This window comes from Paenibacillus pini JCM 16418 (assembly GCF_000576305.1).
Taxonomy (GTDB): domain Bacteria; phylum Bacillota; class Bacilli; order Paenibacillales; family Paenibacillaceae; genus Paenibacillus_AQ; species Paenibacillus_AQ pini.
Genome location: NZ_BAVZ01000008.1, coordinates 115,343 through 173,013, shown reverse-complemented (window position 1 = coordinate 173,013; position 57,671 = coordinate 115,343). Strand labels below are relative to the sequence as shown.

Genomic DNA, 57,671 nt, shown 5'->3' with positions numbered 1-57,671 from the left:
CTAAATCCCCCGTAGAGGAGGATACGATATCCGTACCATAAGAAACAGGATAGTCAGATGATGCTTGGTGGAGCGACATTTGGGTCAATGCCTTTTGATCGTATTCCCCCGAGGCAATAACCTGACCCCGAGACTGTACACTTTCGTTGGTTCGGATCACTTGAACTGGACTTTCATTTTTCATCTTCCGCTCAAATTCACTCTTATTATTTCCAGTCTCTTTAAGTGCCTGTTCTATCTCAAATAACGAATATCCCTTAGCAATTTGTTCATCCAGCCAAGGTTCTTCAAGTTTATATGTTTTGAGAAGACTAGCAAATGTAATAACCCCTTGTTCTTCTGTAACTTGTTTTGTGACCTGTGGTGCGGTCTCTGCACTGTAAGCAATTGACTCAACCCCACCAAATAGTAAGGTTAAGCAGAGCAGTATACTTAATAGTTTCTTATTCATAGTTTCACCTTCTGTCTATTGAAATGGATAGACTCTCTTCTTCTTAGATTTTAAATTACCATTTAAATCATAGGTATATATCAGCATATCTCCGGTAGGTAAATGATTTTATTTAATTCTCCCGTCGAGCTATATTCAAAATCTGTATTCGGTTTCATCTTCATTGCAGCAGCAGCTAAGTATAATTCTAGTGAAACACCCGAATTATCATTTAGCTTAATATAATAGGATTGTCCTGCTATAAGCTCAACTTCAACAACAACGTAATCTGCCCCATAAATTTGCTCACTATCCTTACTAGTGACTATTAGATTTTGAAGTTTAGGGTCTTTATAAACTGAAATAACGGTCGAACCAGACATATCATCTTTTTTCGTAGCTATACGATATGCTCCTGTTTGAGTGGCCTTAAGCAGATAATAACCATTCTTACCTACTTCTTTAGAAACTTTAATAGGATCATTTTCTGTTAATTTTTCAAATGTAATATTGACAGGATCACTCTCAATGAAATGTCTAAACGGTGCCCCAACAATGACTGGATCGGAAGACGTCACTTTCACAGTAATTTCAGCACCTGCTGGGATAGGATATTCAAAGTCTGTTTTGCTTCCCTCCTTGTAAAGTGTACCGTCGGCATTGACGATTTTATAATCGTAATAGCGATTTGCTCCAATTATTGCATTTGTAACCAGTTGATCCTTATCGAGACTAGTATTTTTAAATGCCGCCGATTGTTGGCTTACTAATGTTTTTTTAATAAATGCAGGATCATCTTGTGGCTCACCTATCAATTGTTTAGCATATCGGAATGTTACAGGCTGAACAGAAGTAACCGTAACGATGATTGTGTCACCTGATGAAATCGATAAGTTCCCGTCATGATTTATTTCGCCCTTCGATGTAGTCCCGTTCGCAGCATACTCTACATAATCATACTCAGTATAATTACTACTTTTAGCATCACTCACAATGGAGATAGCTTTGGATGTTTCGTTCCTGAACATATAAGAATTGTTTTGATTTAAAGTTACGCGTAACATACTAGGATCATCATCTGGCGACGATACGAATGAACTATATACAACAATGAATGTAATGGGATTAACATCATCGTTGGTAATATGGGCCGAGTATCTACCCATAATAATTGTATACGTATGTTTATTTACACCTTGGCGTGAGATACTTCCATCCGGTTTAGTTAAAACAAAAGAATAACCATTACCTCCAGAGACACTTTCTACAACATTCAAATTACTCTGATAATCAGTAATATTATTAAAATTATAAGATTCACCTTGTTTCAGAGTTACGCGTAGCATTGCTGGATGAGTGAATGGTTCTGCAGTAACCGGATCAGTGTATCGAAAGATGATCTCCCCTACAGATTGACCTGTGATAATCAGATATCCATTAGCTGGAATGGACAACATATTACTCTTATAGTTGTAACCACTTCCTGTAACAATACCTTTTGAATCATATTTAGCATAATCCACTATTCCATTTACTGACAAAGCATCTTTCTGTATAGTGATGCTTTTGGGACCACTATTACGAAATACATAGGATTCTCCTATCTGAATTTGTTGCTTTGTGAAGGCCTCTTCATTTTTTCCCTTCCATGAAAAAAGACGATAAGCTACACCAAAAGTTACTGGGAGGTCTGATACTGCTGTAACAACAATTCGTCTTCCAGGAAAAATACTTGTTGCTGTAAAAGTATTAGAATATTTACTAAACTCCGTTCCATCAGCATTATATTGTACTGAATCAAATCTATTATTTGTTGACGCATCGGTATTAAAGTATCTCTGCCCCTCACTTATATTCGTAAATTCGTAGCTTTCACCTTTACGAAGTGTAACCCTAAAGTAGGCGGGTTCATCCGTTACTTCTGCACTAAAATCATCTGTATAGTCAAAAGTTATCGACGAAGCTGATGCTACAGTAACAAAGGCATACCCACCTGTAGGAATGCTTATTGAGTTCGTACTATTGAATCCTCTTGAATAATAAGTACCGTCTGATTTATACACCATATAATCAAACTCACCTTTTACTAGTTTCGCGTTTTGATACACTTGATTTGTCTTCGAACCATTATTTGTGAATATATATGATTCTCCTTGCGATAGTGTTACTCTGCTAAATGCCTGATCTTCCACAACCTTTCCGATAAATCTACGATATGGTGCCCCCACTCTGACCGGAGTTTCTGTAAGTAATGTCATGACAACTCGTTTTCCCGGCCCTACGGTTGGTTTATTACTCGTGTTCTTCCCGTTTGTTGACTCTGTTCCGTCAGGAAGATATACAACGTAATCAAATTTATCTTTCGTTGTGCCATCAGTTTCAATTACATCTGAAACAGTACTTATATTAGTTAATTCATAACTCTGTCCTTGTTGTAAAGTTGCAGATTCATATGCCGGTTCGTCAAAATCATCTCCGATAAAAGCATCAAATGGAACACCGATCGTTACCGGTACGTAAGATGCTCCGATAAGAATTATTTCCTCATTTGGTGTAAGCGAAGGATGATTTTTAGTATTCATTATTGAACTGTCCTGTTTACCATCACTCTTAAATATAGCGTAGTCATATCTTCCATCAGGATTAGAAATCGAATCACTCAAGATACTAATCGCATAATTAAATGAATATATACTAATAAATCGAAATGATTCTTCCCTCATTAATGTCTTTTTTAAAAGAGCTGGTACTGGAGAGTAAGAATACGTTATATATGCAGGATTAAAACTTGCTGTTAACGGTTCTCTATAGTCATTTGTAATAATGCTATATCCTCCTTTACCAGGTACTTGAATACTATTGTACGTTTCCATTTCATCGCTTGATTTTTTTCCGTCTGCGCCATAGCTAACAAAGTCATATCTCTTATTGTTCTTAATTCCAGCATCCGTAAGAATACTAATTGTAGATGAGTAAGAATTAGTCACTTTTATACTATCGCCTGGTGAAATAATAAGTTCAGTCTTGCTAGCTAACATCATTATAGAATCACTTTGATCTATATCTATATCATCCTCTTTATTCTCACGATCTGGATCTACCCCCGGTAACTCTTCCGAAGGAAATTCTGAATTATCTCCGTCCAAGTTAGGTGGTACAGAAGAATCGTCTTTCTTTGGTGGAATAGTTCCTTCTTCTGGTAGTGTCGGAGCATTCACCTCTAATACCTGTGGCTGCTGCCTAACTGATTCGGTTTCTTGAAAATTAAACAAATTTTGTGATTGATACCCTCTGGCTTCACTTACTTCTCCTGGAATTAAAGAACCTGTGATTAAAAACATCACTAAGAACAGGATTGTTAGTCTTTTGTATCTCATCCTTTTTCCTCCTTCTACAATTTTTGTTAATAACCCCCTAGGTTAATATCGACTTATTAATCATGGAATATATAGAATGTTTATCCTAATTTTTTACTAGAAGTAAAAACTACCCATAATCAATAGTTCAGAATACTTAAATTCATATGAATAATGCATTCTCATAGCAAATCAATTATTTATTTTGTCGTTTTAACTCGAAAAAAAGTAATGGATTTAAATAAAAAAACGAGACAAATCACTCTCACTATCGTTTATAACGCAAAAACACCTTCCCAAGCGGATCTCCTATCTTATCGACGGAGTTCCACTCTTGAAGGTGTTTTGGTATGTCTCAACGTTATAGGGTCAATCCGAGTTGCCTACCACAATACATGGGCCGTTTACTTGAGTTATAAAGTGGAATGCTCTGTTTAAGATCAATGCGATAAGAGGGACTGAGCTTCCTCTAGATTTAGACTAATCTTATGCAAGCTTTTATAATCGATTTTCTCATGATACGCAGCTGGGAACTGTAGTTGCTTCTCTATTTCCTTGGCTTCAAATTGTTCCGTCGCATTCCCCGTCGCTTCACTATACTTTTGTTCTGTTTCTTGTTGCAGTTGGTTAACCACTCGAAGCACCTGCGCGAGGGACGGATTCAAACTTTCCAATGACTGTATACTTCCATTGGTTAACTGTGCCGTTTGTTGCTGGAGCATTTGCTTGATTTGCTTCACCTGCGATGCAGTTTCGCCACTTTCCTCCATGTGATCAATAATTTGAATGGACGCATTCAATAAGTCTTGTATACGCTCCGTTGCCTGATTCATATGATCCCAACCTCTCTGTTAGCTAATTACCAATTATTATGGTCCTGTTGATGTTCGAATATGTGAGCATGAGGAATTTAACACGGGGCATATTTACCAAAGATATTAAGCAGGAGTAGACGTTCTGTTTTTAGTAAAATATAAAATATATTGTCATCTTTAACCATGTCGTTTATAATTCTTATGTAAACGTTTGCACAAACTCGGATATATGTCCACATTTCCTGAGTTTTGCGAAGGGCCCTTCACTGTGCTTAGGAAGCTATTTTCACAAAAGAGGAGGATGACCATTTTGAAATCAAGTCAAATGGGTTGGAGAAAAGCTCGTATACTTGCATTAGGTTTTTTCTTACTTTTCTCTACGGTTGTAGGTGTATTTTCTAGCTCAGGTACAGCAAATGCTGATGTGGCCACAGATTTTAAAGCTTCTGTCATGGCACCCTTAGTAAAAATTACGGATTGGACTGCATTTAAAAAGCAACTCAAGACATTGAAGGATAATGGTGTTTATGCTCTAACTACCGATGTGTGGTGGGGAGATGTAGAAGCGGCTGGAGATAACCAATTTGATTGGAGCTACTACAAAACTTATGCAAACGCTGTCAGCGAATCTGGACTCAAATGGGTACCCATTCTATCCACACATACTTGTGGTGGGAATCCCGGAGATGATTGTAATATCCCGCTTCCAGCTTGGCTCTGGAGCAAAGGCTCTGCGGATGAAATGAAATACAAGAGTGAAACGGGTTATGTGAATAATGAAGCCATTTCACCATTCTGGAGTGGGATAAACCAGCAATATAGTGACCTCTACGGCTCTTTTGCAACAAACTTTGCTAGCTATAAATCCATCATTCCTAAAATCTATTTAAGTGCCGGTCCTTCCGGAGAATTACGATACCCTTCTTATTACAGCGCTGCTGGCTGGAGTTATCCTAGTCGTGGCAAGTTCCAAGTATATACGGATACAGCGAAGAATGCGTTTAGAAACGCTATGATTAGTAAATATGGCTCTCTCAGTGGTGTAAACCAAGCCTGGGGCTTATCTCTGACCAATGTAAGCCAAATCAATCCTCCCGATGATGGGGATTCCTTCTTCTCCACAGGCGGTTACAATATTACCTACGGTAAAGACTTCCTGAGATGGTACCAAAGCGTGCTTGAGAATCATCTTGGCGTGATCGCTGCCGCAGCTCATAGCAAATTCGACTCTGTATTCGGCGTTCCGATCGGTGCGAAGGTATCCGGTCTTCACTGGCAATACAATAACCCCACCTCCCCACATAGTGCAGAATATACAGCGGGCTATTACGATTACAACTCACTCATTCAAAAATTTAAGGACAGCAATTTAGACTTAACTTTTACCTGTTTAGAAATGAATGATGACGGTAGCGCACCTGCCTACTCCAAGCCTTCTACATTGGTAGATACCGTATCTGCCATAGCAAATAGCAAAGGTGTTCGCTTGAATGGTGAGAATGCACTGGCAACGGGTAACTTCCAAAAGATCGAAGAGAAAATGATGAAGTGGAACTACAATGGATTTACATTGCTACGCCTTGCAAATTTAGTGAATAGTGATGGCACGGCAAGCAGCAATATGGCTGGATTCAAGCAATACGTTATCAGTCATACCAAGCCAAGCGTAAGCAACAGCGTTACGATTTATTACAAGAGAGGCTATGCCTCCCCCTATATTCACTATCGCCCAGCCGGAGGCACATGGACGACTGCACCTGGCGTTGCTATGACAGATGCAGGAACCGCTTATCCTGGGTATAGCAAAATTACAATTGATATTGGATCAGCAACTCAGTTGGAGGCCGATTTCAATAATGGAAGCGGCACGTGGGATAATAACAATTCCGCAAACTACTTCTTTAATAGCGGTACATCTACCTTTACACCGGGAGCTAATGGAGCCGCAGGTACAATTAAATCAGGTACGCCAACGGTAAGTGCAATGGATACAACGATTAAGCTACCTTTTTCAGCATAATTCATTTCAAGAAGAGAAGGAACTCATCTTCCTTCTCTTCTTTGCGTTCCATTATTCGAATGACAATTTATTAGGCAGAAAATACTTACACGACAAGGATTTTACATAAATATTTGTATTGTCAGCTTCATCTCTAAAACATTTATAATTCGTTGTGTAAACGTTTGCACAATGTCTATGTACATCGATCCATTTTCTACGAATTATGCCTGTAATCCAAAACGTTCCATCGTTAGATCCGTATTTACAGAAACCGCAGCTCTATTACCATCGGCAGCAGAAATAATTAATGAGGAGGGTCCGGATGTTTCAGTTTCTCCCGCAATATATATATTCTTTTGTGTTGTTCTACCAACACCATCTGTTACAACTGCTCCATTATCTTGAATTTCACATCCAAGAATCTCAGCAAATTGGTTAGGACGATAAAAGGATGGAATAACAAATCCACCTGATCTTGTGATCGTTTCTCCAGTGACAAATTCAATTTTTTGAAGATAGCCGTCCTCACCTATTAGATTTTTTATTGGCTCTGATTTTATTTTAATATTACATTTTTGCAACTCCTGAACGCCTTCGTTCGATAATTCTAATCCATTGGTTACGACAACTAAATCCTTAGACCAGTTATAAATTAATTTAGCCATATGCAGTGCACGCTCTTCTTTGTCTGCCATTACAACTAATGGTTTATCCCTTAGCTCCCAGCCATCACAATACGGGCAACTAAACAGACTTTTCCCATAATAATTTCTTACATTTTGAATCGAAAACATTTCTTGAATTCCTGTAGCTAATATAATCTTCTCTGTACTAAATTGCTGACCATCCTTCGTTGTGACAATATAACTTTCATTACTAGTATCTTTAATTATTTCAGTAATTGTTGTATTAAAATAAGATATGGATGGATAATTCTCCAACTCTTTCAACCCAATTTCTTTAAACGCTTGAGGTTTTATCCCATCTCGAGTGATGAACCCGTGTGACTCATGTGTAACTTTATTCCGATTCGTTCCATCGTCAAATAGTGCAATGTTTCTTCTCGCCCTCCCTAAAGTTAAGCTTGCACTTAATCCAGATGGACCTCCACCTATAACGATACAATCTAACATATTCATTGATCTTCCATCTCCTTATTTCATTATGATATGATAACCATCAAAGACCTTTTATATCTTTAATTAAGCTAAAAAATAAAAAAGATATAAACGATACACTATGTCCTTAATTATAGTAACAGAAGACAACGTTAATTATGTCGTTGTCATTTCAGCTATTAAACCTGCAATGGTTTGTTGTCTTAATTCTTCTTCCATTTTTTCTTCTGAGGTTAACATGACTTTTTGAATCAAACATTCAGGCCCATGATTTAAATCACAATCAAACAATGAAGACTTTCCTTCAATAGCATAGATAATATCGAGAAACGAAATGGATTCCCACCCTTTTGTTAATGAGTATCCACCATTAGCTCCTGAAGCAGATGCAACCATACCTTCTTTGACAAGCTTCGTAAGTATCTTAGACAAATACGTTGGGGATACTTTTTGCTGTTCTGCTAAAATTTGTACACCTACAGGTTTCGTCGAATTTGACAATGCTAAATGCAACATTGTGTGAAGAGCGTAATTCGTAGCTTTTGAATACTTCAATGTCTTCATCCCTTCTCCATAATAAAAGACTTTACGAGTCTGTAATATCTATTATAGTTCAGCTTTGTAAATTGTCAATGCCGTTCATTCTCCGTTCATATTTCTAGTGTATGCTTAGCCATTCAATTAAAACTTGAAGGAGAGTATAAACACATGATTAATTATAGTAAATGGTTCATCCGTATTGCAGCACTTTATTCATTGCTTGGCGCACTCATTGGCTCGGATATGGCAGGCAAAAAAGATTATTCACTAACGCCAGCCCATGCACATATCCTTGTTGTCGGATGGCTTACCCTTTTTGCCTATGGTATTTTCTATAAAGTATTCAAAGACATAAGTATGAAAAAGACGGCTCGAATCCATTTCTGGACCAGCCTGATCGGTGGCGGACTTATGCCACTTGGCATGTTGTTCTATTATAAAATGCCAAACACAGCATCGCTTCTCTCATTCATTATTCCTGCCTGCATCCTGCTTGTAGCCATTGTTTTATTTATCTCTATTGTATTCTTTGATAAAAAGATATTTGCCAGTGATTCAAGCAAATAAACGTACTGGTAAACGTACTGGATAACAACAGAAGGCCCTAGCATCATACATGCTAGGGCCTTCTTTTATCAATTTTTATCGGCTTTTCGTAGACTCCCTCACAATGAGTTCCGCAGGAAAAATCCGATGTGCGTGTGTAATCTTCTTGTTGATCAAATCGAACAGAACTCGAATCGTTTCTTCTGCGATTTCATCCACAGGCTGTCTAATGGTCGTAATGGAAGGGTTATAATAGAATGTGATATCCAGTCCATCAAAGCCTGCAACGGAGTAATCCTCTGGCACGCTCTTCCCAGCTTCAATAATCGCCTTGCATGCACCAATGGCTAGATTATCCGAGAGGGCATAAATAGCCGTAAATTCCTCTGAAGATTCTAGCAATTCTTTCGTAACCATATATCCATTTTCCATGGAATAGCTTTCAATATCTTCCTTCATACAACGGACTAATTGGTTATTAAAAGGAATGCCATTATCCTCTAAAGCTTTCTTGTATCCATCATATCTCAGTTTCCCGATACTCACATCATCCATGGAAGCCGTAATGATTGCGATCTTATCATGTCCTTGATTACATAAATAATCTACCATTTTATAACTCTCTTTAAAGTCATCAACCGATACTGAAGAATAATCGTTAGCGTCAAATTCATCAGTCATTCCGATTGTACTCAAAACGAAAGGAACGGTTAATTGATCAAGCTTTTCTTTAGAGTGAGAGAAATATCCTCCGAGAAAAACAATCCCTTTGAGACGTTTTTCCTTCTCCAGTTCAATAGCAACGTCAATTTCATCTTGTTTATCATCTACACGTTGAAGAATAAATGAGTACTTTTTCCGCTTAATTTCCTTTTCAAAAACCTGAATCATTTGGTTGAAAAAGGGGTTCGTTATACCTTTAATTAAGACTGCGATTGTCTTAGAAGCAGAACGCTTCAAATTTCTAGCACTGTTGTTTGGAACATAATGATTTTCTTTGATAACCTTCATAACCATCGCTTTGGTTTCGTCATTAATATCTGGATGATTATTTATCGCTCTTGATACGGTGGTTACACCCACCCCGCACATTCTTGCAATATCTATAATTGTAATAGAAGCCCCCATATCCATCTTCCCTTACATCGTAGTTTAATCCATTTCCCTAGGAAAACAGGAAATATATCTCTGTAAATTACATTCTCATAGAGAATAGCAGTTCAGTCCATAGAAGACAAGCAAGATGTAAAAAAAGTAGGGTTCTTCTCGGTGAGTCATAGTCAACCGAAAAGCAACCCTACTATCCGTTTCCTATTTACAGCTTAACCCTTAACAGCGCCTGCAACTACGCCTTCAATAATATACTTTTGGCAGAATAAGTAGAATATGACGATTGGGATAATAGCTAAGACTAGCATCGCCATCATCGCTCCCATATCAACAGATCCATATCCACCTTTAAGATATTGGATAGCTACCGGAATTGTCTTCCATTCATTACCAATGGTTAGATAAGGTAACAGGTAGTCATTCCATACCCACATGACATTCAGAATCGCAACCGTGATCGCAATCGGCTTCAGAATCGGTAATACGACTTTAAAGAACGATTGAGCTGGGTTACACCCATCAATCATAACGGCTTCTTCAATTTCAAGCGGTATGGACTTAACAAATCCACTAAATAAGAACACCGATAATCCTGAACCAAATCCCAAGTAGATGAGTATAATTCCGATTGGGTTATCTAGGTGCAGAACATTAGCTGTCTTTGTCATCGTAAACATAACCATTTGGAATGGAACGATCATGGAGAAAACAAAGATGTAGTATAGAAACGAATTAAACTTCGACTTAACCCGGGAAATATACCATGCTGTCATGGAAGTCAGTAAGACGATAACAGCTACAGAACATACCGTTATAAAGAGTGACATACCGAAGGCACTAAAGAAGTTGATTTTTTCAATACCACTGGTATAGTTGCTAAGCCCTGAGAATGTATCTCCATTCGGGAATTGGAAGGGCGTATCACTAATGAAAAACTTACCTTTGAAGGAGTTCATCAGGACGATCAGGATCGGAGCTAAGAACAGTATCGCTAAGACCAATAGAATCGTGAAGATTGTAATGTCTTTTCCGCGTGATTGTGTCTGTTCCATTAGTTCTCAACCTCCTTTCTTCTCGTCAAGACAAGTTGTATTAAAGCAATGGCTGCAACCAATACAAAGAATATAACCGCCTTCGCTTGGCCAACACCCTCCATGCCTGTTTTACCATAGAATGTATTGAAAATATCTAGAGCTAACATGGATGTTTGTTTAGACGGCGCACCTGCTGTAAGAGCCAAGTTCTGATCAAACAATTTAAATGAATTCGATAACGTTAAAAATAAACAAATCGTTATGGAAGGCATAATTAGAGGAATCGTGATATTGCGCAAAATAACAAATCGGGATGCTCCATCTATTTTTGCTGCTTCGTTAAGGTCCTTAGGAATATTTTGAATACCAGCAATATAAATGATCATCATGTAACCAATCATTTGCCAAGTCATCAAAACGACGAGTCCCCAGAAACCATATTTTGCACTGGAAGTTAAAGTCACATCAAATTTGAATAGAATACCGTTGAGAATCAATTGCCAAATGTAACCGAGTACGATACCACCTATTAAGTTAGGCATAAAGAAGATCGTTCTAAACACATTAGTACCTTTTTTACCTCTTGTTAACAACATCGCAAAAATGAATGCAAATACGTTTACTGAAATGACAGATACGACGGTGTATTTAACCGTAAACCAAAGTGCTCTAAGAAATTCCTGGTTAGAGAAAGCCTTAACATAGTTACTGAAGCCAACCCATTTAGCATCGTTTACCGTCGTGAATTCTGTAAATGACAAATATACGCCTAAGAGAAATGGAATTATAAATATGACCGTAAAGGCCAATATCGTTGGCAATGCAAAAAGAGCAAAGTATTTTTTTATCGATTTTTGCATGTACTCTTCTCCTATCTGGTTAAAAAAATGGGGAGTAAGAAACCTCACTCACCCATTTATTTTTTAACTTTTATTTAGCTTTTTCTGATTTCCAAGAATCTTTAACAACCGTTACAACTTCATCCCAAGATTTATTACCTTGAGCGTATTCAAGAAGCGCGTCACCGAATTGGTTCTTGAACTCTTCACTTGGGAATGCTGCGAATGTCCAAGGTACGGAAGTAACGTCTTTTTCCATCCATGCCATTACTTCTTTAGCCAATGGATCAGCTGGTTTTTCATCATCTTTAAATGTATTAAATGGTGCGATAAATCCTAGATCTTTAGATACATAGCTCTTACCTTTGTCACTTGTGAACAACCACTCTAAGAAAGCGATCGAAGCTTGTTGCTTCTCAGCAGAGACCTTGCTGTTAATAGCCAAGTAATTTTCAGTACCTACTGCAAGACCTTGCTTCTCTTCACCAGCTACGCCAGTGTAGATTGGCATGAATTTAATATCTTCAGCTTTTACTTTGTTTCCGCCAACTTCACTGATTTGTGACCAAGCCCAGTTACCATTTTGAACCATTGCTGATTGACCTAGTGCAAATTCAGCCATTGAATCGGCAACAGATTTGCTTCCTAGAAGAGCAGGTTTAGAAACCGAGTTGTTGATGTATAGATCAAAGATGTTCTTATAGTTATTAGCATACTTAAACGAAATTTCTTTTGTATCTAGCCCAGCAAGTACAGTGTTCTCATTTAATTTGCTGTCTTTGAATTCATAGTACAATGGAAGGTTAGCTAAGTGAGTCTGCCATCTCCATTGCTCTCCAGCACCCAAGGAAGTAGAAGAGAATACGCCTTTAATTCCAAGCTGATCTTTCTTAGCAGTCATATCTTCTACTACAGATTTCAATGTAGCGAAGTTGTTGATTTCAGCTGTTGAAGAAATAGATACTTTCTTATCCGCTAGTGCAAAGTATTTCTTCATGATTTCTTCGTTGTAAATGATACCGTATCCTTCAACTACATAAGGAATACCATAAATGCCTTCGCCGCTCTTCACAGCCAAAGTCTTGTCAGACAATGCATTGTAAAGTTTCGTATCTTTCAAGTCAGCAGCATAGTTCTTCCACGCTTCATAACCTACAGGTCCATTGATTTGAAAAATCGTAGGAGCGTCAGATTTAGCAATTTCAGACTTCAATGTTGTTTCATATGTTCCACTTGCAGCGGTAACCACTTTAACCTTAACGCCTGTTTCTGCTTCATAATCCTTAGCAATCTTCTCATACGTTGCAGCAATTTCAGGTTTGAAATTCAAGAAGTAAATTTCTTTAGCACCAGTCGCTGGTTCCTTCTTGTTATCATCCCCAGCTGTGGACGAATTATCTGTCTTGCTGCCACATGCAGCCAACACGGAAATCAAAGATATTACAAGCATGATCCCTAACATTTTTTTCATCTTACTCATTCTCTTTGCCCCTCTTTCATCTCTCAATGATTTTCGTATATTATGAATGCGTTTCCGAAACCTTTGCCCCACAAAATGGTAGCGCTTACTTCATCATCGGCATCGTTTTCGGTAACGTTTCCAATTACGAGATAATAGTAGCATATTGCACCCACGCTTCGCAATCTTTTTTAATCATTTCTCACAATTATTTTTGTGAGATCACTTCTGTACATTCATTAAACGGAAATGATTGACAACTCTTAAGCGATGTTGTTATTATTACCGCATACGATAATTTCATACGATGAATCGACCAGACAACTGGAGATCTAAATGTATTCTGAAGACATATCTATGAGTGCGTGCGGGTTCTCTATTTTTTTTATCTATATTTCCTAGTAAACTTATGTGAATAATTAAAGGGGGAACAATCAAATGACATCAGAAGTGCTCGTTATTGATGACTTGAATAAAGTTTTCTCCGCCCCTACGGGTAATGTAGTCGCTTTAGAACATATTCAACTGAAGGTACAACAGGGTGAATTTATAACCATTATTGGTCCCAGTGGCTGTGGGAAAAGCACTTTATTAAAAATCGTAGCTGGAATTGATACCGAATATGAAGGCTCTGTCACCTTGCATGGTAAGCCTATTGAGGGACCAAGTATCGAAAAGGGATTTATTTTTCAAGAGCCTCGGTTATTCCCTTGGTTGACCGTAGAAAAGAATATCGCAGCGAACCTATCACTCAAGAACCCGGAAGTTCGGAAGAAAGTAGATGAGTTAATTGAATTAGTTCGTCTACAAGGTTTTGAACAATCATATCCTCGGGAGTTGTCCGGCGGGATGGCTCAGCGGGTCGCGATTGCTAGAGCACTACTTCGAAATCCGGATGTACTTTTACTGGATGAACCCTTTGGGGCGCTAGATGCTTTTACAAGATCACACCTTCAAGAGGTACTCCTCGATATTTGGCAAAAGAACCGCACCACCATGTTATTTGTAACCCATGATTTGGATGAGGCCGTTTTCTTAGGTCAACGCGTGATCATCATGAACCCACGTCCAGGTCATATTCGAAATATTCTACCGATTGGCCTCCCCTTTCCTAGAAAGCGGGCCAGCCATTCATTCCAAGAATTACGACATATCGTGCTGAAAGAATTTGAGAAGGTTGAAGAGCCTCTACTCGATCAGGGCGCAGGGATATAACAGTTATCAACAAATAGATAGAAATAGATGTTCGAGGGGGAGAGATTGTAATGAATAAATTTCGTTTTGTATTCGCCGCCATACTTACCTTATCCATCGTGATCACTGGATGCGCTAGCAAAGAAGCTGATAAATCAACAAGTGCAGCTGCAACACCATCATCTAAGAAAGAGACCTCGTACGAAGGACTTACAGTGAACATTGGAGTGCAAGGCAGCGGAGGCTTATTCGGAAAGGCACGCGAGGAAAAATGGTTCGAGCAAGAATTCGAAAAATTAGGGGTAAAGGTTGCTTGGGCTGAGTTCCAGAGCGGACCTCCTATGACAGAAGCTATGGCTTCGAATCGTCTTGATTTTGCGGGTCTTGGGAATATGCCCGTTGTAGCTGCTCAAGCTGCTGGTATTCCTTTTAAAATTATCTCTGAAGCTCTCGATGGAAAGAACAATGTCGCCATTATTGTGAAGAAGAATAGTTCAATAAAGTCGATTACCGATTTAAAAGGTAAAAAAGTGGCTGTCGCTAAAGGCAGTAACGCTTTTAATTTCCTGTACCGTGGACTCGAAACTGGGGGTTTAAAGGGGACGGATATTGAGGCAATCCAGCTTCAGCCAGATGAAGCTCAAGCTGCATTTGAAACAGGCGGTGTAGACGCGTGGGCCACTTGGGACCCATACATTACACTTAATACGTTAACGGATAAAGGAACCGTGCTCGCTGATGGAGGACAACTCGGCGTGCTCTCACCTTCCTTCTATATTGTTCGTCAAGAATTTGCGGATAAATACCCTGATCTTGTAACGCTCTACTTAAAGGTACTAGAGAAATCAAGATTATGGGAAGATAGCCATCTTGAAGAAGCACAAAAACGATATGCCGCGGAATATAAAGTTCCTCTACCTGTTATTCAGGGGATGAGAACTCGTTCCACAGGAATTAATATCCCCGTAGCGGATGATGTCGTAGCTGAGCTCCAAAAGACAGCTGACTTCCAATTTGAAGTGAAGAATATTCGCAAGAAAATTGACGTCTCCAAAGTGGTGGATAACCAATTTATTACAGAGGCTTTGAAGAATAAACTACCTTAATGTGAGAAATGAGGGCTACTATGCTGGAAGCAAGAATAGAAAACACAGCGACAAGTCCATCGATTAAGCGAAAGAAACAGCGGCAACGCCGTGGTCTTTCCATACAAATAACAAATGCAATGTTAGGTGTACTTCTTCCTGTTGTACTGATTACGATCTGGGAGATTGCAGGTGTGATGGGAGCCTTGAACCCAATCTTGCTTCCCGCACCAAGCATGATTTTGCAGGAGTTTATTAATTTATCCGCATCTGGTGAGCTTGCTAGCCATTTAGGTATTTCCGCTTGGCGCGCTTTGCTAGGATTTCTATTAGGCGGAGGTCTTGGCCTTGCGGCAGGCATATGGGTTGGGTTCTCCATCAAGACAGAGCGGCTACTTGATCCATCTTTACAAATGCTGCGGACGCTCCCCCATCTTGCACTCGCTCCACTGTTCATTCTGTGGTTCGGGTTTGGAGAGACATCCAAAATATTGCTTATCGCCAAAGGTTCTTTTTTCCCAATGTACGTAAACACATTTCTTGGTATTCGTAGTGTTGATGGTAAGTTATTCGATGTTGCACGGGTACTGCATTTTACCAAATGGCAATTAATCTCGAAATTAATCGTACCTGCTTCACTTCCTAATATATTTCTAGGTGTACGTCTATCCATTGGGGTAGCTTGGCTCGGTCTCGTTGTCGCTGAAATGATGGGCTCTACTTCAGGTGTTGGATTTATGATTAATGATGCTCGTTCATTCTCCTTAACAACAGTCGTATTTGTAGGCATTATTGTATTCGCTGTGGTGGGTAAGCTAACCGATTCTCTAGTGAAATTGCTTGAGAAACGCCTCCTACGATGGCAGGACAGCTTCAAAGGAGGCGGATTCTAATGCTTCTTCGTTTACCGAGACCCTTACATGGTTTGATCGTTCCTCTAATTATTATCGTAATCTGGCAAGTGATTGGTTCGCTTCACGTCCTATCTCCAACCGTATTACCCAGTCCATGGGATATCGGGCGTCAGTTTGTAAACTTGGGACTTAGTGGTGAGCTTTTCGAACATTTAGGCATCAGCATGTATAGAGCTGCCCTAGGATTCTTACTTGGGGGAACAACTGGACTACTGATCGGGTTATCTACTGGGCTTGCTAAAATGGTTGAACGCACATTAGATCCTTCCTTGCAAATGTTACGAACCATTCCTCTTCTAGCGCTTATACCACTATTTATTCTGTGGTTTGGGGTAGGTGAGTTTTCAAAAGTTCTAATGATCGCTTTAGGCGCATTCTTCCCAGTTTTTGTGAATACATTCCTTGGTATTCGCAATGTAGATCAGAAATTATATGAAGTATCAAGCATTCTTCAATACTCTAAATGGCAGCAGCTAACACGCCTCATTATCCCAGCAGCCTTACCTAATATTTTACTAGGCATCCGCTTATCCATAGGAGCATCTTGGCTTGTCCTTGTCGTTGCGGAAATGATGGCCACAAGCTCAGGCATTGGCTATATGATTCAGGATGCAAGAGCGTATTCAAACACCGATATCGTGTTTGTTGGCATTATTATTTTTGCAATTGTGGGGAAATGCTCCGATACCATCGTCCGTATCCTTGAGGGCAAATGGCTTCGGTGGCGCGACACCTACAAAGGTTGATATACAGAACTTATACTTGAGAGGTAGGTACATTCATATGGCAACTAGAAAAGAACAACTTCATTTAGGGGCATTTATTTATTTTACAGGTCATCATCATGCAGGTTGGCTACACCCCGAATCCGGTGCCGAGGATATGTTTAGTTTCGATATGTACCGTCAGCTTGCCCAAACGGCGGAGCGTGGCAAATTTGACATGATGTTCTTAGCCGACCTATTATATGCTACACCTTATGACCAGGCGACTACCGGCATGTTAGACCCACTAACCCTATTATCTGCTTTGTCCGCGGTTACGAGCAAGTTAGGTCTGACGGCAACGGTATCTACGACTTATAATGAACCTTATAATGTAGCACGTAAAATATCTTCACTGGATCATATTAGTGAGGGAAGAGCTGGCTGGAACATTGTCACCTCGCAGCTCGACATTGAAGCTCATAATTACGGTAAAGAGAAGCATCCTGAGCATGGTCTTCGTTATGAAATGGCCCGTGAATTCGTTGAAGTTGTGACCCGTTTATGGGATAGCTGGCCAGAAGATGCATTGGTGCGTAACCGTGAGACCGGACAATTCATCGATGCATCTAAGCTTCAAACGGTGGATTATAAAGGACAATGGTTCTCTTCCAAAGGTCCGTTGAATGTTCCTAGATCTCCGCAAGGTTACCCTGTGCTAATCCAAGCGGGTTCCTCGGGTCCTGGACAGGATTTCGCAGCAAGCTTTGGCGAAGTGATCTTTACCGCCCAGCAGTCGCTTAGCGCTGCGAAGGCATTCTACGAAAGCGTGAAATCTAAATTAAGCAACTATGGTCGTTCACAGGACTCACAAAAAATTATGCCTGGACTATCACCGATTATTGCGGCAACCGAAGAAGAAGCTCAGCGTAAATATAAACAGTTGCAAGAGCTGATTTCTCCTGAGGCTGCGGTGGCCACCCTTTCGGGTATGTTACAATTTGATCTTTCAAGTTATCCTGTCGATCAACCACTACCTGACATTCCAGATCCGGTAGCAGCATCCAATGGAATGAAGAGCCGCGTACAATTAATTATGGATATAGCACGTCAAGAGCAATTATCGATTCTGCAATTAGGCCGCCGTATGCTTGAATCCCGTGGACATTTACAGTTTGTTGGAACATATGAACAATTAGCTGATCTCATTCAATTGTGGTTCGAGGAATATGCCTGCGATGGGTTCAATATCATGCCTCCTGTCCTTCCAGGAAACTTGAATGAGTTTGTAGATCATGTCATTCCGATCTTACAAGCCCGCGGATTGTTCCGCACCGAATATACAGGAAATACACTGCGAGAACATTTAGGTCTGGTAAGACCCGAACCGGGGCATTTTCAGACTGAGGGTAAGACAGAGCAAGTTGGATCAGGGATATAAAAAAAACGGCAAGTCTCTCATTTATTCGGAGACTTGCCGTTTTTATCATTTCAGAACTATATAACAAAGGTAAATAAATAAATTACTTACTTGCTTTGCTACCTTTTTTAAACCATTCGGACTTTGGCTTGCGTGCTGGGTTAGCCTTCGCATTCGCATTTGTCTTCGGTTTGCCTGGTTTGTAAGAAGGTTTATATGAAGACTTCGCTTTAGCTGACTTATCTGCCTTTTGCGGCTGAGCTCTGTTCAGCATTGGATATTCATGATCCTTCACTTCAGGAATCGACTTTCCAATCAATTTTTCAATATCCTTAAGGTACGGAAGCTCTTCTACTTCACAGAAGGATATCGCAATTCCACTAAGTCCCGCTCTACCTGTACGACCGATACGGTGAACATACGTTTCTGGAATATTGGGAAGGTTAAAGTTAATGACATGCGATAACTCATCGATATCAATACCACGTGCTGCGATATCCGTCGCTACCAATACTCTTGTTACCCCATTCTTGAAGTTATTAAGTGCCTTCTGGCGGTCATTCTGCGATTTGTTGCCATGAATGGCCTGAGCAGAAATATTCGCATGGGTTAAATCTTTCACTACGCGGTCAGCCCCACGTTTGGTACGTGTAAATACGAGTGCTGTCACAATGGATTTATCTTGTAACAGGAGATTCAATTGCTTCTGCTTGTTCCCTTTATCGATCAAATACACCGATTGTTGGATACGCTCTGTTGTTGAAGATACAGGTGTGATTTCTACCTTCACTGGATTTACCAGAATGGACTTAACCATCTTAGAAATTTCAGGAGGCATCGTTGCGGAGAAGAATAACGTCTGTTTCTTCGCTGGCATCTTCGTAATAATCCGCTTCACATCATGGATAAAGCCCATATCGAGCATTCGATCTGCCTCATCAAGAACTAATATTTGAACGTATTGCAGATCAATACGCTTCTGATTAATAAGATCGATCAATCGGCCTGGGGTCGCAATAATAATATCAGCACCGTGATTTAATGCACGTTCCTGCACTTTTTGAGATACGCCGCCCACGATCGCCGTGCAACGTAAATCTGTGAATTGGCTGTATGCTTTAATGTTGTCCGAAATTTGGATTGCAAGCTCTCTGGTTGGTGTTAGAATTAACGAGCGAATTCTGCGTACCGCAGTAGGCTTACTTTGCTGCTTACTTAACAGTTGAAGTATTGGAATCGCAAATGCGGCCGTCTTTCCTGTTCCGGTTTGAGCGCAGCCAAGCAAATCTCTTCCTTCTAATACAGCGGGAATGGATTGTTCCTGGATAGGGGTTGGTGAAGTGTATTTTTCTTTTTCTAAAGCTTTTAAAATTGCGGGTATAAGATTGAGGTCATTAAATGTCATTGGGTCTCCTTAGTTTAAAATACATGTATTCTTAAGCGTACGTAAATTCACATCATACATATAGTGTTTCCACATTCCGTTCATATACGTCATAACAAATAAGGATACCACAACTAAGGATAAAAAAAGAAGCGGAATTTTTGTCCACTTCTTAAAAGGAGTTCCTATTATGGAGTATGTACAGGCTGTTCGTGAATGACTGTACCATTACTCAGATGTAGCCAAGTATCGAAAGCTCTCGATCCCTCATGTAACTGAATGACTCTGGCTCCAATTGGAATGTCCTTATCCCAGAGAACATAACTTGATGATCGTCCGTAGCATAGACGAATACCCTTAAGTTCGCCCCAGTAATCATTCCCATGATCATGTCCGACGAAGGTTCCCATCACATCACCCATCTCTAACATGGCCGTAAATAGTCCACTATTCACCTTAGGAGAGCTAACCTCGTCCCATTTCTCCCCGTAACAGATGCCTGTATCCCATACTTCTTGATACTCAGGCAATGGGATATGGAAGAAAGCTAAGGAAGGTATAGGACTCCCGCCATTGCTCGCCTTGAAGGCCGACGATTGTGCCATATACCATGCGATTTGATCGCTGTGAATCCAGTCGTACCCTCCAACTTGAGAAAGCGGTGAATAACTACCACTATCCATAAAATAAAGGATTGCTGCTGTATTCTGATCATGACCAGACAAACGCAGTACGAAGTTACCTACTCCGCTGACATGGTCTGCCGACTCTTCCGCGACACAATAGGGATGACTTAACTGTATTTCCATGAGTCGTTCTCTGCTGATTCCCTCTTCCGATTCCGAGTCATGGTTACCGAAAATAGCTACCCAAGGAATTTGAAGTTCCTCCGCAACTGATACAGCATCTCGGAATGACCTTTCTGGATCTTTGCATCTCAAACTGCCAATCACATCTCCTGCAAACACAACCAGATCAGGCTGCTCAGCACAGATCACTTGGCGCATCATCTTTGCGGTTTGTTCATTTAATGAGGCTACATCATCCATAAACTCGGTATCCGAAAACTGAACAATTTTATAGTTGCCATTCTTATTAAACTTTAGTGTGCTATCCATTCTTTTACCCCCCTACATAATAAAATGAAATGTGATGAATGGCAGGAATACCTACTGTGTTGGTAACCGTAATCGTTATCCCTTGGACTTTAATCGAAGGAATTCGGATAATTGCCTTATGACCTATATTTTGGCCCTCATATACGATGATTGGACGCTTCGTTTTTTCGGTAATCACACTAATTTGAAAGCTTCGCACATGTTCTCCAAGCGATAAATCCTCTTGAATTACAATATGATCAAGCAGATGTGGCTGAGCAGGCTCATACACCCACTCCAACTGGTTATGCTTACATTGTTCCAACGTGGCAATCGGGTTCTCAAATCTTCTGCGGATTTCAGCTCCCATCGCTTGTAATTGACTTGTATCTTTAGCAGGTAGCAATCCTTGTCGATCTGGACCAATATTCAGTAGTAGGTTAGCACCTCGTCCTACGGAATAATAGTATATGCCCATGAGTTGATCTAACGTTTTGACGGTGTGCTCATCCTGATCGCTATAGAACCAATTTGCACGCATTTGTACATCACATTCAGCCGGTAACCATAACTGTTCACCTAATGCTTCCTTCTGTTCGGTTAGTATCGAGAATTCCGTCGAATCTACCACATTCCAACACGGAATAGGCGCAATTCCATCCTCATTACCTACCCACCTGAAATCAGGATCTCCCATATTAAAAATAGAGATGTTTGGCTGAAGGCGGCGAATCTCTCGAATAATTCGTACCCAGTCGTATTCATGATCCTCTGATCCGCAGCCATCGAACCACAGGATATCAATATCTCCGTAGTTGCCTAGCAATTCTGTAATTTGATTCACAAAATAGTCATCATAAGCCTTTGCATTCTGGTACACACCCGCAGAGCCGTCAAATGGAGAATAGTATAAGCCTGTTTTCATATCATATTTACGACAAGCATCTATGAACTCCTTAACGACATCCCCCTTCCCTTCTTTCCAAGAGGATTGTGCGACAGAGAAGCTCGTATATTGTGAAGGCCAGTTAGAGAATCCATCATGATGCTTAGCCGTTAATACGGCATACTTCATTCCCGCTTCTTTCGCAGTACGTATCCATTGTTCACAATCTAAATCGACGGGATTAAATACGGAAGGAGAAGACATTTCTCTTGTATCGAAATCAACGTAACCCTCATAAAAGGTTCGCAGACCAAAATGCACAAACAAGCCAAACTCCCATGATTGATATGCAAGTTGTTTCGGGGTCGGTTTGATCATCGACTGACTTAACATTAGAGCACCTCATTCTCATTCAATTTATGTTTGCATTTGTACGATACTCGCTGGTGCTTACACCGGTATATTCTTTGAATTTCTTATAAAACCAATCTAATTCCTGATAGCCGACTTCTTGCGCAATTTCATACACCTTTTTGTCGGTATATAATAGAAGCTCTTTCGCTTTCTCCATACGAATCTTCAATAAATAATCATTGAAAGATATACCTTCCTCCGCTTTAAACAGCTTACCTAGATATACAGGATGGAGATGAACTTGTTCAGCAATTTGCTTCAAGCTTAAGTTAGAACCAAATTGCTTCTCTACGATTTGTTTAACGGTAAGCACCATTTTCACGGGCTGAGAAGGTTTTTGTTGCGATAGAAACTGAATAACCACCAAGCATTTGTCTTCTACATGCTTAAATAATAAATCGAGTTCTTTATATTGGAGGAAGTTCTTATAATTACCTAGATCTAATTCAAAAATTTGATCATCATCTCCCCCGCGCTCTTGAACCACTCTTAGCAACTGCACCAATATTTCCACAACGGTAGATTGTACAAGTGATTTGGGTGTCTCGGCATTCAAGAACTGTTCCTTTTGCTTCTTGATGTTAAAAGAAAGGGCATCTTTATTCTGCTCTTTAACCGAATCGATGATCGATAAGACGCCTTGGGTCTCCAAAGGCTTCAGTTTCTCAGGATCATCTGGGAACTGCGTAGCGGAGAGAATGGTTTTGCTTCCTAAGAAAAATCTTCTTTCCAAAATCTTCTCAGCTACAGCATAGGATTTAGGGGCATCATGCAGTGAATTCACAATGGAGCCGATCCCAATCGTGATCGGGACCTTAACGCATTTTTCAATAAACATCATAATTTCTTCGGCTTTTCCAAAAATGTCTGTGTCGTGCCAGACCTCACTCGTATGAAAGAGAACGACACCAAATCGTTCATCCGAGATCTCAAACAAATGGCCATGTCCATCCATTAGTTCTTCAATTACATTTCGTGCAGCAAATCGCTTCGTTTGAATTTCAAAATTCGTCTGGTCGAATTTTGTATCCTCCATGAAGTCAAACTCAATAATAAGACAGCAAATTTGAGCACAATCTTGAATGTCTATGCCAAATAGACTAAATCGATCATTTACTTCTTCCTCACGTAACAATCCCTGTGTCCACTTCTTCATCAATTGATCGGTTATCGCAGGAATGCCATAATGTAATTGTCTATTGAGCATGTTCTCATGCGTAATTTCATTCCTTATATTCACTAATAATTTAGACAAATCTTCTTCTTCAACAGGCTTCAATAAATAATCTTTCACTCCGTACTTCAAACATGTTTTTAAATAATCTATTTCTTGATACCCACTCATAATAATGACGGGAATATTAGTGAACTTTCTGATCTCTACCAAAAGTTCAAGCCCATTAATCCCCGGCATACGGATGTCGGTAATCATCAGTGAAAACCGATGTTCCCTCAGGAGCTCGAGTGCCTGTCTTCCATTAGAGCTTCTCCAGTAATAGCAAATCCATATTGTTCCCAATCTAAAGCGTACTTGATAGCATCTATAGCACCTGATTCATCATCGACTAACAGCACGGCATCCATCGTAATCCCTCCCCGGCCATCCCTACATCCATAATGGAATAATAATGGTTACACTCGTCCCTTTGCCCTCTTCACTATACATAGATAATCCATACTCGTGTCCATACTTACAGGTTAATCTTTGATGAATATTCCGCAGTCCAATATTCTGTTCGTGCTCCATGCTAGAATCATTTAAATGTTGCCTGATTTGGTTCAAAGCTGCGAGTGGAATCCCAGGGCCGTTATCCCTCACTGTAATATGATATCGATCATGATCCATCACCTGCGATTCGATATAGATATGGGTTTCATTCTCATTCTTCTCCAGTGCATGAATGATCGCATTCTCCACCAACGTTTGAAGTGCCAGACGCGGGAGTTGATACGTACTATGCTCCTTCGGAATGTTGATATGATAGTGTAATCTGTCACCAAATCGGTAGGATTGAATACGTAAGTAGGTATCTACAATCCCCATTTCTTCATCCAACCTTACAACAGAGCCGCTTTTACCTAACACATTACGAAAAGATCTAGCAAGTAGTTTAATAATTTCCGCGTTATCTTTATCGCCTTTCTTAAGCAGACTTCCCCGGATGGCATTCAGCGTATTGAATAGGTAATGGGGATTGATTTGCGTCTGAAGTGCATACAGTTCAGATTCCTTCGCCTTCAATTCTAGCTCCTTACCATTCATTCCGATGTCATATACCTCTTTAATTAATAGACTATTTCGTAGCATCATTTGATTATAGATTCTACCTAATTGGGTAATCTCATCATTCCCCTGTAAAGCGATATGAGAATAGGTTTCACTTACATTATCCTTTCTCATCTTTGACGCCAAGATCATGAGTCTCTTCGTGAGTTTTCTCGAAATCATATACATCGTAATCACTGAAATGAATATAGAAGAGATGAACAAAATAATCGCTATTCTTCTCATCTCCGTTACCTTGGTTGTTAGCTCCCCAGTCGGAGTTAACACAATCGTCTTCAAGCCGCGAACACTAGTGCGAGAATTCAAGCTTTTGACCGTCAATAAATATCGCTCGTTCTTCTCTTCAATGTATACCGCCTTATTCGCTTTCGCTTGCTCAACTTGATGATAGAAATCGTATTCGCGAATATCGCCAGGTGCTTTAGTATCTAGGAAGCTATCTAAGATGACCTGGCCGTTTGGCAAACAAACGATAAAACGCTGATTTTTATTTTCCTTCGAAATAAGACTCTCCAGCAGTTGTTCCTGTAGATCGAGCGTGACGTAAACCGGAGAGTTAATAACCGGATTGTTCATTCTCTGTGTCAGACGAAACACGCGAAAGCGGTAGTACGGGTCAATTCCTAAACTGCTCCACGACTTGGCTAGTCTTTGGCTCGAGTGTTCCGCTGCCTTATACCAATCAGACTGACTAATCTCATCATTTATCCATTTCACATCTGCAAACTGAAAGGTTGGATTATGGGTATACAATGTTAATTTGAATATATTTTTGGACATACGAACCATGTCTGCATAAGGCAAAAAATAGTCAAAATAAACTTCTTGAGCATCCGTAATCTTGTCATATTTCTTCAATAATTTATGCTGTAAATCCGAATTCGTATATAGTGAATCAATCATTTGCTCATATGACTGTAATAGTGAATCAATGTTTTGCGCTAGCTGCGATGTAGAGAACTCAACATCCTGCTCCATTTTTTCCATTAAAATATCACTCGTGTATGTAGTCATGGAATACGTTAGGGTACCTAATAGAAGAATCATTACGATGGCTGTGTTAAAAAACATTTTTGTCCTGATTTTCATAGGCCCTTATCCTCCACGAAAACTTGATTAATCCGTTCATTACCATATTTTCAGAATGATTAGGGCAGAACATCACCTCTGCCCTAAATCCTTCCGTAGCCATAAGCCAATCTTGTAGGGTCATCGTAGATTTCTTCATCTTGTATAGAATACTATTTTTGTGTCGCCTTATTGTAAACTTCAATGTACTGCTTCCATTTCTCTGTCCACATCTGTTCAAGATTCTTCAGTCCTGCTTGATCTAACTGCCCAACATAGCTATTCCAAGCGGCATCGAACTCACCTTGTGTTTTGGCCAAAATCATTTTCGGTGTTTCCTTCTGCCATGCTTGCTCCATTTTTTTCATGATCGCTGTAGATTTCTCCGGAGCATTTAACTGCCACAGATAAGCAGGGATATATTCTGGCTTCGCTAAGAAATCCGCCCAAATCTTCTTATTATATTTCTTCAAGATGTCCTTCGTCGCATCATCATAATTTCCAGCAATAGCATCCGCTGTCAAAGGAGTGGCATAATCACCATCGTCTAGTTTCGCCCCGTCTCCAAAGCTGAACATACTATTCGAGCTAGCTAAACCTTCATTAATTAAGTAATCCGGATCTCCCTTAATTTGATTATTCACTTCTTCTTTACGAACGCGTTTGCCTTCTACTACATCGTAATGCTGTCCTTCGATTCCCCAACTGATTAATTTCTGTCCTTCATCCGTAAATAAATAGTCAAGATATTGAATGATTCGCTCTGGATGTTTGGCATTCTTTGTAATGGCCCAGTTATTTCCTGAGCTGGACGGGGTCACCGTATTCGAATGATCTTGAACATTCTCATCAAAGTAAAGAGGGAACTTCGCAAATTCACGATCCGTCTTACCCGCAGCAATTAAAGAACTTTCGGGTCCACCCAGTACCCATTGTGGAAAGAATCCAGCCAGAATACGACCCTGAGCAAGCTTCGTACTCGCTGTCTCATAATTCAAACTAAAGATTTCTTTATCCAGCATTCCGGCATTTTGCAGCTTATTCAAAAATCCATAATATTTCTTCGTATAATCTGATGTAAGAGCAACATGAACATTATTATCACTGTCGATTGAGAAGCGTCCATGGTCCGGTAATCCAGCTGCATTGACAGAAGGATTATTATAAGTCAGGTCTGCCCCTGCACCTGAGAACGCAATGGTTTCTTTTCCATCCATTGTTGGATGCTTGGTCACATACGCTTGTAAAACATCAAACAGTTGATCTAATGTCTTGATTTGTGGATACCCTGCTTCCTTCAATACGTCATACTGTACAACAAATGACCCTTGAACGTTAGCTGGCGTTTCTTTGGAAAGATTAACGTTACCCAACGAATAAATATGTCCGTCTTTGTCACGTAGCAGATCATAGAATTTGCCAAACTTTTTCTTAATGTTCGGTCCATACTGATCAATTAGATCTTCCATTGGCTGAAGAGCGCCGCCGTCTCTATATTTCGATATATTATCTACGCCCATATTTACGATATCCGGATAATCTTCTGATGCGAGCCAAATTTCATACTTTTGTTTTGCTTGGTCAGCACCACCAATAACAGGCATGTATTCAAATTCGACTCCTGTTTTTTCGGATATCATTTTTTGAATTTTTGTATCCGCTTTCATCTTGGGGTCTGTCGTACTAATCGTATACTTGACTGGTCCAGTGTCATCTGTTGTTTCTGAGTTCTTCGACCCACAACCAGCCAGTGAAAATGTAGAAAGAGTAAGTACTAATGTAATAGCTAACAACTTTTTCAATTACAACACCCTCTTCTCTTCTTTTTATTATATATCCTAAACAGATAAATTTCTGCTTGGTATCCGCTATTCTTTCATTGCGCCGACCGTCATGCCTTTAATGAAATACTTTTGTAGAAAAGGATAAATGAAAATGATTGGCATGGTGACAATAACGGTCAATGTAGCTCGAATCGATTGTGGCGTCGTCTGGGCAAGAACATTCTTGTCCACATACCCTGTCGCGTTACTTGACACTTGATTCGTTGATTGAATGAGTATTTTCATAAGTTCGTACTGGAGAACGCTTAGATTTTCTTTGCTGTTATATAAATAATTATCAAACCAAGAGCTCCAATGCCCAACAGCTACGAATAACGTAATCGTCGAAATGACAGGTAAACTAATCGGTAGAATAACACGGAACAAAATACTGATATCACTTGCACCTTCGACTTTGGCGGATTCGATCAACCCTTCTGGCAATTGCTCAAAGTAGCTTCGAATGATAATCACATTAAACACGCTGATCAGCCCTGGAATGATGTACACCCAAAATGTATTCGTCATGCCCAAATTTTTGATCAACAGGTAGGTTGGAATAATCCCCCCGTTAAGATACATACTCACAATTAGAATGAGGTTGATGGGTTTACGGAACATATACTCTCTACGAGATAACGTGTAAGCGAGCATCGCGGTACATAATACCGATAGCGCCGTACCGAGTACAGTCCTCGCCACCGAAAGAATCCCTGCATGAAGCAGCGAATCGGATTTAAATACGACCCTATAGTTATCGAGCGTGAACTCATTTGGAAACACATAGACCGCACCTCGAAGTGAGTCTAGCGAATCATTAAAAGAAATCGCTAATAAATTCAAAAAAGGATACACGGTAATCATTCCTAATGCAGCTAAGAACATATAGTTGATCACACTAAAGGAAATATCTCCAATTGATCTGCGCATATTTCATCTCCCCCTAGAACACACCGGATTTGCCGGTTCTACGTGCTGCATAGTTAACCATGACAACAAGGATCACACTGACAATACTTTTGAATATACTTAGCGCTACACCCGCTGAATACTGCTGTGAGCCAAATGATAAATTCAGAGCATACAAATCTAGCACTTCTGAATAGTCAATGACTAGTGGATTGCTTAACAAAAATTGAGATTCATATCCCGCATTAATAATCGATCCCACTGACAAAATTAATAGAATCATCGCGGTCGGCATAATTCCTGGAATTGTAATATGCCATATTTTATTAAACCTGTTGGCCCCATCCACATCGGCAGCCTCATACACTTCTTGATTCAGTCCAGCAATAACAGCGAGATAGATAATCGTACTCCAACCAATTTCCTTCCACAATCCAACTAACGTATGGATCACCCAGAACCATTCACCTTTACCCATGAAATAAATCGGTTCTTTGATGAATCCCATATTCATTAGCAGCGTGTTAATAAAGCCACCATCAGGAGATAGAAAGGTGAGAACAATATTCGCAATAACAACCATAGATACAAAATGCGGAATATACGTCAACGTTTGTATCGTTCGTTTGAAGAAGGATGCACGTACCTCATTGAGCAATAGTGCAAGGACAATTGCGCAAACAAAACCTGTGACTAGACTGAGTATGCTCATGACGAGGGTATTTCGGAGCACTCTAAAGAATTGATCATCTTCAAATAGCATTGTGAAATTCTCGAGCCCCACGAATGAACTGCCTGTTATTCCTTTCGCAGGAGAATAGTTCTGAAAGGCCATAATCCAACCCCATAAGGGAACGTAATTAAATAGAATCAGGATAAGAACAAAGGGAATGGATAGAAGTATGAGCTGATACTGCCTACCCATTTTTCTAAAATAGCTCTTTCTTTTGTTGGACCCTTCTCTTGCAACGGTTCTCGAAGCTTCCATTTTCATATGCATGCTGTAATCACCCAACCTTCCTTCATGTAATATGTAAGGGCTTTCTTTTATTATCAAAGATAACCCCATCCTCAACAACCTGTGCATTGCAATCTAAAAGCCCTTGAAATTAAACCAAATTTCTTTCTCCATGGCTGTTATCTATCATCACTTGAAATAAAAAACACCCTATCCTTGGATGGCTGATGAACAGCCTAGGATAAGGTGCATTCATTTCATTCTTGATTACAATAATGATTGGATGGCCTGATTGATTCGTTCCCTACGTGATAGTAACCATTCATGATCTCTTGGATAGGAGGTAAATGTAATCTCACAGGAAAGTTCATCCTCAAGTAATTTCATCGTATCTTCTCTTCCTATAAGGCTTTCCAACAGTTCGAGCGCTCGTATATCTTGCAGTGCTTCATAGAACACCTCTAACCGTATCGATTCGATGGGTCCTTCAGGTCCGGGATACACAACATAGGAATCACCTGATGGAAATGCTAATTCCGCGTCTGTTGTTTCGAACGGATTAATCGGCGCTATAGCAAACTGAGAGTACCAGAAATTATATCCCCAATGTAAGAATCCTGCCATCTTAAATTTATACATCTGCATGCCAAGAATTCGATTACGTGCAGAAGGCATGTTGAAGAAGCGGTTTGATACGTGAGTGTACTGTGCACAACAATAATAAGTCCACAAATGGTCCACTTGGTTCGATAAGAAAGGCTCGATATGATCATTCGCTGGAATCGGATTATTAATTAGTCCTCGTTCATAGAATTCATAGTCGGATAATGCATCAATAATCGGATAGTCGCCCACATATTCCTGCATGATGTTACTTGCACTCGTATACCACGGTAAGTGTTCTAATACCGGCTCATCTGAGATATGGAAATAGCTGCGGTCTTTCAGAGAATTCGCCTCTATGAAGCTTGTAAGGGCAGGAAGGAATTGTTTGAGAAAGCCTGTATAAGCCTCACCCATGGCGTCGGTTTCCCAACCGAAAATGCGCGAATACGATCCATTCTCCGTCGCCATAATCTTCGGAGCATGTTTCGCTCCCCATTGTGTGAAGAGATGTGAGAATTCAATATATTCGACTCCACTTCGATTACACATATCGATCCATTGCTGTAGGCGATCAAATCCAAAGGTGTACCTTTCACCCTCCTTCAGAACATCGACGAGCTGGACCGTGGGACGCTCACCGCCTATTTTTGTATCCAGAGGAGGCGTAAACAGAGGTGTCAGGAGCATATTCATACCATGCTTAACGGCTGTATTCACATACTTCTCAATGAGCATCCAATGGGCATCACTAAACACATCCACCTGATACTGTGTTGCGATGCAATCCGTATGAAACCACTCGGTATGGATCAGCTTCTGCTTGGGTAATTCAGCCGCAATAATCTCAAGCTCAAATGTTTCCTCTGATAACAGAGTGCCCACTTCATCTTGAAAAACTGTTCGTAGAGGATATATGCCTGGTTCTACTGTACCGTCGAGCGCAACCGTTATCCAGATCGAGCGCCATTGGTTTGGGATTGCATTCACTCTTCGATTCAAATCTATTGGGAACAATGGGTCCGGATATAGCCCCGGCTCTGATCGAAGGATATGCTCATCATGGTCAGGAAAGCATGGTAATTCGGAAGGTACTAATCCTACTAATCTAGTGGATACTTGACCCTCTAGCTCGCTCTCTATATGGATCTGCAAATCCCGTAGTTCGAGTGACATGTTGAGCGCGGTAAGCAATCTGGAATGAGAATACCTCATTCCTGAAGGCAGATGTCCTTTTAAATCGTTCACCTGAAAACTCTTGATCGGGAAATACCTTCACAAGAGAGCTAACACATTTCGTTTCTAATGTAGATACCATGTACAAGTTACCTCCTTAGTCTATCGGAAAATCAAATTTAAGATTTAGTATGTGTTTATGTTGGAGGTTTGCCAACCTGTCCAATCAAAGGACTTACCCTTCATGGCTGCATTGCTCATCCCAAAATAGCATGGTTGAGAAGCGATACCCTAGGATCTTTACAACCATGTAACTCAAATAATATAATCTCGTTCCTACCTACTTTTAAGAAAGGTGCAGGTATATATAACGTCTTCTGCGGTCCGATCTCCCAATACCGACCAAGGTTATGACCATTGATATATGCCACGCCTTTCGTCCAGCCCTCAAACTCCAGAAATGTGTCCGCAGTCTGATCCACATCAAAGGTTCCTTTATAGAAGGTAGAAGTTTCTTGCCTTCCTTGTATGTCTTGCATATTGAATTGCTCGCTTGCAAAGATAAGCTGCTCTACGTTATCAAGAGGAAGGGTATGTATCGTCCAGTCATATAAAAATTGGTTACCTAACCGTACGCCCTCTGTAATCCCTTTCGGATCGTTCATAAACGGACCATAATTAATACGACCCAAATTTTCGACGAGGATTTGTAGCTTAGCGCCTTCTGCTGGAATAACGATCTTCAGTGGCTGAACGTTATGCATCCGATCAATAACACCTTGGTATTCACCATTCATAAAGATAAGTGCACGGTCGCGAACTTCCTGAATGATAAGATCACTGGCTGCCCGAGGTCCAGTGACCTGTGTGGTATATAGAATAAAACCATAATCCTGACCTAGCTGCTCCATCGTCTCTGGAACGGTTCTCTGCACGGGCTGTGATAGCTGGGATAGGGCGTCAAATAATGAAATCTGTGCGGTCAGTTGAACCTGTCCATAGCTCCTTGTCTCAATCGGTTCAGGAAGCTCCAGCTCCGGCAACTCCATATGCTTTGCAAGTACTTCACGGAATGCATAGAACTTGTCCGTTAGCTCACCACTTTCACTGATTGCGGAATCATAGTCATAACTTGTAGTTGTGGGAGCATATCCATCTTCTCCACAATTTGCACCATTATAGAAGCCAAAATTAGTTCCGCCATGGAACATGTAGAAGTTAACGGATGCATTCGCTTGAAGCATTTCCTCGAATACTTGAGCAGCATCTGCTGCATCCCGTGTATGATGTAATTTCCCCCAGTGATCAAACCATCCATTCCAGAATTCCATACACATATACGGTTTATTTGGCTGGTATTCTGCAAGCTTAGCAAAGGCCTCCGTCACACGTGATCCAAAGTTAACGGTTTCCAATACATCGGGAATCATCCCGCCCTGTAGCATGAAATCTCCCGGACCGTCCGAGGTAAACAGCGGAACCTGAACATCACGCGAAATCATCGCTTCTTTCAGATATTGCAGATACAGCTTGTCGTTCCCATAGCTCCCATACTCATTCTCAATCTGCATTGCAATAATTGGACCGCCATATACACTCTGAAGAGGTGTAAGCTTCGGCAGAAGCACATCGTAATAAGCATCCACATGATCAAGGAATGGCTTGTAATGACAACGTAGCTTCATTGAAGGATCTTTGAGCAGCCAGGACGGCAATCCTCCAAACTCCCATTCTGCGCAAATATAAGCGCTAGGTCTTACAATGACATGTAACCCAATCTCACCTGCAATCTCGATAAAAGAAACAAGGTCCGCCATCCCCGTAAAAACAAATTTGCCTTGGTGAGGCTCGTGCATATTCCAAGCTACATAGGTTTCCACCGTGTTAAAGCCACATGCCTTCAGCTTCTGAAGACGATCTCTCCAGTATTCAGGCACAACTCGAAAATAATGAATAGCACCGGATATAATCCGCAGCGGCTCTCCGTCTATCACAAACTCATTTCCTCTAATCTCTAAATTGTTCATGAGGTTAGTCCCCTTATGTTTATTATTTCACTGCTGATGACATCATTCGTCTCGTAAATTCGCGTAACTCGATCAACTTCCCTTTATGAAGTCTAGATTCCTCAGCGGCAAATGCCATCATATGACTGCGTACCGATACCTTTGCAGAAGATAAGCTTTCTCCTTCCCGCTGTCCATAATGGCGTACTTCATCTATAAATGAACGGATGATACCAAAATCCCCACCACCATGTCCTGATTCAGAATTTTCAATCTTCACCATACGTTTTTCCTTCGTTACAAAGTTATGAATCGTAATCGAATCATCCTCCATGTTGCCACGAATATCGCCTTTCGTTCCCATAATTTGCACGATACGGGTATTGTCTTGAGTAAATCCACACATGCTAAATGTCGCTGTCGCACCGCTGTTAAATTCCATATTCACGACTTGATGATCGACCACATTATTATCCGTCTGATACACACATCGGCCGTAAGGTCCTGTGCGAAGCGCTTCCATAATTCCCTCGTCTGTATAATCTTCGGTTATCTTTCGCGCCCATCCCCGGCCTTCGCCCATATAGTAATTGACCGCATGATATTGGCATTCCTTCTCCGCTGGGCATCCCTCTATGCAGAAGGCGGGTGCTCCCTCTGGCTTATTCCCTTCATGAAAATGCATTAACGAACCAAATGAACTCACACGTTCACAAGGTTCATCCATAATATACGATAGAATGTCCATGTCATGACAGGATTTTTGTAAAATCATGGGACTCGACATATCTCGATTCCGCCAATTGCCACGCACAAAACTATGCGACATATGCATGTTTCCTACATTTTCATTTAACTGGACAGAAACGATATCTCCGATCGCTCCTTCATCTATCTCTTGCTTAATCGTCTGCCAAAATGGCGTATAGCGCAGCACATGGCAAATGGTTAATAAGCGATCTTGAGCTAATGCTTCCTGTTCCATCTGCACACATTCGCTTGGAATGGGTGACATTGGTTTCTCTAGCATGACGTGATAACCTAACCGAAGCGCTTTAAGCGTGGGCTCCAAATGCATATGATCCATCGTGCAAATGATAGCTGCATCCGCAAGCTTTTCGTTAGCCAGAATATCTACCCAGGAATGATATTGCTGTTCTTCGGTTAATTGATGAGCCCTTGCCAAAGCTTCACGCCGCTCCTTATTCGGGTCAGCTACACCCACAATCCTTAAGTCCTCTTGATGTTCTATTGCATACGGAGCATAAGAGCGCATTCCCCGGTCGCCTGCTCCGATCAGAATGGCTGTCATCGGTTTCATTACAATTCCTCCCCTTTGGATTTCATTATAAGAAGGAGTGTCTAGTAATATTTCATTTCGACACTCCTCCATTATATTGTTATTTATTATTAACTTTGGCCTGATATGCTTTCGTCATATCATCCGCAACTTGCTTTAGCGTAGGATCATTACGTAATTGGTCTATTAATTTATCATAGTTCTCAATCGTATCTTTACCGATGATTACTTTAGTACGCATATCCGTCACCTTCTTGCTAATTTCAGGATAGTATTTGTTGTACGCTTCCGAATACAAATCAAGGCTAGGATAAGGCGTTTTGATCTGTTTACGCTCATTGACAATTTTAACATTACGATCATACACATCATCTGGCATACCTACACCACCGATTGACATATCATCACTGATTAAGTGAATCAAATTGTTCATGTTGCCGTCACCCACATGATCCTTAACACTTTCAGGAGTCGGGATTTTACGACCGTTCTCCAGTTTATAATCGACACCTTCAATCCCATACGTAGCTAGCTCGTTACCCTCTTTACCGTAAGCATAATCGAAGAATTCCAGAATCTTCTTAACCTTATCTTCGGAAACCTTCTTCGGAATCAGATAAACACCATAGTATGGAGAACCGGATGGAGTATATTTCTCCCCCGCAGCATTCGCTAGATACGTAAGCGGCATATAATCTGCTGTTGGGACCACTTCACGGATTTTGGAACCCGTCACCCAAGCATGGTTCATAGACTGAGACGTTCCGCCAGCTTTACCTCCGCGAATCAAATCAACGGTTTGCGAGTATTTCATAATTGCAAAATCTTTCGGAAATAATCCGGCTTCAAATGCTTCTTGCCCCAGAGAACCGCATCACGAGATGCATCTTCTGTTATGATTGGAACGAGCTTGTCATCCTTCAATTTCCACTGTCCTTGAACTCCATTAAATACACCGTATACGAAACCCAGTGTATCAGGATTAGCCGCGTAAGGAACTTCATCCGCTTGACCATTGCCATTCGGATCTTTCTCCTTAAATGCCTTCAGTACATCAAAAAATTGATCCATATTCGTAGGAGCTTCAAGCCCTAGCTTATCCATCCAGTCCTTACGTAGTAGAGGGAATGCCCCTCCCCCATAACTAGGATAATAGCGTGGAATGGAATAATTCTTGCCGCTGATCTTGGAATCAGACCACATTTCAGCTAGCGTTGGTGCACTGAGGTTAGGATAATCTTTGATATATGGTGTCAGATCCCAGAATACACCCTGCCCGATCATCTTCTGTAGCTGCGGGTTTACTAGTGTTTCGACGAACGTTACCTCCGGTAAATCTCCAGAAGCTAGCATGACATTAATTTTTTCTTCCGAAGTCGATGGCGACAGCCACGTAATATCTAATTTGGTATTCGTACGTTTCTCGAACTCTTTCCAAATGACATTCGTATTATCAATAAATTCGGTAGCATAATTAAGCGTCTGAATTTGAATCTTTGTTGGACCCGAGGAGTCTGCAGATCCGCCCTTCGAACCTCCACATGCCGTTAATATAACACTAGATCCCAAAACGATAAGCATTGATTTCATGAACAAGGATTTTTTCATCTGTTTACGTTGTTGAACCATTTCTATGACCTCCTTATATTAGTAACTTTGTATATCATCATTCCTTCACAGAACCAACCATTGCGCCTTTCGCAAAGTGCTTCTGTAGGAATGGATAGACCAGCATGATTGGGATTGTTGCAATGACCACTGCGGCCATTTTCAATGTTTCCGTTGGCATCTGTCTGTTCATTTGAAGAGATACAGAATTCTCTCCACCGCCACCCATCGTCGTAGGGTCAACGAGCATATTTTGCAAAAGGACCTGTAGTGGCCACTTCGACTGCTCATTAATGAACATAATTCCATTGAAATAGGTGTTCCAATAACCAACGGCAAAGAATAATCCAAAGGCAACAATCGCAGGCATGGATAGCGGAATAATAATTCGCCAGAATACACTAATTTCAGTACATCCATCAATGCGTGCAGCTTCATCAAGACTATCAGGAATACTATCAAAGAATCCTTTCATCAATAGGACATACCAACCGCTTGTCAACGAAGGTAGAATCAGTGACCATACACTATCGATAAGACCCAAGTTGCGCACAACCATATAGAGTGGTACGAGACCCGGTGTAAATAAGAATGTAAGTAAGATCATGAACATCATCGTTTTACGGAAACGTAGACGTCTACAGGATATGGCATACGCCAGTCCCCCCGTAACTATTAGACTTAAAGCCGTACCTACCGTGGATAGAAAGATACTGACCATTAAGGAATTCATGAATAATCCGTTATCCAGCAAATACTTATAAGCATCGAGTGACCATTGCTTCGGCCATAAGATCAAATCCCTTGTGTAATACTCCGTTGGATCGGTGAATGAAAGCACAATCGTATAATATATCGGGAAAATCATAGCTAAGCTAAAAAGAATGAGAATGCCGTTATTCGAAAATGAAAACAGGCGATCTTTCCAGGTTGTATTGAGTTCCATAATCATCTAATGTATCTCCTTTCCGGTGTCCCTTAATATAAGCTCTCCTCACCAAAACGTTTAGCAACCTTATTCGCTGTCACGACCAGAACCACACCCACAACAGATTTGAACAAGCCAATAGCTGTGCTGTAACTGAACTCGCCCTGCCTGATTCCCACACGGTATACATAGGTATCGAACACTTCGGCCACCTGCGTTACTGCAGCGTTCATCATCAGATACACTTGCTCGAAGCCAGTATCCATGATCGTACCTAAGCGTAAAATGAATAGAATCATAATGACATTTCTCATCGCTGGTAACGTAATATGCCACATTCTTCTGAATCTGCCCGCTCCATCCATGACTGCTGCTTCATATTGCTGAGGATCAACACCTGCTATCGTGGCAAGGAAAATAATCGTCCCCCATCCGACTTCCTTCCAAATGGACTGCACCGTGAGCATACTCCAGAAATACTTCGGATTGGATAGAATATCTATGGTGTTCTTATCCATCGCCGCGAGCAGTTTATTAAATAATCCTTCCGATTGAGAGAACATGAGAAAAGTAAGACCATAAATCAAAACCCATGATAAAAAGTGAGGAATATAAATGAGCGATTGAACAACACGCTTCATGACCTGATTTCGTACCTCATTCATCATAAGCGCCAATATAATAGGTGCCGGGAAAAAGAAGACGAGGTTCATGACGCTAATCCCCAGCGTATTCCGCAGCAGCATCCAGAAATCTGGATTTGAAAAGAATCGGGTGAAATGCTCAAACCCTACCCACTGGCTGCCAAATATCCCTAGATACGGGGAATAGTCCTGAAAGCCAATGATTAAATTCGTAATAGGAACATATTTAAAAATAATAAAGAACAAAATGCCTGGTAGAGCGAGTAAATACAAATACCGATCTCGTTTTAAATCTGGCCATATTGGCCGTTTCTTGTTTAAATGTTGGCCTGAATATGTTTTATCCATATTTGGTGTTCGCATCGATCGTCCTCTCCTTCTCTGGTTGGTTCATAACAAAAATGTAACCGCTTACTAAATTTCGTGCAATTTGACTTTATTTCTGTGACTAATTTAATTGCTACTTTATTGGAAATGAGAACCACAACCCCTTTAAACCCTGATGATATGCGAATTTTCACCTCTCGATTTCCTGGAGTTGCACTTTTTTGACAACGAGAATCGAACCGCTATTTATAGCAAGCAACCCATTTTTTATAAATGAAAGCCTTCTCATATGGACTTCCATTAGCTATGATGGATAACAATATCAGCAGACAGATGGGGGAGTGAGCAATATGAAAATCCATTGGACAAAAACGATGGCCTCAAAGGGAACGATGTACTGGAAAAGTATTGCTCTTGCTATATTACTTACATGCCTTCCTATCACTATTGTGAGTGGAATCAACTGGTATGTCGGAAATCAGTACCTTATTAAGCAGTATCAGCAAAATAATGAAGAACTGCTCCAAGACACAACACGGCAGATCGATGAACAATTTACACAGCTTGTACAATATTCATTACATATGATTGCGAACCCGATCCTCAAGTCTTCCCTCGCTAATTTGAACTTTATTGATCAATTTGAAAAGACACAGGAACTACTCGACACAATGACTTTCATTGAGAATGGTGATCCTCTTATTGATCAAGCGTACCTATACATTTCGGGTCAAAATAAAGTGATGCAGCCGCTACTCGGGCTCCGCTCACTGGATCGTCCTGCGGATGCAGCATCCTGGAATACAATAATGCGTGCAGATCAAAGCATTTTCTGGACGAACAAGCTTACCCGTCCATTTAATAAAGGCGGTTCTACCAATGCGATTGTGATGAAGGTGCCCTTTAATAGTCCGAACCCATATGGAGCCCTCGTGCTATATGTAAATCCCTCCAAGCTCCGTCTGAATGCGAATTCCGAACAAGTATCCTATGTCCTTGATGGCGAAGGTAAACTGATTGGACAATCCGATGCGAGTAAGCAGTATGCGGACGTACTGCCTCGCGTTCAAGAGCTTCTGGGCACGAGCAGCAGGGAATCCTATGACAGTAAGTCTAATTTCCAGCTCACCGTCAACAACAGTACATTACTCATGAACTCCCAAACCTTTTCGAAAATGGGAAGCGTGTGGACCTACGTCTCAGGTACGCCGTCATCAGCCATTACGGCTCCTACTCAGCCCTACACACATGTTGTACTTATATACTGGGAAGTATCGCTGCTTATAGCACTTGTCCTAAGCTGGTTTGCTTCGAATCGAATGTACCAGCCTATTCGTAAAATTATGGACATGTTCAAAGAAGGAAAACCTGAGGCCTCCTCAGAGCATAATGAAATGAAGTATATCGAGGAGAAATGGAAACAACATCGATTTGCTAACGAAACGTTGCAAAGTCATTTAGATCATTCCATACCTCAAGTTCGAGAAGCATTTATGAATCAATTTGTCTCGGGTCAAGCTGCGCATCTGACCGAAACCGAAATTATAGAGAAATTGCAATCGTTGCAGCTCGATATCACTAATCAGCATTTCTCTATTGTCATCTGCCAGCTCCATCCTCTTAGTGAAGATCGTGGCCAGCTTACGGCAAAGGATGCACAGCTCCTAACCTATGCCGCTATCAACTTATTGGACGAGATGTCCGGGTGCATGGCTTCGTATGTACATACAATCGATTATATGGATGGCTCTTTCGCAGTAATCTTGATGGCTCCATCCCCAGCGTCTCCGGACAATTTGAAGCAACAGCTCATGCATTTATGCACCGATATGATTCAAACTTTACATGACGTACTTTCAATGCCTGCAACGATTGTTGTGAATGGCCCTACTCCTACATGGACTGACGTTCCTTTTCTACTAGAGCAGGCAAGAAGGGCACTGAGCTACCGCAGCTTTATTTCAGATAGCCAGCTATTAGATGCTGCGGTCGTATTGGAGCAAGTGAATCTGCAAATTGAGTTTCCCTATGATTTGGAGCAAGAATTTACCCACACACTAAATCTTGGCTTGGAAGACACCGCCGTCGATATCCTCAACCGATTAGTACATGCAATGCAGAATGACGGAGCCCCTGAATGGGTCGTTCACCAAGGTCTAATGAGGCTAAAAAATAACCTGTACCGTTCCATGCTTCAATCAGGACATAATCCTTATGCACTGTATGATGGAGTGAAATTACAAGAGGAACTAGAGGCACTTCGTGATCCAAACGCCTGTATTCATTGGTTCCGCACACGTATTATCAAGCCATATATAGACATCCTGAATAAAAGCTATCATCATTCAATCAAACATGTCGTGGATCAAATCATCGTCACCATTAACGAAAATTATATGAGTGATCTCTCACTTGAAACATTTGCATCTGATGCTAACGTAAGTGTATCCCAGCTTAGCAAGGCATTCCGGCAAATGACAGGCTCTAATTACATTGATTACTTAACCTCTGTCAAAATAAATCATTGCAAGAAGCTTCTCGTCACTTCCGATATGAAGATCAGTGAAATTGCCAAAACCGTCGGCTATCAGCCGCCCTATCTCAACCGGATGTTCAAGAAGCTTGAGGGCATGACGCCGGGACAATATCGTGAACAATGTAGCGCCAAAAATGAGTAATGTTTATTTCGGATCAAACCAAAATCAGTAATTCGTCCGCTTGTCATCAAGCCACTACGGCTCGGAGGGTTCTTGCGATCGCTGTTAAAGTCCGATTTACGGATTGTCGTTTCTCCAGAATCCCTCCGACTCTCCGCTCTGCTGTACGCATAATTCAAAAAAATAGGGGTGCCCGTCAGCCAAATAATGGCTTATAGGGCACCCCTCTCTTGTATCTTCTTTAGCTTCGAATATGCGACAATACCGCAACGGGCTTACGTCCGACAATCAGACTTGTACCGTCAGAGTACCCCTCTTCTCGTCCTTCCAGCTCATGGATGAGCACAGAGCGCCAATATGCTACTCGTTCCTGCTGGTCTTCATCATCAATGGCATTATGAAGCTCCTGAGGATCTTGACTTAATACGAAGAACTGCTCAGCACCCGACTGCGAATACCAAATGAATTTCTCTTTTCCATCCGTAACCCAGTGATTAGATAACTTGCCCTGAGTTTGTTCCCCGTGAAGATAAGCACGCCAATCGGGGTTGCTGCTTGCAGTACCCTCTTCATTGCTGATCGCTGTGGCTTGGCTAGAAGCCAGCTTCCACACGCTATCCCCTTCAACCGTGGCTGGAATCGGCACACCCGCTGCATCCAGCATGGATGGCATAATATCACGCATTTCTACAATTTCTTGACACACTTTACCTTTGACCAAGTTTAAGCGATTCCCCGGATCATTCACAATAAACGGTACCCTTGTACTCCCTTCGTATGGAAGGGATTTACGGAATAAGTTATGATCGCCCAGCAATTCACCATGGTCTGATGTGAACATAATGATTGTATTATTCGTCTCACCGTACTCACTCAAGGCCTGCAAGAATCGACCAATCTGGTGATCAATATGTGTGATGAGCGCGTAATACGCAGCTATCGCTCTTTTCAGCCGCCGCTTTGGTACAATCCCCTTGCTTGTAACCGGGTTTAAGCCCTCTTGATCATCATCCACTTCCATAGCCCAGTCACCAATAGGCGGCATGGGGATATCTGCATCCGTATATAAATCGAGATAAGCTTGCGGCGGATCGAACGGTGGATGTGGCCTAACGAATGACATCCATAAGAAGAAGGGCTTGCTCGGATCACGTCGCCGTAGGAAATCAATCGATTCCGTAACCACCCAATTGGTAGGATGCTGCATTTCAGCCAAGTGCCATGGCCTTGCGACCGTCGATGAGTTGCAGTCAAGTCCAAGATCCGTCATATCGGCGCCGGGAACCCGCTCCCGTAACCAATTAAGATAGTCATCCACCTCGTCGTAATGTTCTCTAACAGGGATGCTGTGGTTGTTACGATTATGATGCAAATACCCATCATGCAAAACAACATTGTGAAAGCCCATTAAATTACGGGCTGGATATACATGCATTTTGCCAACACACTGCGTGTGATAGCCAGCTTGTGCCAGTTCACCTGGAAGCGTCTCCGTGTAATTCCATGGCACACAGTCTTGATACCCCACGCGACCATGCGTCCGTTGTGACTGACCCGTAAATATAGCAGCGCGAGCAGGGACACAGGTTGGTGTCGCTGAATAGGCTCGGTCAAACCGAACCCCTGTACGAGAGAGCTCGTCCAGATTCGGTGTTTCCACGACGGGATGACCTGCGATGCTTAAGCAATCAAAACGCATTTGATCGACCGTAATAAGTAGAATATTCGGCTTATTCGATTCGTTATTTGTATTCAATCTATTTCGCTCCTTATCCGTCAAATTGAATTGAAGCTCACTTCATTAAAACATCCATTTTAGAATAAAGTAAATGGATTTTTGTGATATAAATATGTAATTATATGTTTTTTCTACTTTAATTTAAATTATTTATTAATCTTTATTCCAAAAAGAATTTAAGTGTTATATACTAACCACAAAACGTACTCCATTGATGTGAAAGAAGGCTGCTTATATGTCATCGACAGTTATCCCTAACCAAATACAATTATCCCTGAAGTTATTCACTTCCTTTCTGAAAATAGGACCCACCACATTCGGGGGAGGCTATGCGATCCTTCATGTCATTGATAAGGAATTCACAGAGCATCGCAAATGGCTTAGCTCCCAAGAGATGACTGAAATTACCGCCCTTTCGGGCGCAGCCCCAGGGGGTATCGGTGTAAATGTCGCCGCACTCATCGGCTACCGCATTGCGGGTATTCCTGGACTGCTCTGCTCTATATTCGGCATCTCAATGCCCACAACTCTCATTATGCTCATGCTTTGTGCAACAGCCTCTGGGCTAAGTGATAATCCATTAATCCAAGCCGCTTTAATGGGCATTAAGCCCACCATCGTCGCTTTGATCGCATATGCTGCTGTCCGTATGGGCAAACAGACGCTGAAACACCCACTTCCATGGAGCATTACGGTGACCTGTATACTGTTACTTCTGTGCTTTCCCATCCATCCCCTGCTCATCCTTGGTATAGGAACGATGATTGGGTTGGTTGTAGAAGCAGCTTCAAATTCATCCAAACACAACATACGTGACCAACAAGAACAAGGCAAACATCATATGATGTAGCCTTTCTCTACAGAGGAAAGAGGTGATAAGCATGCTTTTCACACTATTTTGGACTTTTTTTAAAATTGGATTTATGTCTTTCGGTGGTGGCTACGCGATGCTACCTATTATGGAACATGCGGCATTAAGTCATGGCTGGTTGAACACCCAGCAGTATTCTGAAGCGATCGCTTTAGCTGGGATGTCACCCGGCCCAGTCGCTATGAATAGCGCTGTGTATATTGGCTATACTGCTGGCGGCTGGGCAGGCAGTGTATTCGCTTCGCTTGGTATGATGCTTCCGTCTGCAATCATCATGTTTTTGGTTGCCACGATTTTTTACCGTGTGTATGATAATCATTGGGTACAAGCTGCATTAAACGGTATGAAACCAGCCGTCATTGCGCTTATTGCCTATGCAGCTTACACGATGACCATTCAATCAGGCCTTGTTAAAGGTCTGTCGATAAGCACGTAGCTAGCGCAGCCATTTGTATAGCATCACTGATTGCCATGATTCGTTATCATGTGCATCCGCTAGTCATCATTCTTGTTTCAGGAATAGTGGGGATTTGGATATATGCATAATCAAGATCAATTACGTATAGAAGCTAAAGAACGCATACCATCGCCTAAAGCGAAAGAGCTGTTCTTTGACATTCGCCGTACATATGAAATTGCCAAAAATGATCTCTTAACCGCAAGTGGCCTAACCGTAAGCACGTTAACTCGTGTATTGGACGAACTTACATCCATCGGTATCATCACTGAAAGTGGATTAGGAGCCTCTACTGGTGGTAGACGCCCAATCCTCTATCAGGTCACGGCAGCCTATGGGTATGCTTTTGGACTTGATATATCACGGGTCGCATCCAGGCTCATTTTGCTAGATTTAGCGGGTAATCCAGTAGACCGTATCGAATATTCAATGTCAGTGGAGTCGACGCCTGAGGTATTTATTGACTGGGTCGTTACACAGGTTGAAGTGTGGACACTCAAGCATCAGCTCAAGTTCGAGCAAATTATTGGTATGGGTATTGGCGCCGTAGGGCCCTTGAACCGCGTAACCGGAATCATTGAGGAGCCGGAATGGTTTGCTGCTCCGGGATGGAGACATGTGGATATTGTACGTCAACTTGAAGAGAATTTGCGGATTCCTGTTCTATTAGATAACGGTGCGAACACAGCAATCATCGCAGAGTCATGGGCTAATCGCGCCAAAGACTTCAGACATATGCTATATGTGCATGGAGGGACTGGTCTTCGCCTCGCTATGATGTCAGATCATAAGCTGATTCACGGCGCTGTGGATATGGAGGGTTCTTTGGCCAATGATTATTCAGGCAGACGGTATCCCTTACCGAACGACGCAAGGGAACTATGGTTGCCTTGATTCCTATGCTTCCGTCTATGCCATTGAAAGAGAAGTAAATGCTAGGCTCCGAACCGGGAGAAGCAGCTGCCTTGAGGGGATGCTTCAGCGGGATGAGCCCGCAAGCTTCGCCCATATTATGCAAGCTCTGAAGTTGCTTGATCCTATGGTGACCGAGGTGGTGACGCAGGCTGCAACTTATTTTGGAATTGGCCTTGCTAATCTGCTGAATATTCTAAATCCAGAGAAGGTCGTACTAGGTGGCCCCTTAATGACCGATTCCAATTTATTTTTTTATACAGCAACGCAGACCGCGATCCGCAAAACCTACCAATATCCCAAATATCAAGTCATCTTTAGCAAGGGTAATTACGGAGAGGAAGCCATTGCCATTGGAGCGGCTCTACTCATGCTGGATCAATTAACTGTATAGAGAGGAGTGTCCGCCATGACAACTGTATCCAATACCAATGAACCATCCCTGAAGGAAGCATCCCATACTTCCACAGAGAAACCTACCTGCTGCGCTTCAAGACGAATGGACTTACATATTGATTCCGATACCCCATTGCATGGTTCCGATTCAACTACTGAGCGCACGAATTCCTTATCTTATAATGATGCTGCACCGCGCTCCATACTTCATCCATCTTCGATCATCCCTGCTGGGACTTACATCCTTGGCACAGACGATAACGAGGGCTTCCCGGCAGATGCTGAAGGACCCGCTCGCCCTGTTAAGGTTGAATCATTCCGTATTTCGCCTTATGCGGTGACCAATTCAGACTTCTCTACTTTTGTTGCAGCCACAGGCTACATCACTGAAGCAGAACAATTCGGTTGGTCCTATGTATTCCATCTGTTGATACCAGATCCACAGCAGGTCACCATCATTGGCTCACCGCAGCATACTCCATGGTGGCTTGGTGTAGAGAATGCTTATTGGCGGCAGCCAGAAGGTCCAGAAAGTGATCTGACTGATCGAATGAACCATCCGGTGGTGCATATCTCATGGAACGATGCCGCGGCTTATTGCGATTGGGCAGGCGTTCGCTTACCTACTGAAATTGAATGGGAAGCTGCGGCTCGGGGTGGATTAGAACGGAAGCGCTATCCATGGGGAGACGTTCTGCGTCCGAATGGAGAACATCGCTGCAACATTTGGCAGGGCGTATTTCCAACTAAAAATCATGCCAGCGATGGTTATATAGGAACTGCTCCCGTGGACGCCTATCAGCCTAATGGGTATGGGCTCTACAACGTTTCAGGCAACGTCTGGGAATGGTGTGCGGACTGGTTCACTTCTTCTCCAGATCAGCGAGGTTCCGCTGCCATGCCCCATGGGCCAAAACACGGAACTGCCCGCCTGATGAAGGGTGGCTCGTATCTATGCCATCATTCCTACTGCAACCGATACCGTATCGCTGCACGCAGTAGTAATACTCCGGATAGCTCTTCGGGGAATACAGGATTTCGAGTTGTACAAGATTTATAGGGGGATTCTCACTTTGGTGTGAACTCCTATTCTAAATCCATGGTCAAGAAAAGTTGAACTATGGTATATCAAATGTATAAAGAAATCGCTCCTTTGGAATGGTGGTGATACTCCCATTTTACCAAAGAGCGATTTCTTTTTGTGTATTTAGAGAAGATTCAGATACTTTTTTGCTTAAAACAGCGGAGAGTACGGAACGATTGTGGAAAAGCGGCAGCGGTCGCCTTGGTCTCCAGATTTTCACCGCCAAGGGGAATGACAAAAATCTGGAGAGCACAGCGATTGGAACAACGGTCCGTTCGCGTAGCGTTCTCGCGAGCGCAACCGTCTATCCCACTTTTCAAAAACATTTCTTGGCTTATGGCACAGCATTTTTGGATATTCGAGCTAGATACACCCTACCATAACCTATTATTACTTCTCTCCTACAAGGATCTCAACGTCCAGCTTGTGAAGCGCATCGATCCATTCCTTCGTACAACCCGTATCGGTTACAATCATGGATATTTGCTCGATCGGTGCAATTTGAGCGAAGGTGGTGACGCCGAACTTGGAATGATCAACTACCAAAATAGCTTCCTCCGTTCGCTGCATCATTTTACGCGACAACAGAGCCTCCTCCAAATGATATTCGGTAATTCCATCAGGTAGCGAGACCCCTCCTGCAGAAATAAAAGCCTTGTTTACTTTGAACTGATCCAGTAATTGATGAGTAATTACGCCCGTTGCGGCTGATAGCTCGGGTTCACCTCGCCCCCGGCAAAAATAATCTTGCCCTGGAATTCCTCCAGCGCACAGGTCAAAATAGGTACGGCATTTGTAATCACGGTCACATCCGCACGATCCTTTAAATGTCGCATGATTTCCAGCGTTGTCGTACCGTTGTCCAGAATTACCGTTTCGCCATACTCAACAAGTGAAGCTGCAAGCTTGCCAATTACCTGTTTCTCGCTCTGATGCATCTGTGAACGCTTCAGAAATGTCGGTTCAATCATCTCGGAGCGTATCCGTACGGCTCCTCCGTACACTTTACGTAGTCTCCCCTCTTTCTCTAGACGATCCAAGTCACGCCGTATCGTCTCTGTGGATACATTAAATAAAGTTGCTAGTGCATGCACCTGCACCTTTCCATCTATATCGACTTGGGCGAGGATCGTCTCCCGCCGTTCTTCATAGGTTAAGGACATATCGTAATTCCTCCTGTATATAGCCATTCCATAAGGATTTCATGTGTTTTGTTGTTGTTTTCACTTTGTTTATTATCTCCTATTATCTATGTAAAAAGAAATCCCGTCCACATTATTAATGTAAAATGAGTGTAAATATTGAATTGACAGATTGTAAACGTAGAGCTAAAATCAACTGAAAACCACATAAAAACACAATAATCAACACAAGGCAAACAAGGGGGAAATTTGGGATGAGTTACTGCTTATCTTTTCAGAAAGATGATACTTTTAAAATCGTGCAGTTTACGGATCTTCATTGGATGGACGGAAGAACGGAGGATCAGCGTACCCGTGAATTAATGGAGAACGTTCTGGATGCAGAACAACCCGATCTTGTTGTGTTTACGGGAGATGTCGTATATGCAGGTCCGGTCTCACCTGGAGATGTCGAATGTGAAGATCCGGCGCAAGCCTTTCGAGATGCTGTGCCTTAGTTGAAGAACGCGGCATAAAGTGGTCCTTTGTATTTGGTAATCATGATACCGAAAGCCGGATTACCCGTGATGAGCTTATGCAGGTGGCGCTTGAGCATCAGCATATCGTAGCGGACGCAGGGCCCGAAGAGCTTCAAGGCTCAGGTAATTATACGGTTGAGCTAGTCGATTCCGAAGGTAAGCCAGCGGCTGCACTTTATTTCCTTGACTCGGGCGCCTACTCTCCTCTTCCAGAGGTTCCCGGCTATGGCTGGATTGAACGTGAACAAATCAATTGGCTAGCAAGTGAATCCTCACGGCTAAATCCACAAGACACCAAGAAGAAACTCCCTGCTCTCGCTTTCTTTCATATCCCAATTCCTGAATATCAGGAAATGTGGGACACCCAAGTGTGCCAAGGGAATAAATTCGAGCCGGTGTGCTGCCCTCAAGTCAACTCAGGATTATTCACAGCCCTACTTGAAATGGGTGATGTGATGGGTACCTTTTGCGGGCATGACCACACCAATGATTTTGAAGGCACCCTACATGGCGTTCGGCTCTGTTACGGGCGGGCAAGCGGCTACAATACGTATGGTCGAGAGGGCTTTATGCGAGGCGCTCGCGTCATTAAACTGACCCTTGGAGACCGCGAATTTGAAACATGGCTTCGTCTGGTAGATGGTTCCGTTGTACGTAACCAGCCCATTCATGATCCTAATAACATAATCGAGAACTAGTCTTCTGAGGGGCTGACATCTAATGCTATTACCTATTCTTCTAGTCATTGCCTCCGGTATGGCACATGCTGTCTGGAGTATGTTCACCAAAAAAAGCCGCAATAAGAGCGTCTTCCTGTGGTCGATTATGATGGTAGCTACCATTCTACTACTGCCTGTATTAATCATAGAGCTGTGGCATAATCCAATGAATGCAGGCTCCTATGGTCTACTGATTTTATCAATAGCCTTACAGGCTCTATACTCATGGCTCTTATCACAGACCTATGAGCTTGGTGATTTGTCGCAAATTTATCCGATTATGCGTGGCACAAGCACACTGCTCGTCCCGATCATCGGCGTACTTTTCCTTAGTGAATCATTATCTGTATTTGGATGGATCGGGATTGTCTGTATGCTTGGAGGGTTCACCATCCTGAGTGGAGTTGGCTCGCGCAGCAAGCCATCAAACCCCAAAACACAAGGGATGAAGCCGGTCTTGATGGCTTTATGTGTTGGGCTGTGCACAACCTGCTATGTATTCGTTGACAAGCTAAACCTAGAGCATATTTCACCGCTCGCATTACTGGAGGTCACGAATATCGGTTTCGTGGCTGGCCTGACCCCAGCGTCCTAGCTTCACGACAAATCTGGGCGGAATGGAAAGTCAATAAATCTACCATGATGCTAGGTGCCATCCTGAATCCAGGATCCTATCTACTATTCCTGTTCGCGATGCAACAAGCACCGATGGCTCATATCAGTCCTCTGCGCGAAATAGGGACTGTATTTGCTACATTCCTTGGCATACTGCTCTTGAAGGAGCAAAATGGCTTGAAGCGAATCTTATGTTCTGTAGTCATCTTCTGTGGCATTCTGCTTATTGGCATATGGGGATAGCAAGATGATTAAAGCTACTTCTGACTCCGCTTCTTCGGAAGGAAGTAGCTTTTAAATTTCTTAGCCATTTCTTTCCCAACCAATAGAGTACCCACCCAAAACAATACTTCTGCAAAAATGATTGCACCTGTAATGATCATTGCCTTTTCCTTTGTTGGAAGAGGTGTGAACGGTGCAATTACAGGAATAAGCCAAGAAAGCATGGATACGACAAGCAGACCCACACCTATTTTGAAATATATGGATTTTTTCTTTGGCGTTGGTGTGGTGGTTGAGGTGGTTGGTATGGTTATCGGTATCTCTTCTTTCTTGACTGTCATGTTATCTTGATCCAAATTCGTAACCCCCGCATCTAACTTCAATATAGTTTAGTTAACTAATCTATATAGATTAGACTGTGTATTGTCAAGAAAATAGAGTGATCATGGATAAATCAAACAAAAGAACGTTACGGCCTCTTCCCAACCTGAAGCCATGACGTTCTTTATTTGTCTACAGCAGCATAAAAATGACTCTCTTAGTAATTAGTACTTCGTACATCTTTCACTACGATTTTGTAAACTATGAATACATTCGGTAAAATGAAATGAAATCACCTTAGTCATTACCAAGTATCTCAACTAACTATTTTCTCGATATGAAGGATAAATGATCGATAAAAGGAAATCATTGATATATGAGTAGGTTAGCTGAGCAACCAAATATTTTAGCTGAGAAAGGTGAGAATTCATGACCGTACTTATTATATATTCAACGAAATCTGGGGCAACCGAACAGTGTGCAACAATACTATCTCAAGAGCTCTCTGAGTCTAAGACCTGCAATATTGAAGCAGAGAAGCCAAATATCGAGGAATTCGATTCGATTATTATCGGGGCTGGGGTGAGAGACGGAAAAATATATAAACCGATTCGTGACTTTATCAAAAAAAATAAGGCAGAGTTGTTAACCAAGCGCATGGGTTACTATATCTGTAATGAGAAACCGAAAAAAACGGAAGAAATCATAGAGGCGAATTTCCCTGAGGATCTAAGAGAAGCAGCGATCTGTATTGAATCATTTGGCGGTTATAAGGCAGCTTCCCTTCCTAAGGAAGATTCTGATCAACTAAAAGGAATAATCATAGAGAACGTAAAGGCATTTGCAGAACATTTTAAATAAAAAACAAATTGAATGATCATTATTGATTGCCAAGAGGTAGTAAATTGTAGGAAGACCATACATAAGGGGCGAAGCCTATTCCGGCTTCGCCCCTTCTTTGTTCTATCTCAGGGCTCGATGAGCCCATATTTGGTTTTGATTCGGTCTAATTTTTCAATCATAGCTTCGCCATGATCAATAGGAAGAATACTGTTGCAATCGCATGCACCATATCAAACCAAAAGCCTGAGATATACGTAGCGAGCAGCGCCTTCCATGTGAAGTGTGATGTAAACATGAGTAGTGATCCTATATTAATGATCCCACCGTATATGATGAAGGTCGATAATCCTCCAAATAGACAGAGAGAAATCTTCGTTTTTTTGAGGAGACCTTTTTTAAATAAAATCCCTGCCAGAAATCCGATAATGCCAAAACAGAACATTTGCCATGGTGTCCAAGGACCCTGACCAAAGAAGAAATTAGAGACGAAACCTGTCACAGCTCCAACTAAGAATCCTGCCTCAGGGCCCAAGCTCACACCTGCAATAATGACAATGGCAACAACGGGTTTAAACTGAGGAAGCATGAAGAATGCGCCCCGCCCTGCCACTGCAATCGCAGATAAGACAGCAATGACTATGAGCTCCCTGGCCTGCGGTTTTCGTTGCTCAAATACCATAGCGAATGGCACTATCGTATAGAGTACAATGAGCAGACTGATAAAATAATACTTCCGGTCATCTAATACATAAACGCCGAACATAATCGTCGCTGGGATGAGAACCAGGATCAGAACGGCTGCTAATAATGTCCGGCGGCTCAAACGTTGGCGTTCGATCGGCTTGCCCTGCATCGCATAATCACATCCTCAATCGTTACAGCTTCACTCCACACATGGCGTGCCATCCGATTAGCTGCTGTCGTATAAAAACTATTACCTGCAAAGAACGCACTCGCCGTATTCGACGTAATCATGCTTCCGTCAAAGAACATCGCGCATACCTCCCCATACTTGGCACAGAACTCAATATCATGCGAGACCATCACAATGGTAACTCCTGTTACATTAAGCTGTTTCAGAAACATCGCGAGCTTCTCCTTAAAGAAGCCATCCAGTCCCTTCGTCGGTTCATCAAGCAGCAAGATCTTCGGTTCCAATAAAAGCACCTTTGCTAGCGCAGCACGCTGCTGCTCTCCTCCACTCAAATCATACGGATGCATGCCAAGTAACGGACCGAGCTCCGCAAACGAACTAATAGCCTGCACTTTAGTCGCCTTCTCTTCCTGCGTGAGTTTGGTGAAGGTCAACATTTCATACAAATCCTCTTCGACTGTCTTTTTCACAAATAAGGTTTGCGGGTTTTGGGGAAGTACGCCTAAGTTATTCATAAAAAGCTCACTTGTACTCATTTTGGCAGGATTCTTACCGTTAATTAGCACTTTCCCTCGGTAGGGCTGCAGAATACTACTAATCAGAGATAGAGTCGTCGTCTTACCCGTACCATTCCCACCAACGATGCAATAGAATTGACCTGTCTTCACTTCAAAAGATAAGTCTTTAATGATATCTGGACCATGCTTCTCATATTTAAACCACACATCTTTAAACTTTATAGCTATCGAGCTGGATAACTCCGAGCTTCCCTTAGCATTCTCGATAAGACTGGCCGTCTTATCCTGAAGAAATCCATCCAGCCATTGGCGCCCATCCTTCACCGTAACCGGAAGACTTGCGTCCGCCGCTGGATCTACTCCAGCAACAATCTGCATCGGGGAAGGCATTGCCATAAACATAGGGTGATTCATCGAGCGTAGCGTAGCTCCGACCTGTACTGGCGTATCATCTGCGATAATCTCACCTTTATCCATGACGATTAAGCGATCTGAAATCGAAAGGATTTCCTCCAGACGATGCTCCGTAATGATGACGGTAGTACCGAGGTCACGATTGATCTTTTTCACCGTTTCCAAAAAGTCTGCTGCTGCAATGGGATCGAGCTGAGAGGTGGGTTCATCCAAAATTAGCACGGATGGATGCATCGCCATAATGGAGGCTAGGTTCAGCAGTTGCTTCTGACCTCCAGATAGCTCGGATACATTTTTGTGATACCAGGTTTGGATGCCAAAGAAGCTGGCCATTTCAGCCACGCGCAAACGAATCGTTGCTTGATCACAGCCTATATTTTCAAGTCCAAAGGCCAGCTCATGCCACACCTTATCGGTAACGATTTGGTTGTCAGGATTTTGCAAGACAAAACCGATTTGTGTAGCCTGTGCGCGGTGGTCCATCTCTTCAATAGGCTGTTCACCAAAGTAAATGTCGCCCTCACGTTTTCCATGCGGGGTAAGTATTGATTTTAAATGCCTGAGTAGAGTACTCTTCCCGCAGCCCGATTTGCCGCATATCGTAACAAACTCTCCGCTCTGAATGGTGAGATTAATATGGGTGAGTGCTCTTTGGTCTTGTTCAGGGAAGCTAAAGCTTAAGTCTTTGATTCGATATGTTTCCATTTCACAGCCTCCACCACATTCACGATTACAGGTATCATACATAGCACAAAATAGGCAATATACACGATCAAACTAAAAGGCGAAATCTCGGCTGCCTTTACCGACGGGAAGAAACGAATTGTATTCTCACCCTTCACAGCCCCTATGACAACCAGTGCGATCAGACTGATCATGAACATGGATATGATTTTATCGCGATTATCGAACCGAAATATGGAGAAGCTTGTACGACCCGGAAGTCCATACCCTCTCGATTTCATCGAATCCGCCGTTTCAATCGCATTCTCTAGTGCCCAGGTGGTCATGATGGATAGGATGGTGATCCCATTCCGTGCCCTCCTTAGGATATTGCCTTGTGAAACGTCTCTGCCAATGCATTTCTGTGCATTTGAAATCACCTTAATTTGAGTCATATACCTCGGGACAAAACGAAGCACCATTGAGAGGATGAGCGACAGCGCCGGAATGATTGTGCCGAACATATAAATGAATTTATCCGATGTCATCACCTCGTTATAGCAAGAGAACCATATAATGACCGTTACAAACATACATGCGGCCGCTACGCCAAACAGAATCGATTCCAGCGTAATCGGATTCCCATTCTTTAAATAGAAGAGAATGGTCACACCTGCATGATTAAATGCTGGGTTCATGATTGCCATAAATAAGAGCAGCGGTAACATATAGAGTAGGTTAAATTTGATCGCTCTTGAACCCTTTAACATCACGGAATAGGTGATCGCGCTGATCAGAGCTAGCATTTGAAATACCGGGTGCATAAAGACCATGCTGCACACCAATATCACAACAAAATAACCAAAATTCACGATGGGATGATAGGAAGCGAAGCTATCCCGCATATTACCTCCCTCCCATTGCAGCCTTATCTCCGCCAACGTCCCGTCCTAAATCACAAGTATATACCCAGTCCACGATATCCCCATTCTTCAGAACATATCGACTAGCACCGTAATTCGGGAACCATCCGTTGACCTTGTACATCCAGCCGCTCAGCTCTCCGCAGTCAAATTCATAGATGTTGTTAATGCCCTCAATATAGTTACTGTTGTAGATCGGAGTCATGGAAAATTCCATATGAATTTTTTTCTTTTTCATCTCTCGAAGTAACACATCAAATACGGACTCTCCTTCATAAAAGGTTACTTTGCGAGCCTTATAAATGATTCCGTCAGCTGGTAACACATCAAGCTTATCTGTATTGAACGTATCCATATGATCCAGAATGGTCTTCGCCGTTACGGATAAGGTAACTGTTAATTCTTTATCCTTCTTAATGGTTGTATCCTGCCACTCAATCGGCTTAGGTTTACCGCTAGGTACAGCGTCTGTAAGGTATTTATCTTTTTTGGGTTTTGTATTTGTTGAAGGCTTATCTGCTTTAGGTGTCTCATTGGAGGATACAGTGCTTTTATCCGGCTTTTTGGTTGTGACTTCTGCTGGCTTTTTCTCCAATACAGGAGATTTTTTGTCAGCATCCACCTGTTTACGGGAGTCTGTTGATTTGGAGGTATCTGTTGATTTGTCTAAAATAGGTTTGTCTGTTACCCCTGTTGCGTTATCTGTCTTTACAGATTGTTCAGCCTTCGGTGTTACCTTGGTTTCTTTCGAATCTGTTTGGGCAGTACTCTCATCGATGACTGAAGCATCATCCGTTACTGAAGTATCATCCGTTACTTTGGTGTCCGTATCAGAATCAGCATTAACTTTAGCTTTATCTTGATAAACTTCCTCTTCCGTTGCTTCAGCTATCTCAGTGGATACCGACTTCTCTGCACCTTCACTCTGAGCTTCTCGATTCTTATCAGCAACCTGCGTCGGACTCTTCTGATAATCACCGCCCCATAAGAATGCAATCGCTAGCACCGCTGTAATCATTATGGCAACGAGCCATCTCTTTTTGTTCATGAATCGAATCCCACCTTAAATGACTAAGCAAGGTATATGATTATACCCTTGCTTAAGCTCATTACTATTTTACATCAGTCATGTCGAACAAACGGTTCTTTCCATTTACGAATCGGTCATAGGCAACCAGTGCATACATTGCCTGATCTGTAGCCATAAGATCTACTTCACCTGGTTTTGCACCACCGTTATCGACTCCACCTGATTTGATATGGTAGAATCCGCCGCCAGTTGCTGCGAAGCTTAATAAGGCATCTAACGCTGAATGACCATTTTTAATAAACCTGGTGTCTGTGTCTGGATTAATGCCAAGGCCAGTCAAAGCTACAATAACCTGAGCAATACTCTCAGCGTTTGCTGATTGCCAGCTTGCATAACCACCATCCGCGGTCTGAGCTTTGGACAACCACGCAACGCCGCGGTCCACTGCCGCTTTCACTTTAGGGTTGGTCTGAACGTAAGGCGTAAGCCCTTGAATAACCATTGCTGTAATATCTGCATCGGATTGATCTGGACGCTCACCTAAAGCCCATCCGCCACCGCTTAGCTCTCTGTTCAACATATAATCAATTAACAATTCTCTTGTTGTCTGTGTCTTCACGCCTTGAACAATCGGGATTTCATAATGCTTGCTGTCGAGTGCAATCAGAGCAAAGATCGGTCCATTAATCCCTTGTTTAACTAAAGTATCAAAATCAGCCAGACGTTCTCTTAAGTTATAGCCTGCTACATGATCCACACTTTTTCCAATAGACGTTAACGCCAAGATGACTCTATCGTATTCCGTATATTTAACACTATGCAGCTTACCGGATTTCTCCTTCAATATCTTCTCAACATTAGCATAGTATTTCGCATAGTAGGCGTCAGAAAGCTTCACATCTGAACGCGCCAGCCCCATGACCGTCCAGTCCCCGCCAACGGTGGCGATGACTGGATCTGTAACTGCTTTTTGCATAAAAGCTGCCGTATTTTTAATTTGCTTCTGAACTTCTGGCTTCGTTTTACTGACTACGCTATCTACTTTACCCGTATTGGTATCTGTGGTCTTATGGTCATTCTTATATTTATGAACCCTAGTAGATACAACAGCGGCCATTTCTCTTGTAACCACATTCTTAGGGTTGAATAGACTACCGCTGCCTGTCATTAAACCAAGTGCATGAACGGTTTCGATATCAGCCTTAGCCCAAGCAGAGGCTTTATGCATATCTTTAATTGCTATTCCTGATTTAACACCTTGAACTCCCAAAGCTCTAACAATCGTTACTGCCATTTGCTCACGAGTCATATTGTCGTTTGGACGGAATTCATTGTTATATCCTGTGACGAGTCCCGCTTGATTCGCTGCGTTAACATAAGGATAGAACCAGTCATTTGCACGTACATCCTTAAAGTTAGCACCAGTAGCAAGCTTCGTATCCAGTCCCATCACATTGACTAACATTTTGGTGAATTCTGCTCTAGTAACGCTAGCTTGCGGATTAAACCTGCCATTGCTTCCTTGGATAAAGCCATTCTTAGTCGCTTCAAGAATAGCATCGTAAGCCCATTTCGAAATGCACCTGAGTCTGAGTACAGCGTGTTCAAATTTGGTGTTGTACTTGGTTCCGTAGGAACCGTAGCATCTAGGCCCGTCGTATATGAAACAAAGGTTGTAATATGGTTCGTTTTGATATAAATATCATTGCCCTTTACAAAACCATAGGTTTGCTTCTCACTGCCTTGATTTTGCTTGATTCCTTGGTCTTCAGTGTCATAAATCGTGATTGGTGTGAAACGGTTGTTGTCCACAAAACCTATCATCTGCCCTTTAGCACCCTTAATCGTGATGGTAAGTGGCTTATCAAATAATACGGAACTATTTGTATTCCCCATCATAAAAGCATAATTTAGAGCTGTAACTTTATTTCCTTTATTCAGTGTACTCTGGATCATCTCTTGTAATTTCGTATCCTGATTAGCGGTCATGAGTTCAATTTGACGATCTCCAGATTTAAATCTCGTACCTTTATCAATAACAACGACAATATTACCTTTATTGACTGTGATCATGGGAATATTGTCTTTAACATCTTCTAAGTTTAGAAATACCTTAGCTTTAACATCAGGAATATTAATCGTGATATTGTTGGTGTTTTGTAATTCTTTCGAAATACTTAGTTTATAATCCCTTTGGATATTGCTTGGAACGTTAATAACAGGTGACTTGTCATCGGAATTAACAACCATTCCTTCACCCACTGAGATTAGGCTTCCCGTAGGAACTTTTGCTCCCAAGTCACTACCCAGGTTTGCCGTGTATCGCCACTGAACTTCATCACCATTGGTTAGGACGTACTGGCTAGCGCCGTATCCTGGATAGCTACCGTTAACACTATACATCCAGCCGCTTCCACTGCCATGATCAAATTCTCCATCCCCAGCAATGGATTCTAAGTATGGAGTCCCAGACTTATTATTCCAAGAGTAGCTAATACCCTTACTGTCCAGCACTCTTCGTAAAAGGGTCCATACCGTGTCACCAGATCTTAACTCTACCTTTGTGTTGGCGACTACATAGCCCTTGTTAATCATAAGTTTATCGACCGTTAATGTTACGTACTGCCCTGCTACAACAGGAGGAACATCCGTAATGGATGTATACACGACATAGTCTGTAAAATGATTGGTCTTTACAATCAGATCATTTCCACTGTCATAGGCGTACTCACTCTTGCCGCTAGCTTCGCCTTCTATGTTACTTGCATAT

Annotated in this window: 50 protein-coding genes and 2 pseudogenes (2 of these 52 running past the window's edge); 18 read left to right on the top strand and 34 right to left on the bottom strand. The window is 41.9% G+C overall.

Annotated elements, in window-relative coordinates; translation table 11 throughout:
• From JCM16418_RS13425 to JCM16418_RS13415, 3 genes are all read right to left on the bottom strand, one after another.
• Positions 1-451, bottom strand: the 5' portion of a protein-coding gene (locus JCM16418_RS13425; RefSeq protein ID WP_052020267.1) for a polymorphic toxin-type HINT domain-containing protein. 4,670 nt of this gene lie to the left of the window's left edge; 451 of the gene's 5,121 nt are visible here — the first part of the coding sequence; it begins with the start codon at positions 449-451; its stop codon lies beyond the left edge, outside the window.
• An 80-nt stretch (positions 452-531) separates the two neighbouring features.
• On the bottom strand, positions 532-3,807 hold the full coding sequence (locus JCM16418_RS13420; protein WP_036649694.1) for a hypothetical protein: 3,276 nt from the start codon (positions 3,805-3,807) through the stop codon (positions 532-534).
• A gap of 419 nt (positions 3,808-4,226) precedes the next feature.
• A complete protein-coding gene (locus JCM16418_RS13415) occupies positions 4,227-4,619 on the bottom strand; it encodes a hypothetical protein (protein ID WP_036649692.1) in 393 nt (130 codons plus the stop codon).
• Between the two features lie 307 nt (positions 4,620-4,926).
• On the opposite strand from JCM16418_RS13415, the gene JCM16418_RS13410 reads away from it, so the two are divergent.
• On the top strand, positions 4,927-6,621 hold the full coding sequence (locus JCM16418_RS13410) for a family 14 glycosylhydrolase (protein ID WP_373280717.1): 1,695 nt from the start codon (positions 4,927-4,929) through the stop codon (positions 6,619-6,621).
• A 203-nt stretch (positions 6,622-6,824) separates the two neighbouring features.
• Here the strand turns inward: JCM16418_RS13410 and JCM16418_RS13405 are convergent, their stop codons facing one another.
• Both JCM16418_RS13405 and JCM16418_RS13400 read right to left on the bottom strand, forming a co-directional pair.
• Positions 6,825-7,742, bottom strand: coding sequence for an NAD(P)/FAD-dependent oxidoreductase (locus JCM16418_RS13405; RefSeq protein ID WP_036649690.1), 918 nt, complete (start codon positions 7,740-7,742; stop codon positions 6,825-6,827).
• 135 nt (positions 7,743-7,877) lie between these two features.
• Positions 7,878-8,276, bottom strand: coding sequence for an Rrf2 family transcriptional regulator (locus JCM16418_RS13400; RefSeq protein WP_036649802.1), 399 nt, complete (start codon positions 8,274-8,276; stop codon positions 7,878-7,880).
• A 153-nt stretch (positions 8,277-8,429) separates the two neighbouring features.
• Here JCM16418_RS13400 and JCM16418_RS13395 point away from each other — a divergent pair, with 153 nt between their 5' ends.
• Positions 8,430-8,828: a hypothetical protein gene (locus JCM16418_RS13395; RefSeq protein WP_036649688.1), complete on the top strand. Its 399-nt coding sequence runs from the start codon at positions 8,430-8,432 to the stop codon at positions 8,826-8,828.
• Between the two features lie 75 nt (positions 8,829-8,903).
• Here the strand turns inward: JCM16418_RS13395 and JCM16418_RS13390 are convergent, their stop codons facing one another.
• From JCM16418_RS13390 to JCM16418_RS13375, 4 genes are all read right to left on the bottom strand, one after another.
• Positions 8,904-9,935 (bottom strand): LacI family DNA-binding transcriptional regulator, encoded by a 1,032-nt coding sequence (locus JCM16418_RS13390; protein ID WP_201769757.1) that lies wholly within the window; start codon positions 9,933-9,935, stop codon positions 8,904-8,906.
• Positions 9,936-10,129: 194 nt separating this feature from the next.
• On the bottom strand, positions 10,130-10,969 hold the full coding sequence (locus JCM16418_RS13385; RefSeq protein WP_036649682.1) for a carbohydrate ABC transporter permease: 840 nt from the start codon (positions 10,967-10,969) through the stop codon (positions 10,130-10,132).
• Complete coding sequence (locus tag JCM16418_RS13380) at positions 10,969-11,811, bottom strand: carbohydrate ABC transporter permease (protein ID WP_036649680.1); 843 nt, start codon at positions 11,809-11,811, stop codon at positions 10,969-10,971. Before JCM16418_RS13380 ends, JCM16418_RS13385 begins: the two co-directional genes overlap by 1 nt.
• Before the next feature lie 70 nt (positions 11,812-11,881).
• A complete protein-coding gene (locus JCM16418_RS13375) occupies positions 11,882-13,270 on the bottom strand; it encodes an ABC transporter substrate-binding protein (protein ID WP_036649678.1) in 1,389 nt (462 codons plus the stop codon).
• A 417-nt stretch (positions 13,271-13,687) separates the two neighbouring features.
• Between JCM16418_RS13375 and JCM16418_RS13370 the strand changes: the two genes are divergently transcribed.
• Genes JCM16418_RS13370 through JCM16418_RS13350 form a run of 5 tightly spaced genes read left to right on the top strand, consistent with a single transcriptional unit; the run spans position 13,688 to position 18,587 of the window.
• The gene (locus JCM16418_RS13370; protein ID WP_036649676.1) at positions 13,688-14,464 is read left to right on the top strand and encodes an ABC transporter ATP-binding protein; all 777 of its coding nucleotides are present in this window, start codon (positions 13,688-13,690) and stop codon (positions 14,462-14,464) included.
• 50 nt (positions 14,465-14,514) lie between these two features.
• Entirely contained in the window at positions 14,515-15,549 is a 1,035-nt protein-coding gene (locus JCM16418_RS13365; RefSeq protein ID WP_036649674.1) for an aliphatic sulfonate ABC transporter substrate-binding protein, read from the top strand.
• A gap of 20 nt (positions 15,550-15,569) precedes the next feature.
• On the top strand, positions 15,570-16,421 hold the full coding sequence (locus tag JCM16418_RS13360) for an ABC transporter permease (RefSeq protein WP_036649671.1): 852 nt from the start codon (positions 15,570-15,572) through the stop codon (positions 16,419-16,421).
• Positions 16,421-17,188, top strand: a complete 768-nt coding sequence (locus JCM16418_RS13355) for an ABC transporter permease (RefSeq protein ID WP_242403837.1) — start codon at positions 16,421-16,423, stop codon at positions 17,186-17,188. Before JCM16418_RS13360 ends, JCM16418_RS13355 begins: the two co-directional genes overlap by 1 nt.
• Before the next feature lie 37 nt (positions 17,189-17,225).
• A complete protein-coding gene (locus JCM16418_RS13350) occupies positions 17,226-18,587 on the top strand; it encodes an LLM class flavin-dependent oxidoreductase (RefSeq protein WP_036649667.1) in 1,362 nt (453 codons plus the stop codon).
• Between the two features lie 82 nt (positions 18,588-18,669).
• On the opposite strand, the gene JCM16418_RS13345 is transcribed toward JCM16418_RS13350, so the two are convergent.
• From JCM16418_RS13345 to JCM16418_RS13275, 16 genes are all read right to left on the bottom strand, one after another.
• The gene (locus JCM16418_RS13345) at positions 18,670-19,971 is read right to left on the bottom strand and encodes a DEAD/DEAH box helicase (protein ID WP_036649664.1); all 1,302 of its coding nucleotides are present in this window, start codon (positions 19,969-19,971) and stop codon (positions 18,670-18,672) included.
• A gap of 167 nt (positions 19,972-20,138) precedes the next feature.
• Positions 20,139-21,068: a metallophosphoesterase family protein gene (locus JCM16418_RS13340; protein WP_036649662.1), complete on the bottom strand. Its 930-nt coding sequence runs from the start codon at positions 21,066-21,068 to the stop codon at positions 20,139-20,141.
• 4 nt (positions 21,069-21,072) lie between these two features.
• Complete coding sequence (locus tag JCM16418_RS13335; RefSeq protein WP_242403836.1) at positions 21,073-22,311, bottom strand: alpha-L-fucosidase; 1,239 nt, start codon at positions 22,309-22,311, stop codon at positions 21,073-21,075.
• A 34-nt stretch (positions 22,312-22,345) separates the two neighbouring features.
• A complete protein-coding gene (locus tag JCM16418_RS13330) occupies positions 22,346-23,779 on the bottom strand; it encodes a helix-turn-helix domain-containing protein (protein WP_036649658.1) in 1,434 nt (477 codons plus the stop codon).
• 20 nt (positions 23,780-23,799) lie between these two features.
• Positions 23,800-23,931, bottom strand: a complete 132-nt coding sequence (locus tag JCM16418_RS26360; protein WP_256203056.1) for a response regulator — start codon at positions 23,929-23,931, stop codon at positions 23,800-23,802.
• Positions 23,932-23,953: 22 nt separating this feature from the next.
• On the bottom strand, positions 23,954-25,723 hold the full coding sequence (locus JCM16418_RS13325; RefSeq protein ID WP_036649656.1) for a cache domain-containing sensor histidine kinase: 1,770 nt from the start codon (positions 25,721-25,723) through the stop codon (positions 23,954-23,956).
• Positions 25,724-25,875: 152 nt separating this feature from the next.
• On the bottom strand, positions 25,876-27,504 hold the full coding sequence (locus JCM16418_RS13315) for an extracellular solute-binding protein (RefSeq protein ID WP_036649650.1): 1,629 nt from the start codon (positions 27,502-27,504) through the stop codon (positions 25,876-25,878).
• 66 nt (positions 27,505-27,570) lie between these two features.
• Positions 27,571-28,455 carry a carbohydrate ABC transporter permease gene (locus tag JCM16418_RS13310; RefSeq protein ID WP_036649647.1) on the bottom strand — a complete coding sequence of 295 codons (885 nt, stop codon included), beginning with the start codon at positions 28,453-28,455 and terminating at the stop codon, positions 27,571-27,573.
• Positions 28,456-28,468: 13 nt separating this feature from the next.
• Positions 28,469-29,434 carry an ABC transporter permease gene (locus JCM16418_RS13305; RefSeq protein WP_242403835.1) on the bottom strand — a complete coding sequence of 322 codons (966 nt, stop codon included), beginning with the start codon at positions 29,432-29,434 and terminating at the stop codon, positions 28,469-28,471.
• 225 nt (positions 29,435-29,659) lie between these two features.
• Entirely contained in the window at positions 29,660-31,243 is a 1,584-nt protein-coding gene (locus JCM16418_RS13300; RefSeq protein WP_306304784.1) for a DUF4091 domain-containing protein, read from the bottom strand.
• A gap of 185 nt (positions 31,244-31,428) precedes the next feature.
• Entirely contained in the window at positions 31,429-33,198 is a 1,770-nt protein-coding gene (locus JCM16418_RS13295) for a glycoside hydrolase family 35 protein (protein ID WP_036649645.1), read from the bottom strand.
• Positions 33,199-33,220: 22 nt separating this feature from the next.
• The gene (locus JCM16418_RS13290) at positions 33,221-34,498 is read right to left on the bottom strand and encodes a Gfo/Idh/MocA family protein (RefSeq protein WP_036649643.1); all 1,278 of its coding nucleotides are present in this window, start codon (positions 34,496-34,498) and stop codon (positions 33,221-33,223) included.
• A 79-nt stretch (positions 34,499-34,577) separates the two neighbouring features.
• Positions 34,578-35,291, bottom strand: coding sequence for a type 2 periplasmic-binding domain-containing protein (locus JCM16418_RS25930; RefSeq protein WP_242403834.1), 714 nt, complete (start codon positions 35,289-35,291; stop codon positions 34,578-34,580).
• The gene (locus JCM16418_RS25925) at positions 35,288-36,106 is read right to left on the bottom strand and encodes an extracellular solute-binding protein (protein WP_242403833.1); all 819 of its coding nucleotides are present in this window, start codon (positions 36,104-36,106) and stop codon (positions 35,288-35,290) included. The genes JCM16418_RS25930 and JCM16418_RS25925 overlap by 4 nt, the downstream gene beginning before the upstream one ends.
• A 37-nt stretch (positions 36,107-36,143) precedes the next feature.
• A complete protein-coding gene (locus JCM16418_RS13280; RefSeq protein ID WP_373280714.1) occupies positions 36,144-37,037 on the bottom strand; it encodes a carbohydrate ABC transporter permease in 894 nt (297 codons plus the stop codon).
• 26 nt (positions 37,038-37,063) lie between these two features.
• Complete coding sequence (locus JCM16418_RS13275) at positions 37,064-38,005, bottom strand: ABC transporter permease (protein ID WP_052020284.1); 942 nt, start codon at positions 38,003-38,005, stop codon at positions 37,064-37,066.
• A 329-nt stretch (positions 38,006-38,334) separates the two neighbouring features.
• On the opposite strand from JCM16418_RS13275, the gene JCM16418_RS13270 reads away from it, so the two are divergent.
• Entirely contained in the window at positions 38,335-40,662 is a 2,328-nt protein-coding gene (locus tag JCM16418_RS13270; protein ID WP_081765435.1) for an AraC family transcriptional regulator, read from the top strand.
• 220 nt (positions 40,663-40,882) lie between these two features.
• Here the strand turns inward: JCM16418_RS13270 and JCM16418_RS13265 are convergent, their stop codons facing one another.
• Positions 40,883-42,397: an arylsulfatase gene (locus JCM16418_RS13265; protein ID WP_036649641.1), complete on the bottom strand. Its 1,515-nt coding sequence runs from the start codon at positions 42,395-42,397 to the stop codon at positions 40,883-40,885.
• Positions 42,398-42,614: 217 nt separating this feature from the next.
• Between JCM16418_RS13265 and JCM16418_RS13260 the strand changes: the two genes are divergently transcribed.
• The 5 genes and pseudogenes from JCM16418_RS13260 to JCM16418_RS24695 all read left to right on the top strand — a co-directional run bounded on the left by JCM16418_RS13260 (position 42,615) and on the right by JCM16418_RS24695 (position 46,482).
• Positions 42,615-43,229, top strand: coding sequence for a chromate transporter (locus tag JCM16418_RS13260; RefSeq protein ID WP_036649639.1), 615 nt, complete (start codon positions 42,615-42,617; stop codon positions 43,227-43,229).
• Between the two features lie 31 nt (positions 43,230-43,260).
• The gene (locus JCM16418_RS13255; protein WP_242403832.1) at positions 43,261-43,686 is read left to right on the top strand and encodes a chromate transporter; all 426 of its coding nucleotides are present in this window, start codon (positions 43,261-43,263) and stop codon (positions 43,684-43,686) included.
• Between the two features lie 102 nt (positions 43,687-43,788).
• A pseudogene (locus JCM16418_RS13250) lies at positions 43,789-45,013 on the top strand (ROK family protein).
• A gap of 105 nt (positions 45,014-45,118) precedes the next feature.
• Positions 45,119-46,075, top strand: coding sequence for a formylglycine-generating enzyme family protein (locus tag JCM16418_RS13245; RefSeq protein WP_081765440.1), 957 nt, complete (start codon positions 45,119-45,121; stop codon positions 46,073-46,075).
• Between the two features lie 104 nt (positions 46,076-46,179).
• Positions 46,180-46,482, top strand: coding sequence for a hypothetical protein (locus JCM16418_RS24695; protein WP_158442431.1), 303 nt, complete (start codon positions 46,180-46,182; stop codon positions 46,480-46,482).
• Between the two features lie 7 nt (positions 46,483-46,489).
• Here JCM16418_RS24695 and JCM16418_RS13240 read toward each other — a convergent pair.
• Positions 46,490-47,262, bottom strand: a pseudogene (locus JCM16418_RS13240) (DeoR/GlpR family DNA-binding transcription regulator).
• Between the two features lie 233 nt (positions 47,263-47,495).
• Between JCM16418_RS13240 and JCM16418_RS26670 the strand changes: the two are divergent.
• From JCM16418_RS26670 to JCM16418_RS25920, 4 genes are all read left to right on the top strand, one after another.
• Positions 47,496-47,738 carry a metallophosphoesterase gene (locus tag JCM16418_RS26670; RefSeq protein ID WP_306304781.1) on the top strand — a complete coding sequence of 81 codons (243 nt, stop codon included), beginning with the start codon at positions 47,496-47,498 and terminating at the stop codon, positions 47,736-47,738.
• Between the two features lie 83 nt (positions 47,739-47,821).
• Positions 47,822-48,457 (top strand): metallophosphoesterase family protein, encoded by a 636-nt coding sequence (locus tag JCM16418_RS13235; protein ID WP_373280713.1) that lies wholly within the window; start codon positions 47,822-47,824, stop codon positions 48,455-48,457.
• A 22-nt stretch (positions 48,458-48,479) separates the two neighbouring features.
• Complete coding sequence (locus JCM16418_RS13230; RefSeq protein WP_242403830.1) at positions 48,480-49,073, top strand: EamA family transporter; 594 nt, start codon at positions 48,480-48,482, stop codon at positions 49,071-49,073.
• A 44-nt stretch (positions 49,074-49,117) separates the two neighbouring features.
• On the top strand, positions 49,118-49,336 hold the full coding sequence (locus JCM16418_RS25920) for an EamA family transporter (RefSeq protein ID WP_242403829.1): 219 nt from the start codon (positions 49,118-49,120) through the stop codon (positions 49,334-49,336).
• Positions 49,337-49,350: 14 nt separating this feature from the next.
• Here the strand turns inward: JCM16418_RS25920 and JCM16418_RS13225 are convergent, their stop codons facing one another.
• Entirely contained in the window at positions 49,351-49,656 is a 306-nt protein-coding gene (locus tag JCM16418_RS13225) for a transporter suffix domain-containing protein (RefSeq protein WP_148298809.1), read from the bottom strand.
• Positions 49,657-50,065: 409 nt separating this feature from the next.
• On the opposite strand from JCM16418_RS13225, the gene JCM16418_RS13220 reads away from it, so the two are divergent.
• A complete protein-coding gene (locus JCM16418_RS13220; RefSeq protein ID WP_036649637.1) occupies positions 50,066-50,497 on the top strand; it encodes a flavodoxin domain-containing protein in 432 nt (143 codons plus the stop codon).
• Between the two features lie 157 nt (positions 50,498-50,654).
• On the opposite strand, the gene JCM16418_RS25305 is transcribed toward JCM16418_RS13220, so the two are convergent.
• The 6 genes from JCM16418_RS25305 to JCM16418_RS13190 all read right to left on the bottom strand — a co-directional run.
• A complete protein-coding gene (locus JCM16418_RS25305) occupies positions 50,655-51,332 on the bottom strand; it encodes an ECF transporter S component (protein WP_242403828.1) in 678 nt (225 codons plus the stop codon).
• Positions 51,299-52,990, bottom strand: a complete 1,692-nt coding sequence (locus JCM16418_RS13210) for an ABC transporter ATP-binding protein (protein WP_036649634.1) — start codon at positions 52,988-52,990, stop codon at positions 51,299-51,301. Before JCM16418_RS13210 ends, JCM16418_RS25305 begins: the two co-directional genes overlap by 34 nt.
• Positions 52,963-53,853: an energy-coupling factor transporter transmembrane component T gene (locus tag JCM16418_RS13205; RefSeq protein WP_036649631.1), complete on the bottom strand. Its 891-nt coding sequence runs from the start codon at positions 53,851-53,853 to the stop codon at positions 52,963-52,965. The genes JCM16418_RS13210 and JCM16418_RS13205 overlap by 28 nt, the downstream gene beginning before the upstream one ends.
• Position 53,854: 1 nt before the next feature.
• Positions 53,855-54,919, bottom strand: coding sequence for a DUF4430 domain-containing protein (locus JCM16418_RS13200; RefSeq protein WP_036649628.1), 1,065 nt, complete (start codon positions 54,917-54,919; stop codon positions 53,855-53,857).
• Positions 54,920-54,983: 64 nt separating this feature from the next.
• Positions 54,984-56,429: an S-layer homology domain-containing protein gene (locus JCM16418_RS23790; protein ID WP_373280716.1), complete on the bottom strand. Its 1,446-nt coding sequence runs from the start codon at positions 56,427-56,429 to the stop codon at positions 54,984-54,986.
• Positions 56,360-57,671, bottom strand: the final stretch of a protein-coding gene (locus JCM16418_RS13190) for a DUF4430 domain-containing protein (protein WP_036649626.1). The gene runs 1,964 nt beyond the window's last position; only the last 1,312 of its 3,276 coding nucleotides appear in the window; the start codon falls outside the window, past its right edge; it ends in the stop codon at positions 56,360-56,362. The genes JCM16418_RS23790 and JCM16418_RS13190 overlap by 70 nt, the downstream gene beginning before the upstream one ends.

Coding starts and splice junctions, on each gene's coding strand:
- JCM16418_RS25930 (WP_242403834.1), bottom strand. CDS start 35,291: ATGAAATACTCGCAAACCGTTGATTTGATTCGCGGAGGTAAAGCTGGC.
- JCM16418_RS13280 (WP_373280714.1), bottom strand. CDS start 37,037: ATGATTATGGAACTCAATACAACCTGGAAAGATCGCCTGTTTTCATTT.
- JCM16418_RS13220 (WP_036649637.1), top strand. CDS start 50,066: ATGACCGTACTTATTATATATTCAACGAAATCTGGGGCAACCGAACAG.
- JCM16418_RS13340 (WP_036649662.1), bottom strand. CDS start 21,068: ATGGATAGCACACTAAAGTTTAATAAGAATGGCAACTATAAAATTGTT.
- JCM16418_RS13415 (WP_036649692.1), bottom strand. CDS start 4,619: ATGAATCAGGCAACGGAGCGTATACAAGACTTATTGAATGCGTCCATT.
- JCM16418_RS13420 (WP_036649694.1), bottom strand. CDS start 3,807: ATGAGATACAAAAGACTAACAATCCTGTTCTTAGTGATGTTTTTAATC.
- JCM16418_RS13350 (WP_036649667.1), top strand. CDS start 17,226: ATGGCAACTAGAAAAGAACAACTTCATTTAGGGGCATTTATTTATTTT.
- JCM16418_RS13370 (WP_036649676.1), top strand. CDS start 13,688: ATGACATCAGAAGTGCTCGTTATTGATGACTTGAATAAAGTTTTCTCC.
- JCM16418_RS13345 (WP_036649664.1), bottom strand. CDS start 19,971: ATGACATTTAATGACCTCAATCTTATACCCGCAATTTTAAAAGCTTTA.
- JCM16418_RS13245 (WP_081765440.1), top strand. CDS start 45,119: ATGGACTTACATATTGATTCCGATACCCCATTGCATGGTTCCGATTCA.
- JCM16418_RS13375 (WP_036649678.1), bottom strand. CDS start 13,270: ATGAGTAAGATGAAAAAAATGTTAGGGATCATGCTTGTAATATCTTTG.
- JCM16418_RS13295 (WP_036649645.1), bottom strand. CDS start 33,198: ATGAACAATTTAGAGATTAGAGGAAATGAGTTTGTGATAGACGGAGAG.
- JCM16418_RS25920 (WP_242403829.1), top strand. CDS start 49,118: ATGATGCTAGGTGCCATCCTGAATCCAGGATCCTATCTACTATTCCTG.
- JCM16418_RS13255 (WP_242403832.1), top strand. CDS start 43,261: ATGCTTTTCACACTATTTTGGACTTTTTTTAAAATTGGATTTATGTCT.
- JCM16418_RS13360 (WP_036649671.1), top strand. CDS start 15,570: ATGCTGGAAGCAAGAATAGAAAACACAGCGACAAGTCCATCGATTAAG.
- JCM16418_RS25305 (WP_242403828.1), bottom strand. CDS start 51,332: ATGCAGGGCAAGCCGATCGAACGCCAACGTTTGAGCCGCCGGACATTA.
- JCM16418_RS13225 (WP_148298809.1), bottom strand. CDS start 49,656: ATGACAGTCAAGAAAGAAGAGATACCGATAACCATACCAACCACCTCA.
- JCM16418_RS13270 (WP_081765435.1), top strand. CDS start 38,335: ATGAAAATCCATTGGACAAAAACGATGGCCTCAAAGGGAACGATGTAC.
- JCM16418_RS13260 (WP_036649639.1), top strand. CDS start 42,615: ATGTCATCGACAGTTATCCCTAACCAAATACAATTATCCCTGAAGTTA.
- JCM16418_RS13355 (WP_242403837.1), top strand. CDS start 16,421: ATGCTTCTTCGTTTACCGAGACCCTTACATGGTTTGATCGTTCCTCTA.
- JCM16418_RS13380 (WP_036649680.1), bottom strand. CDS start 11,811: ATGCAAAAATCGATAAAAAAATACTTTGCTCTTTTTGCATTGCCAACG.
- JCM16418_RS13205 (WP_036649631.1), bottom strand. CDS start 53,853: ATGCGGGATAGCTTCGCTTCCTATCATCCCATCGTGAATTTTGGTTAT.
- JCM16418_RS26670 (WP_306304781.1), top strand. CDS start 47,496: ATGAGTTACTGCTTATCTTTTCAGAAAGATGATACTTTTAAAATCGTG.
- JCM16418_RS13290 (WP_036649643.1), bottom strand. CDS start 34,498: ATGAAACCGATGACAGCCATTCTGATCGGAGCAGGCGACCGGGGAATG.
- JCM16418_RS13395 (WP_036649688.1), top strand. CDS start 8,430: ATGATTAATTATAGTAAATGGTTCATCCGTATTGCAGCACTTTATTCA.
- JCM16418_RS13275 (WP_052020284.1), bottom strand. CDS start 38,005: ATGGATAAAACATATTCAGGCCAACATTTAAACAAGAAACGGCCAATA.
- JCM16418_RS13330 (WP_036649658.1), bottom strand. CDS start 23,779: ATGATTACCGACATCCGTATGCCGGGGATTAATGGGCTTGAACTTTTG.
- JCM16418_RS13325 (WP_036649656.1), bottom strand. CDS start 25,723: ATGAAAATCAGGACAAAAATGTTTTTTAACACAGCCATCGTAATGATT.
- JCM16418_RS13200 (WP_036649628.1), bottom strand. CDS start 54,919: ATGAACAAAAAGAGATGGCTCGTTGCCATAATGATTACAGCGGTGCTA.
- JCM16418_RS13310 (WP_036649647.1), bottom strand. CDS start 28,455: ATGCGCAGATCAATTGGAGATATTTCCTTTAGTGTGATCAACTATATG.
- JCM16418_RS13390 (WP_201769757.1), bottom strand. CDS start 9,935: ATGGGGGCTTCTATTACAATTATAGATATTGCAAGAATGTGCGGGGTG.
- JCM16418_RS13405 (WP_036649690.1), bottom strand. CDS start 7,742: ATGAATATGTTAGATTGTATCGTTATAGGTGGAGGTCCATCTGGATTA.
- JCM16418_RS13385 (WP_036649682.1), bottom strand. CDS start 10,969: ATGGAACAGACACAATCACGCGGAAAAGACATTACAATCTTCACGATT.
- JCM16418_RS13210 (WP_036649634.1), bottom strand. CDS start 52,990: ATGGAAACATATCGAATCAAAGACTTAAGCTTTAGCTTCCCTGAACAA.
- JCM16418_RS25925 (WP_242403833.1), bottom strand. CDS start 36,106: ATGGTTCAACAACGTAAACAGATGAAAAAATCCTTGTTCATGAAATCA.
- JCM16418_RS26360 (WP_256203056.1), bottom strand. CDS start 23,931: ATGGATGCCGTGCTGTTAGTCGATGATGAATCAGGTGCTATAGATGCT.
- JCM16418_RS13305 (WP_242403835.1), bottom strand. CDS start 29,434: ATGCATATGAAAATGGAAGCTTCGAGAACCGTTGCAAGAGAAGGGTCC.
- JCM16418_RS13410 (WP_373280717.1), top strand. CDS start 4,927: ATGGGTTGGAGAAAAGCTCGTATACTTGCATTAGGTTTTTTCTTACTT.
- JCM16418_RS13365 (WP_036649674.1), top strand. CDS start 14,515: ATGAATAAATTTCGTTTTGTATTCGCCGCCATACTTACCTTATCCATC.
- JCM16418_RS13335 (WP_242403836.1), bottom strand. CDS start 22,311: ATGATCAAACCGACCCCGAAACAACTTGCATATCAATCATGGGAGTTT.
- JCM16418_RS13230 (WP_242403830.1), top strand. CDS start 48,480: ATGCTATTACCTATTCTTCTAGTCATTGCCTCCGGTATGGCACATGCT.